The organism is Pedobacter sp. (genome assembly GCF_037719805.1).
Taxonomy (GTDB): domain Bacteria; phylum Bacteroidota; class Bacteroidia; order Sphingobacteriales; family Sphingobacteriaceae; genus Pedobacter.
In genome coordinates, this window is sequence record NZ_JBBJLZ010000004.1 from 1 (window position 1) to 57,671 (window position 57,671).

Sequence of the window (57,671 nt, forward strand, 5' to 3'; positions counted from 1 at the left end):
CGAACTGCCTCGGTTACGGAAAGGTTAAGGATAAGCTTTTTAAACGGATAACCGACCTATATGAGGAAAACGACTTTGGTGTTGCTCACGGTGACTTTTGCTTCAACAATATTTTATACGACGTTTCACACCGGTTGATCAAATTGATAGATCCACGTGGCAGCTTTGGTGAAAACTGCAAAGGTCTTTACGGAGATGTGAAATATGATCTTGCTAAACTCTTGCACTCGGCAGTTGGAGGATATGACTATTTGGTAAATAATCTTTATAAGCTTGAAGTTGACGGAGAGGTAATTAATTATAAAATATTTTTCAAAGACAACTCCCGAATCATAGAGAATCGCGCTGAAGAACTTGTTAAGAGCCTTGGTTATTCCTTTAGCGATATCATGCTGATTGTTGGCACCCTGTTTATCAGCATGCCACCAATGCACGCAGATTCTAATAGCCGGCAGAAAGTAATGTTTATTCATGGACTTAAAATAATAAATGAAAATATATGAGACTTTGTATTGATCTGGATGGCGTGATTTGCCGCCTCAAAAAAGAAGGAGAAACTTACGATAACCTGCTACCTGTAGAAGGTGCACCTGAAAAATTAAGGGAGCTTAAGGAAGCCGGTCACTACATTATCATTAATACTGCGAGGCATATGAAAACTTGCAAGGGTAATTTAGGTCTGGTTACCGCGAGGATCTCCCTTGTCACATTGAACTGGCTGGAACAGTATAATGTTCCCTATGATGAGATTTACTTCGGAAAGCCTCATGCAGACGTATACATTGATGATAATGCGTTCCGGTTTACCAGCTGGGATGAAATTGGTGACGATGGGGAAGGCCTTCCAATATCAAAAGAAAAACAACTTCTAGCGCCATGAATTTTATCATCCCAATGGCGGGATTAGGTAACCGCTTTGTCAAATCTGGCTATACGCTACCAAAAATGCTGCTTGAAGCGCATGGTAAAACCTTATTGGAATGGAGCTTGTCTTCGCTTCCTTTGCATCTGGCTACTACGGTTGTATTCATCGGCTTAAAAGCGCATGAAAGTGAATTTTCTCTGTCTTCCAAGATTAATCAAATATATCCTGAACTTAATAACAAGTTCATCTTTTTGGACGAGGTTACCCGTGGACAGGCAGAAACCGTATACCTATCGCTTTCTGCATGCAACGATCAGGAACCCTTGGTAATTTTTAATATAGATACCTACTTTCAGTCGGCCACTCTTGAACGAAAGTTGCTTTCCGCAAACAACGACGGAGTTTTGGGATACTTTGAAAGCATCGAGAACCGTTTCTCTTTTGCTTCTCTTGATGAAGATGGGCAGTACGTTACCAATGTACAGGAGAAGGAAGTAATATCTTCCTACGCGCTGACAGGGTTATATACATTTACTAAGGTTGCAGATTTTAAGGAAACGTTTGAATACCACGAAAAGAACAATCTTACTACCAAAGGGGAATTTTATATTGCTCCGATGTATAACTATCTGATACAGGCAGGTAAGAAATATGTTTTGGATAAAGCTGACAGACACGTCATCCTGGGTACTCCAAATGAATACGAACATTTTCTAAAGGTGACTCAGCTTAAGTGACATGGAGGGCTATCAAACAGTGTTAGGCGAATCAGGTTTGGTTAAGGATTTTCTAACCATCGCAGTTCCTACGTATAATGGTGGAGAAAATCTTCATGACCTATTCGATTCAATTGTAAATTTAGGACTGAGGACTGAAGAGTATGAAATATTGGTGGTGGACAACTGTTCCACCGACGCTACGGAGACTGTGATTAAAAATTTACAGCGAATTTACCCCAACTTAAGATATTACCTGAATACTCATAACATTGGAAGGATAGAAAACTGGAATAAGGCTATCGAACTTAGCAAAGGAGAGTTTCTGATCCTAATGAATGTAAACGACATATTCTTAACGTTTGACATACGGAAGTACCTACAATATCTTAGTCGCAATGAACAGATTTCAATGGTACTTGCTGATATGGAATTTAAGGAGGATGTCTACCCGAATTGGAAAGAATGCGGAGTGTTTGATTTAAACGATTATTTAAAAAAGACTTTTCTAGACGTCAATTACCTTGAGTTCCATTCTGTGGGAGTGTTGCATCAGCATATTTTCAGAACCGCCTCTATTGTTAAAAATAACATTTGGTTTGACCCTAAGCTGCCGCGTACCACAGATCGCGTGTTTGTTGCGCAACTCGTCAAAGCTAGCGGCGGGAGTTTTTACTATACAAATAATCGCATGGTTAGCTGGCGACTTAACAGCGGCCGATACCACTACAACGTCCATATCAATCAAAACACATTCAATTTTGAGCAGCTTTGGGTTAACGAGTACGAGGCCAATCGTGAGCTTGCGGAAATAGCGCAGATTCCGTTAAAAGGATTTTTAATCTCTCAACTTACTCTAGCAAGCTCTTATACCTATAAAGATCGTCTGGCTACAATGAGGGATCGTATTGTAAGTAAGAAATCGGGAAGAAGCGGTATGGAATTCCCAACAGCCTGCATCTACTACCAGTATCTATTAACAATAGCACGACTCAATGGATTACGTCTCAACTATTATCTCATTAAACTTAACGGTTTTCTGATAGTGCTTAAAGAATTCTTGAGACATCACAAGGTCATAGGTCATAAAGAGAGGTCATTAAAAGATATGGTAGTCCCTACTGAGCTGGAGCTCCACACTACATAAATTCAAGCCATGAAAGCATCATTTATAATTGTCAACTACAACCGTAAAGTCGAACTTCGTACTACTATAAATAATACGCTGACGCTTCTGCAGTCTGACTTAGTTAATTATCAATTAATAGTAGTTGACAATGCATCCCTCGATGGTAGTTCAGCCATGGTTAAAAGTGAGTTTCCAAACGTAACAATCATAGAAAATAAGGTCAATACAGGTGCGCCCGCATGGAATCTTGGATTCGCAATAGCAAAGGGCAATTACTTTGTAGTTTTAGACGATGATAGCCATCTTGAATCTGGGCTAGACTCTGCTTTTGAGTACTTAGATAATAACCAGGATATTGGCATTCTTGCCTTAAACATTACTGGCGGAGCATTTCAAACAGGAGAATGGAATAACCTTTCGCAATATGCAGGATTTATTGGTTGCGGGGCAATTATTCGTAGAGCACTTTATGAGAAAATAGGAGGGTACGCAGACTGGATTTTCTTGTATACAAATGAATATGAATATGGGATACGCTGCATGGAAGCCGGTTTTAAAATTCTCTATTTTGCAGATTGTACCGTTAGGCACCGCACAAGCAACATTAATAGAAGTTCTAAACGTCTTGTTACCTATTCGGTAAAAAATGAAATGGCAATCGTGTACAAGTACTTTAACAAAAAACACCGATCGGTTTATCTATGGAGAGTTTTTCTTAATAATCTAAGATGTGTGTCTCAGCATGGCTTAAATTCGATTCCCTGGTATTATCTAGCACTAAAAGAATTCTTAAAATTGAAACGTGAGTTAAAATATACGCCTGTAAGCGCAGAAGTTGAAGAGTTTTATAGTAAGGATTTTTGGTCGACACGCCGGTTTCTGGGTATATTTTAGCAATAAAGTGCATTCTAAAATTGGGTAAGTCCGTATAAATACAGTAAAGCTGCCGTTTAGCCTTGATATTTAGGGTATTTCTTTTATGAATAACCCGTAGTAAAACCAGAACATGTGTTAATTAGAAGGTGTTGCAAATATACACAGAAAGCAATCCTATGATTTCGAATGATCTTTATAAGGCAGTGATGGGCGCAGAAAATGTTGGCGTTTACAAGACAACAAAAACGATTGGTGTAACAGGGTTTTCAGGTTTCCTCGGCCAATCTCTTAAGTATTATCTCCCCAATACTTTTTTTGATATCGTACCTATTAGCCGTAGCTCTAACTTTAAATCGACAGTTGATAGAATTCAGGACTTTGATACAATTATTCATTTGGCAGCAAAGGCGCACGATTTGACAAACAGTTCAAACTATCAGACTTATCTGTCCGCTAACTATGATTTAACCAAGAATTTATTCGATCAATTTCTACGCTCAACGGTATCGACCTTCATCTTTGTTAGCTCTGTCAAGGCAGTCGCAGATAAGGTCGAAGGGATACTAGATGAAAACGTAGTTCCAAATCCGGGAAGTGATTATGGGAAGTCTAAATATCTGGCCGAAGAATACCTTTTGAAGCAGAGCTTGCCGGCTGATAAACGTTTAATTATTTTGCGGCCCTGCATGATACATGGGCCTGGGAACAAAGGCAATCTCAACTTGCTTTATAAATTTATTAAAGTCGGAATTCCCTATCCACTTGCAGCATTCGAAAATAAAAGATCGTTCTTAAGTGCCCAAAACTTTTGTTTTTTCATTAATGAAATAATCAGTAAGCCTGTTCCCTCCGGAATTTACAACCTTGCAGATGATGAACCTCTAGCGGTGACTGAAGTAGTTCAGATTATTTCTAGCAGTATCGGAAAAAAGTCCAGGTCATGGACGGTTCCTAAAAGCCTCGTAATTTTGTTTAGTAGGGTAGGAGATATTTTGAAGCTGCCAATGAACACTGAACGATTAATGAAGTTAACCGAAAATTATATTGTGAGTAATAATAAAATTAAACTTGCAATAAAAAGTCACCTTCCAATCACTAGTAGAGAAGGCTTAGTCAGCACAGCCATGTCCTTTAACAAAAGCATGAACACTTCGTTTGGTAGTTATCCTTTTATTGAAAAATCGAGTCAAAAAGTATTATCGGCTCGAAAATTGTTAGGCATGCATGTTAAAACACATATTTAATAATTATGAAAAAACTATTTACTATTTTAACCTGCCTTGCGTTGTTTGCAAGCACATCAACACAAGTTAGTGCACAGAATTACAAGACCGGATTAGGCTTAGGTATTGACTTCGGAGACGGTCAAACATTAGTTGGTCCCTCTTTAAGACATCATTTTAACAGGAATACTGCAGGACAGGTCGAGGTTTTATTTGGTGGTCATACAACTGTCATCCAAGGGTTTCTGCAATACAACGCTCCTGTAAAAGGAGCAACTGGCTTAGATTGGTATCTAGGAGGTGGTCCGAAAATTCAGATTTATGATAAAAATAGATATGCGTTTGGCGACAATTATACGGCTGTTTATTTAGTCCCAATGATAGGTGTGGATTACAAATTAAGCGGTGCACCTTTAGCTTTGGCATTCGACTGGAGACCATCTATCTATGTGGGTGACAATAGATTTTTAGGAACAGAGGTCGGACGATTTGGTCTGGCTTTTAGATTTATTTTTTAAGCTAAATTAGCTGACTCAAAGAAATCCCCCAGAAGTGTTTAACCTTCTGGGGGATTTCTTTTTTGCAAATTTAGATTCAATCGGGCGATATAAGATACTTCGGCCATTTTCCTAACAAAATCAAATCTGGTAAACTTACGATATTTGTTTTTCTTGAAGATTTTTCGCTGTAGTTTTAGAATTTAATATTCTAACTTTCATCTTAACGAACACATCAATGCTCTAATCTGCTTCGTAGTGGTCAGCGAAAGCAGTTTGTAGTGTCTGGTCGCATGATTAAAGTCGCATTTTCTACATTTCGCTACATTTTTGTTTTTCAGGTGTTTAATAACATTATTATCTTGTATATATGTACGATACTCATCTGTTTTTATGCAACCTTCACAGGCTGGGCCGCCTTCAACAAGTTCATAAACAAAAATAAGTTTGCCAGATGTATAGTAATACTCTTCTTTAGCATAAACATCTCCAATCGTGCCAAAATCAATAGCGATCTTAACTATTTCTTTGTTCAGGAAATAGTAATCAACTTTCATAACTTCATCACACATGAAATCAAACTGTTTTCGTTTTAGCTTGCTGGTATTTATATGTTGGACCGCTTTACGAATACTTAAAATGGGATCCTTCGAAGCTTTCAGTAGTGGAGGGGCAATCGGTACTAGGTGACTGGTATCAATTTTAGAAATACGAGTTTCTGTTGTCAAAGTTGGTGTTCTTTGGTTACATCCAAAAAGCAAAAGCAGCATTAATGGTAAGATAAACCTGTGCATGTTCACCGCTTAACAATAATGCTGCCAATGTTAGCATTAGTAGAAGGCTACGCTCTGATAACCTTTAGTAAAACTGCAATTACTGCAATTACCAATAAGATATGGATGATTCCACCGGTGTAAAATCCGCCCAAGTAACTGATAGCCCATATTATGACAAATATGACCGCGATGATGTAAAGTAAATTTCCCATTTTGTTTTGTTAAGGTTAATACTGTTTTTCTACATAACCAATATTAAAAACTTTTGTTTAAAAGTTTCAATTTGGCAGTGTATTATAGTTAATGACAACCTCTTTCGATTCGTTAAATGTTAAATTTATGTTAAGTAAAAATTAACTATATCTTAACATTGACTTAACAGTATGGTGATACCTTTAATCATGAAATATCCAGTATTTATTTTGCATGAGTTAGTGCTTAGATTTTCGGATTTCAACCGGGGCATAGGCAGGTACATTTCAAGTACAGTAGAAAATGGTGAATGTCTAATCAGGACTACCAGTGGGAGGATTAGCATAGAACTTGGACTTTTAGAAAAGCAGTATTACGATCCTAAACAAATTTCTTCTGAAGAACTTAGGCAGCATGCAATGTTGTTTCAAGTGGAATAGACTAAGCTTCACAATTTCGCATTTGATTTGGTTTATTAGTAAATAATCTACTTATTTGATTAACGAAAAGTAACCCAATCAAAAACTTATGTTCATTAGATTTTCGCTGATTATTGCTTTCGGCATATGCTCTTTATCCGCCTTTTCTCAGCATAAGGTAGCTGAAAATATGTTTCGCCATAAATTAAAGAATGGCCTTGAAGTAATTGTGATCGTCGACAATACAGTCCCGCTCGCTACCATTGAGATTGCATGCAGAAATGGTTCATTTACGGAACCGGACGAGTACAATGGATTAAGTCACTTATATGAACATCTTTTCTTTTCTGCTAATAAGGATTATCCCACGCGCACTAGTTTCATACAAAAGAGTAATGATTTAGAAATAAATTCTAATGCAACAACGAGAGAAGAAGTAGTAAATTATTACTTCACACTGCCCGCATTGAATATGAAAGAGGGCTTAAAATTTATGAACTCCGCAATTAGATTTCCTCTTTTCAGAGAAGAGGACATGAAAAATGAAAATGAAGTAGTTAATGCCGAATTTACAAGACACGAGTCAAACCCCATGTTCGAGTTTATTGAAGCCGATAGCAGACGTTTATGGGGGACTAACTACTCCCGTAAGAATGTTGTAGGAAATCATGATATAATTCTCTCGGCCACTCCTGCAAAAATGGACTCAATCCGGAATAAATACTACTGGCCTAATAACTCTGTGCTTGTTATCGCTGGCGATGTCAAAACAGCAGAAGCATTTACTGCGGCAGAAAGCATCTTCGGAAGTTGGGAGAGTTCCACTTTTGACCCCTTTAAAAAATGGCCTATTCCAGAAGTAGCACCATTGACCCAAAGTGATTATTATATCTTAAAGACTGATAACCTTTTAGATCCGGAAATACAATTCAGCTGGCATGGACCCGACACAAGAAATGACGTGCTGGGTACTTATGTCGCCGATGTTTTCTCGTATCTGGTGAACCAAAATGGCTCAAAACTTAAAACGGCTTTAATCAATACAGGATTAGCAAGAGACGTAAACGTTGGCTATTACACTCAGAAATATACTGGACCAATAAGGTTGGGAGTGAGCCCTAATCCAGCGAAACTGAAAGAATGTTACGATGAGGTACTCAAACAACTTGCACTTTGGGATGGCGAAAATTATCTTACTGATGCTCAAATTGAACGAGCAAAAAGATTATTAGCTATCGAGCAGGTGCAACGTCGCGAGGTAACTTCTGAGTACGCACATCTGATTTCGTTTTGGTGGGCATCCGCGTCAATCGATTATTATAACAGTTATGAAGAAAACGTAAATAAGGTGACCAGGAAAGACCTGATTGACTATGTTAAAAAATACATAAGTGGTAAGCCGCATACCGCGGGTCTTCTTATTCATAACACCCTTGTAGAAAGCGTCAAGCCAGAACTTTTCTTTAAAAATAACTAATGCTCATGAAATCATTCTTAATAGGCTTATTCTTAATCATTACTGCAGAAGGAGCGTTTTCTCAAACTTCAGCGACGACCTTCAGTGTTAACGGTTTAAAAGTAATATTTCGTCCGACTCAAAAAGAGACGGTGAGCATCGCAATGTTTTACAGGGGAGGTGTAATGAATTACGAACCCTCGAACGCAGGTATAGAAAACCTTGCATTAGCTGCCGCCACTACTTGTGGCACGAAAAACTATAGCGTTCAAGACTATAAAGAATTGGCTGATGAATACGGCATAAACATTTCAGGCGCTTCTACCACCGACTATGGGGTAATCAGTTTGAACTGCATAAATAAATATTTCAACGAGGGCTGGAAGCTATTTTCAGACGCTATCGTTAATCCAGTATTTGATCAAGGCGAATTTTCCAATGAGAAAGAACGAATCATTTCTGTCACGCATGCCCGCGAGTCGTCGCCTGAGGCGCTTGTTGAACAAATGACTATGGCGAATATGTTCATAGCTACGCGTTACAGTACGCCTCCCTTAGGCACCGAGATATCTCTCCGCAAGTTTAATCAAGATAGTGTTAAAAATTATTATTATGACACCCTATTAAACAGAGATCGGATGTTCCTGGTAGTGGCGGGAAAAATTAGCAAGAAAGAGTTGGAGGAAAAGATTATGGTAGCATTTGCCAGTTTGAAAGCCAAGCCATATGAAGTGCCTGAGTATTCAGTTGCAGCTTTAACCGGAGATCGTCTGTTCACCGCACAGCGTAACATTCCTACAAATTATATCAGCAGGGTGATGAATGCACCTAAGATGAGTAACCCTGACTATCCGGCCTTCAGTCTTGCCATAACTGTCTTAAGTAGCTATTTGCATTTCAAACTAAGGACAGAGCAAGCTTTGTCTTACGCACCGGGAGCGACAGTTAAAATGCTACAGATGCCTTATACTTCGCTTTACGTAAGTACTACTCAACCAAAAAAAGCTGTTCAAGGGATGATGGAGGCTTTTACTGACGTCAAGGAAGGAAGTTATAATACCAACGTTATTAAAGAAATAAAAAAAAGTTACAGACTCGACAGTTATAGCGACCAGGAAAGTGCAGTTACACTAGTTAGCAACCTGGGAAAAGCGGAGATTCTTGGCGATTTTAGACTAGAAGAAAGATTAGTTGAAAAGGTAAACGCGGTGACAGTTGCTGATGTCAATAGAGTTTTTAACAAGTATCTTAATGGAGCATTGTGGGTTTTCGTTGGTAACGAACAATCTGGTAAGGAAGCGTTTAAATAACTTCAACAGTACTCTTCATACGAGGCCTTTTGGTTTTGTAATGAGTTAAGCGACGAAAGGAATTTCGTGGCTTAACAAAAAATATTTCTGTAGCAAGCGCTTTATATGCTTCGCGGGCGTCTCTATCAGTATCCGCCATACCTGGCAATGAGTAAAGGGCTAGTTGAACCGCGCAATCAACCAGCTGATCTGGAAGGTGTTTAGTTTTCATACTAACCCTTTAGCAAAAGGTATGCCTAATAGCGCAAATGCCAATAGGCATTTGCGCTTAAAAGTTATTTTGCTGGCTTAAAGGCCACCTGCTGTATTGCAAACTTCTTTACAGGAACTGCATTGCTATCTAACAACTGATTAAACTGAGCATTCATAACCCATACTTCCTTTCCTTTTAGTGTGGCCGTTGAGGGGTAAGTAAAACGATCCTCTGTAGAAGTTGATGCGGTAACTTTCGCCGAAGCCCAATTGTCTGTCGTGGATAGTTGAAAAATCTTATCATTTCCACCGTTGACCACCATAGTTAACAGATTTTTATCATTCAAAACCAAACCGTCAGCTCCGAGGAAATATTGATCAATTACTATCTTTTGAACGTTTTGTGGATCCCGAAGATCAATTTTATACAATTGTCCTTTTGCACTGTTATCTACAATCAAAAAGCCAGCGGAATGAAACACTATTCCGTTTACCCCAACACCTTCGGTTCGGAAGAGCTCATGTTTAGAAAATACTGAGGCTTTTCCTTCTGGTGTTACCTTGTAAATAGCTCCTGCAAAACTGTCGGTTACATAAGCGTTTCCCTGACCATCAAAAGCAAGGTCATTTGCAAAATGCTTGCCCGGTAATAATGTGGATAAGTCAATATCAGACAATCTTTTACCTGTTTTCAGGTCTATACTAATAAGTCTAGCCATCTTCATCCTAGTTGCAGGATTAGTGAATTTACTATAGTTGGCATCTGATACACAAGCAAATAAACGCTTACCATCCGGGTGAACTTTGATTCCGTAAGTTGACTTTAGCGTACTATCTGCATGTAAAACTTTATACTCACCCTTAGGGCTAACTGTACCAAGGTTTCCAAGCCTCGCTGATGACACATAATACAGATTCGAAGGTTGATCATAAGTGATTCCTTCGGGGTAGGATTCCAACGCACTGAATTCTATTCTTGGCGAAGGTTCGGGTTTTGCAGCCGCGAAAGCCGCAACTGCGATGGCTCCTAGAGCAATATACTTAATTGGTTTCATGTTACTTGGTTGTCTTTACTGCATATATGTTTCCACTAGCATCATCAGAAATATAGATTACGCCACTCTTAGTAACGGTGATTCCAGCAGGCCTTCCAAATCTTGAATCTCCTTGAAGAAATCCGGTAAGAAAATCTTCTGCCTTGACAGCTCTGCCATTCTGGAAGTGTATCCGCTGTACCTTAAACCCTACAGGTTGTTCTGCATTCCACGATCCGTGCCACGCAACCAAAGCGTCTCCTGACCAGTCAGCCGGTATATTTGCTGCTCCTCGAAAGAAAGTAAACGCTATTGGCGCCATGTGTGCAGTCAATTCAAGAACTGAAGGCTCCGTATTTTTAACTACCGCTTCTTTTGTATTCCCGGGAGGATCCTCGCGGCTTTTGTCTACTTCTTGCTTTCCGTAAGCATATGGGAAGCCATAATCAGCACCTTGCTTTATCTGGTTTACTTCTTCAGGAGGCCAATTACTACCCTTCGTGTCTCCTCCGTTATCAGCCCCCCACATTTCCTTTGTTTGCGGATGCCAATCAAACCCAATCATATTACGGAGCCCGCTTGCATATAAAGTCCTGCTCCAGTTTGCAGGATTCACTTGAAGCATAACCGCTGTTTCCTTATCACTTTCTTTGCAATCGTTACAAAGGGAACCAACACTAATGTACAACATGCCATCTGGACCAAAGTCCATCGTTCGGTTTGGATGCTGTCCTCCATCTGGAAGATCTTTTATCAGCAGTTCACCCTTTGCAACGTCTAGAGTGCCATCAGGTTTAACTGGGTAGCGTTTCACTTCGTTATTATTTGCAAGATACATCCAGCCGTCTTTCATAGTAATGCCATGGACGCCTTTAAAATTTGAAACCACTGTTACGAGATTTTCAAACTTGTTATCACCGTCTCTATCCTGAAGCATCAGCACATCACCGCCATCTCTTCTGGTGACGTAAACATTCCCTTCAGGACTGGTATATAACATTCTTGGTTTGCCTAAGCCTGACGCGGCAAGACTAACCTGCCAACCGGCTGGTACTTTTAATAGGTTTAACATTTCAGGTTTGAAATCCATCACCTGGGCGTACTTCGTTATGGAAACTGATCTGGTAACATCCTTTGGAGGTATGCCTCGCTGCGCAATAACATTTGTAGCATAGAGTCCTAATGCTAGCATCGGGATCAGCACTTTTTTGTTTTTCATAATTAAAACTGACTTTTGCTTCAACAACCACCTTTTCATCATTTGGTTTGAAGAAAAAAGGAAGATTGTTTCCCTGTGCTTGAGTGGTGACTCAAGTTATTTTGAGACGTATGCCTTTACATAATTCACCCAGTCTATGCCATAGGGAATAGTCATTGAATTTCCCTCAGGACTCATCAAGACTTTTGTAGGGAATGTAGTCACGTTAAAAAGCTGATTTATTCTACCGTCTGACATTGCTACAGGAAAAGTGTAGCGAAATAGCTTTTGATAATTTTCGACATTCTCTTCTTCATCCTGGCAGGCTATGGTGATTAATTCAATGTTATTGAAAAAGCTTTTATCTCTTTCAACAAAAAGCTTTTCCAGTATGGGATGTTCCTCGCGACATGGGCCACACCAGGTCCCCCAGAAATCTATCAATTTCCACTTACCAGATGTTACGGAAGAATATTTTGTGCCATCTATGCCTTTAATTTTGAATGTTGGTGATTTCGATAATTGCGAGTTCAATAAATTATTCCAATAGCTAGAGAAGTCACCGTTTACAGGGTTGGTTTCAGTATAAAAGGTTCTCAACTGTTCTTTATATGCAATAGGGTTTCGAAATGCCATTTGTGATAAGGCTTTCAGAGTTTCATCTTTACTTGCAGGATCTCCTATCAGCTGTTTTAAGTAAGCCATATAAATCCGGTTTGAAGTCGCCTCTGGTAGCGTTATGGCCTCGGTCCTAAATCCTCTATTATTATTTAAATCGGTTAAATCCGCACTATACTCCGCTGCAGTTCTATAATATTTTAATGCCTCTTTAGTGCTACCTGCACGACTAAGCTGAATGCCTTTAAAATAGTTAGCACATGCAACTACATAACGATACCAGGCACGTTCCCTCAGTTCCTGGGTGTATCCATTATATTGTCCTGATAATTGTTTCACTGCAAGTACTGATACTAGCGAAGAAATTAATTCATCAGCCAATTTTTCATACCGCTTATCTTTTTCGATAATTCTATAAACAAATAAGCCATAAGTGGCTGCAGAACTCTGATAAAGGTTCTTTTGACTAGCGATGTAACTTATGAGGGACTTGGTTAAATCTGAGACTTTAAGGGAATCGACAATATTTAAGTCTACGCTGGCAAAAATGTAAAGCGGTTTTACATTATTTACGAGCTCATTGTTTTTCGATTCGTAAAGCTTGGTTAATGTTTTATACTGCCGAAGTTTTTCCTCGAGATAATAATTTTCCCAGCTACTTTGTTGTTCTTCTTTGACCTTTGCTTTTAATTTTTGCTTTGTCACATCAAGAAAAGAGCTAAAAGCATCCTGTTGCAAAGCTTCTCTCAAAAACGGCTCGTATCCTGGAAGCTTTACAAGTTTACGAGCATAGATTAATGCGGAATCAGAATTGGAACGATAGCTTTTCCAGAACCCATCGCGATACTTTGTCAGGAGTTCCTCCGATTGTCCTTGTACACCAAACGTAGCGTTACCTATAAAAAATACGACAAAGGCTACCCTTAATATGATCGGGCGTAGTGTGTTTAAAGTTAAAATTTGCATGAGCGTTAATAGGTTTTGCATTGGACACTATAACATATTGGTCCTCCTAAATATAAACATAAGGTCTGATAATCCTACTAGGCGAATGAAACAATCTCTGGCATCGAAGCAAGTGATTCGCTCATTGCTACTAGATACTGCTTTTTGCCAGACACTTTGAAGAAGGCCACAATATGATCACTATCTTTAAAAACATCCATTCGTTCAATCCGGAGGCCGCTTTCAGTAAGCGTATGCTCTAGTACTGAAACTTGCGAAAATTCAGGACCTCTAAATGTTACACTGAGCAGCTTTTGCTTTTGCAGCTTTGCTATCATAACTTCTACCCATGTCACCATTAAGAGAACGATAAGTGTAATTAATGTAAGGGCCAGGGCTAAGGCATGATATCCTATTCCTATGGTCATCCCAATCGCAGCAGATGTCCATATTACAGCCGCAGTGGTTAATCCCCGAACAGATACTTTGTCCTGAAATATTACGCCTGCACCAATAAATCCGATTCCTGTGATAATGTTAGCTGAAATTCGATCATCTGCGCCGACGCCATGTCGAGAAACGATTGTGAAAATGGTTGATCCGAGAGAAATCAAAATTATTGTTCTTAAACCAGCTGATTTATTTTTGTACTCCCGTTCAAATCCAATTGCTCCTCCGCACACTATGGAAACTAGCATCGCAATCATATCTTGTAATTCAATTGTAAAATTCATTGCTTAATCTTATGTTAAAAAATTGTTAATTATAACCCTAAAATAGCTTTTTTGTTTAGGAGTGTCGCACGGTAGCGATTACAGACCAAATCTAAAATCATCATTAATGAAGATATCAAAAATAGAAAAAACGTCAACGATGTTGTCAGACAGCCTTACAATTTGAAGAATAACTCTATTTTTAAGCCGAAATTTTAGCCCTATGCACCATACTCTTCTACAGTTCTTAATTCTACTTTCTGCGGCATTTTTATTGATTATGCTTGCACAGAAAGCTAAAATATCCTACCCTATATTTCTTGTAATTGCCGGCCTTGGCATAAGTTTTATACCAGGGATTCCATTGGTCTCAATTGATCCAGAGGTGATCTTTCTTGTCTTCTTGCCACCTTTGCTATATGAAGCTGCGTGGTACACATCCTGGAACGATTTCTGGAAGTGGCGAAGACCAATAAGCCTATTAGCTTTTGGTCTTGTGATATTTACTTCAATGGCGGTGGCTTATTTAACTTCTTCTATGATTCCGGGCTTCACAGTAGCCTTAGGCTTCGTCTTGGGAGGAATTGTCTCTCCACCCGATGCAATAGCGGCAACTTCCGTTATGAAAAATCTTACCATTCCTAAACGGATAAATGTCATTTTAGAAGGTGAAAGCCTGGTAAACGACGCCTCCAGTTTAATTGTTCTTCGCTTCGCGCTCGCTGCTGTAATTACAGGTCAATTTTCTTTTTCTCAAGCAACTACAGAATTTTTTATGAGTACTGTTATGGGAATTGTGATAGGCTTAGCAGTAGCTCATTTAGTATATGCCATCCACCGTTTTTTACCTACAACGGCAAGTATTGATGCTGCTTTCACCCTTATATCACCATACTTCATGTACCTTGCTGCAGAGCAGTTTCACTATTCGTGTGTGATGGCAGTAGTTACCGGCGGCTTATTCCTTTCTTATCGATCCCATGAAATCTTTAGGGATGGGAAAAGCCGCCTGCAAACCATAAATGTCTGGGCTACATTAGTTCTGATTCTTAATGGGCTGGTATTTATATTGATAGGGCTGGAACTACCGGTCATCATCTCTGGCCTGGAAGGTTATTCTCTTTGGGAAGCCTGCAGCTATGGCCTGATTATCAGTGCTACGGTGATCGCGTTGAGAATCGTTTGGATTTATACTGCAACCTATATTCCAAGATGGCTGTCCGCTAAAATCAGAAGTGCAGAGCCATCACCTGGCTGGAAAGGGCCACTTGTAATGGGCTGGGCCGGGATGAGAGGAGTAGTATCTTTAGCTGCTGCACTGTCTATACCTATTGCCATTACTAGCGGCGTCGCGTTTCCTCATCGTAACCTCATTATCTTTATCACGTTTGTAGTGATCCTGGTTACACTTGTATTCCAGGGACTTACTCTTCCCTGGTTAATTAAGACAATGAAGATAGATGAGATTGACCCTCAAATTCCCGAAGAGCAGCAAGAAGCGTCCATCCGGTTGCGCTTATTAAAAGTCTCCATTGAACGAATCGAGCAGGAGTATGGGGCGGAAGTAGCTAACATAGGATTACTAAGTAATTTGAAAAACGAGATGGAACATGCGCTCCTACACTCCTCCAAACGACTGGAGTCTATGGAATGCGATGAAATCGAGACAGCTGAGATTAAAATATATAACAAAGTCCTGAAAGACCTCTATCATGTGCAACGAACAGAACTTCACCAAATCAGACGGGAAAAAAAGTTTAGTGATGAGGTGATTAGGAAGCAGGAAATGCAAATTGATTTGTCGGACACCAAACTGGCCTAAGTTTATGTTTCGACGCCGCTTAGTTTATTTCTTGTTAATCATTGTCGTTATCATATCAGGACTTCTCTCCAGGCATGCTGTAATTGTGCCGCTGATTGTTGGGGATATATTATGGTCCGTAATGGTGTTTTTGCTTGTCAGATTTCTTTTAATCTCTATTCAGATAAAATGGGTCTTCCTTATCTCTTTAGGGGTCTGTTATTTGGTAGAAATAAGTCAGCTTTACCATGAACCATGGATTGATGCGCTTAGAAACACCACCCTTTGGGCATTGCTTCTTGGTCGTGGCTTTCTTTGGAGTGACGTTTTAGCTTATACGATTGGCGTAACATTTAGCGCGGGATTAGAGTGCATGCTATTTCAAACAAATCGTTTGCGCAGCTGTTTGTAACGGAAATTAAAACAGCATAATGACACTACAAATCAAAACTTTTAATGGATCCCTATGAGCTTAAGATTGGCGGCGCACACTTATTAGTTCGCCCTAGAGAAGATGGTACTTATGAAGTATTTAGAGGTGAAACTAGACTGGCGCATTTATATCCAGATGTGACTTCGGAAGGTATAAGTTGGGAAACTGCGGATTGGATCGATGATGAATATGCAAACACGATAGGTAAAGCTATTGAGGAACATGAAAAAAAACATAACGCCTATGGTCCCTTTTAAAATAGTATATAGATTCGGGTTATGATTGTGAACTACACGGAATCATGCTGGGAAATCATTACTCAGCGATCACATGGGCTGCTCGCCGCCCAGATATGCGCACATTGGAAAATTAAGCCTTTACCAGACCGCTGGGTTGAGACGCTTATTGCTACAGCTGAACATGATGATGTATATAATGAATTCGAGACCGATGATTTGCTAAACGACAAAGGCGGCCCTGTAAACTTTAAGGAAACGGAATTCAGGGAAGATTTCTGCGAAAAGCTGATTAAAATGGCAGAGACCAAAAGCGTTTATATAGCGTTGCTGATATCGCGGCACATTTGCTTTGTCTATGAAGGCGATGCTAAGGCTACACAGTTCTGCAAAGACCTAAAGAAACAGGAGAAACGTTGGTTAAAGGTTTCTGGAATTACGCTTACTGATATCAATGCAGCATATGACCTCCTTCAGTTTTGCGATGCTTTTTCACTTCTTATTTGTCAGGGTTTAATACAACCAGAACAGCGTAAAATAGAAATAAGCAGGGGGCCAGACGGTAAAGCTTATGAAATGCGTAGCAGTGGAAGCGGAAAAATATCAATTTCCCCCTGGCCGTTTGATGAGGCTAAATTTACAGTTAGCTATGAGCGTAGAACACTCTCGAAACTTGTATTTACCAACCTTGAAGACTTTAGAAATGAAGTACTCCTCGCCAATGTAAATGTTGAGAACATTGAATTAATAGCACCATAGTATTAAAACATCTTTCTTAACTGGAGCAAAGCAAACCTAATTTTACTTTTCACCGTACCCAATGGAAGATTAAGTTCTTCTGCGATTTCATTGTGTGTGTAACCTTCGAAATAAACCATATTCAACAACAACCGTTGCATAGGATTCATCGTTTTGGTCAGCGTTCGAATACCAATTAGGTCTGTGTTAATCTTATAACTAAGCCTATGATCAATATCAGCAACCTTTTCCTCAATATCTACATGTTTATTGCTATTAATGTGGCTTTTTCGCCTCAACTGGTCAATAGCCATGTTCTTCGCCAATCTGGCCATCCAGGTAAATAATCTGCCCTTACTATCGTCGTATTTATCTATGGAATTCCAGATCTTTACAAACGTTTCTTGTAACAAGTCTTCTGCTGTTTCTTCATGAATAACTATTCTTAAAATAATACCCTTTAATGATGCAGCATACATGTTATACAACGTAGAAAGCGCCTGCTGGTCTCTCATTCGAAGTGAGCTCACCAACCTTCGCTCCATCTCCGGCGGCTGTGGAGCTAGTGGAGATGGGGTAGATAGACTAATATTGTTTAGGGAGCTCATCATAAAACGGTTAGTTGCAGTCTATACTACAAACTTTAGGCCTTATTCAAACAATATTCCAAATTAGAGTAGAAGTGACGCAAATAAATGCAGGAAAGCCTCTGGTACTAAACCAAAGGCTTTCTTGTCATCCATATAAAACTAAAGGCTTGCTGCTCCGGCAGATGCTACTTCGTGGTCTTGATCAACACTACCACCAGATACGCCAATCGCTCCAACAATCTTCCCAGAAATATCTGTTAGCAATACACCTCCCGGGAAGCTAATTAAGCCCCCATTAGAATGCTCAATGCCGAATAAAGGGCCACCGGGCTGAGAAAGGTTTCCAATTTCGCCAGAATTCATGTCGAAAAACCGTGCGGTTTTAGCTTTTTTAATTGAAATATCAATAGATCCTAACCAGGCATTGTCCATCCTGTGAAAAGAAACCAAATTAGCTCCCTGATCAACAATGGCAATATTCATTGGTACTCCGATTTCCTTAGCTTTAACTTTCGCAGCTTCTGATATATTTTCTGCTTGTTCAAGTGTGACGCTCATATTTTTTGTTTTAGGCGGAGAAAAAACTCCTGAATTAAAACAGTGATCGCCTGCATTTGTTTGCAGAAGTTATTTGAGGCCCCACCGTTGATTGCAGGTTAATTAGGACTATGTATTCTAATCTTAAAATACTAATTTGCCATCACGAATTTAAACTTCGTTTAACCTTATAAAACCTTTAGTAAACATGAAACGATCGTTAACACCTATTTTGGCAGCAGCTCTTATGCTCTCCATTGCTGCTTGTAATGACACAAGTAAGTCGAGTACAGATACGGCACAGACCGATAGCGTAAGCACTGGTCTTCAATTAGACAGTATGAAGTTCCAAAAAGAGATAGATGGGAAAAAAACCAATCTGTATATTTTGAAAAACAAGAACAATATGCAAGCCGCTTTCACCAATTACGGTGGTAGGTTGGTAAGTCTCATGGTACCTGATAGTGCAGGAAACCTAAGAGATGTTGTTGTTGGATTTGACAGCATCGACGGTTTTGCCCAATCAACCGAGCCGTATTTTGGTGCGACCATCGGACGTTTTGGAAACAGAATCGCTAAAGGTAAATTTACCCTTGATGGAAAAGAATATACCTTGGCGAAAAACAATGGACAGAACACTTTGCATGGCGGCAAAAAAGGTTATCAATATGTAGTTTGGGATGCAAAACAGTCTAACGATCATACATTAGAACTGTCTTACCTGTCGAAAGATATGGAAGAGGGTTTTCCTGGAAATCTTAATATCAAGGTCACCTACTCATTATCTGATGATAACGAATTGAAAATGGACTACGAAGCAACAACCGATAAAAGAACTGTCGTTAACCTAACAAATCATGCGTTCTTCAACTTAAATGGTGAAGGAAGCGGTACTATTCTTAATCATGTACTTCAGATCTATGCTGATCAGTATACTCCGGTAGATACTACATTAATTCCACTTGGTAAAAATGTAGCTGTTGCCAGCACACCATTTGATTTTAATACTGCTACAAGCATAGGAAAAAGAATTGATGCCGTTGATGCGCAACTTACTGCCGGAAAAGGTTACGACCATAATTATGTGTTGAATGGGACTAAAGGGCTAGGAATGACTCATGCCGCTACTGTTAAGGGAGATAAATCAGGGATTATCATGGATGTCTACACGAAGGAGCCAGGACTACAATTCTATAGTGGTAACTTTATGCAGAGCAAGAATAAATTTAAAGGTGGTTCTACCGATGATTTCAGAACGGCGCTTGCACTGGAAACTCAGCATTTCCCAGACTCACCAAATCAACCAGCCTTCCCATCAACGGTACTAAACCCGGGTAAGGTATACAAAACGTCATCGATATATAAATTCAGCAAGTAATACGCACAACATCTAAAAAGCCACGCAATTCGATTGCGTGGCTTTTTTATGTCTATTAATACCGAAAGCTGCTTAACTAAAGCGAATATAGTTTTCGTTCGTCGCATCTACATGTAATCTAAAATATTATGATAAATTTGAGTAATAACCTCAAACACATATGGAACCTCAAGAGCCACAAAACATCAGAAGAGCGTTTATTAAAAAAGCTGCAATTGGGGTTGCTGCATTCAGTATCGTTCCTCGATATGTATTAGGTGGTAACGGTTTTATTGCCCCCAGCGATCGTTTGACTAAAGCGGTGATTGGGGTAGGCGGAATGGGGAGAGGCCATTTTGGATATGATGGAACCCAGGTTGTCGCCATTTGCGATGTTGATAAGCGACACCTGGAGCATGCAGCAGGAATGTTGGATAAAGGAGTGAAAACCTTTAGCGATTACAGAGAACTTATTAAGTTACCAGAGGTAGATATTGTGCACATTGCCACGCCTCCACATTGGCATGGCATCATGGCGGTCGACGCCGCTAACGCCGGAAAAGATATTTGGTGTGAAAAGCCAATGACACACACCATAGGAGAGGGGCAACGCGTTGTAGAAGCTGTTCAAAAACATGGTAGAATGTTTCGCTTGAATACGTGGTTTAGATACAGCGACGTATTTTATGGCATGGGCACTGAAGTGAAAAAGATCAAAAAGCTTGTTGAAAGTGGATTGCTAGGCTGGCCACTAAAGGTAACCGTTGGCAAACATACCGGCTATGACTGGAAGTTTTACTGGGTGGGAAAGGACAATTTGGTTCCTGAAGCTATACCACCCGAACTTGATTATGATGCCTGGTTAGGCCCGGCCCCCTTTAAACCTTATCATCCTCATCGCGTACATCAAACGTTCAGAGGGTACTGGGACTATGATGGAGGAGGATTGAGCGACATGGGACAACATTATCTGGACCCTGTGCAATATTTCTTAGGTAAAGACGATACCAATCCGGTTTCAGTAGAAATTGATGCGCCACAACAACATTACGATGCCGTAGGTACCTGGAGAAGATTAACTTATACTTATGAAGACGGTTGCCAGATCATTCTTGATGGCGATGGCACCGATGATAAAGCAGCGTATCTGGAGGGCCCGAAAGGAAAACTTTTCCCCGGATTCAAATCGGACATACAAGATCTCGAAAAAAAGTTGGCAACATTTCCTGAGCCGGCGCCCCAGGTGACCAGTTTTGTGGAGTCCGTTAAAACACGTAGAAAATTTGCGCTGAACGAAGGTAACGGACATCGCTCTTGTAATATAGTAAACATCGGACTGGCAGCATTAAAACTAGGGAGATCACTTAAATTCGATCCCGAGCGTCAAGTGTTTGTTGATGACATTCAAGCTAACAAATTGATTAATCCTGTTATGCGTGCACCTTATGATATTTAATACGAAAAGACTTAGTACGACTACGCTGCTACTTGCAATGTGGTTTGTATCCTTACAGGCCCAGCCCAGAAAGTTAGTTATAGAAGATAACAAAATTGACACGCTGCTTTCCAGATTCCCCGCGATGAGTCAGCCGGATCTTAATGTCTCGGTGTTAACAATAAGTAAACTGGCTCCCACGACGCTGGTTAAATTAGTTGGGAGGTTGGAGACCGACGACAAATTAAACAAGACGAAAGCAGCGTATGCCATTGCAGCACTTTCCGAATTCGTATCCCGCCAAGGGAATGAAATGGCAAGGAAGAAGGCTGTTGCAGCATATTCGAAAGTTCTGACTGGAATTAGTGACGACCAAAATAAAGCGTTTTTAATTAGCCAGTTTGAGCTGGTCGGAAAGGAAGAATCTGTTTCCATTCTTAAGGGATACTTAAACAGTCAGTCTCTTTCTGATCCAGCAGTTAGATCCTTGGTTAAGCTTAACACTATAAGCTCAAAAGCCGCCTTATTTGCAGCTTTACCTTCATCAACTGGCTCTGCCAGACTTGCAATAGTCAAAGCCTTGGGTGATTTAAAATACAAACCTGCCGCAACGAGCTTAAACGCCTTAACTGCAAGTGATGATCAGTCACTACGCAAAATGACATTTTACGCGCTTTCCTATATAGCTGATCCAAGTTCGGAGCCACTGTTTAGTGAAGCTGCAAGTAAAGTTAATTATCATTATGACAACCGAAATATTGTAGCGTCATATTTGATATACGCAGATCAGCTGCTCAAAGCAGGTAATTACAAACTCGCAGGAGAGATTGGCCGAAAAATTATGGCTGGAAGTAAGTCGGCCGATCAGGTCGCCACCCGCAGTAACGCACTTAGTCTACTTATTGACTTGAATGCTAGCAATAGCGATCTTTATCTGTCGGATGCTGCAGACGATCCAAGTTTGGAATATTTTGCTTCCGCTGTAAAGTTCGCCACTCCCCATCTTTCAACGGAATTAAAGAATCTATGGACCTCGAAATTAGAAGTTGCGCAGATTATGCAGGGTGGCTATCCGCCTGAACAACAATTATTGCAACTTCGTGCTGCTTTCACAAACGCAAAAAGTACCGAAGCTCAAAAAGACATTTTAAAGCGTTGCGAGGATTTAAAGATTGTTAATACGCTCGCATTTGCAGGTAGGTATCTTGACGATCCCTCATTACAGCAACAAGCTGCAAGTACTATTTTGAAAGTTATTCTGACTGGCGATTATACCGGAGAATATATTAAGAGCCTGTTGACTAAGGCGCTTGCAGTTGGAAATACTATACAATCGGCTAATGAGCGATCGAAGGTAGAAAGTTACATCAACGCGATGAAAACAGAAGAAGGATTTGTTCCTCTTTTCAATGGGAAAAATCTTGCTGGTTGGAAGGGACTTGTAGCTGATCCAATAAAGCGCTCAAAGATGGATGCAAAAACACTAGAGTCAGAACAGGTAAAAGCAGATGCGGAAATGCGTGAAAGTTGGACCGTAAAAGACGGCGAATTGCTGTTTACCAGCCATGGAAATAACCTGGCCACTGTAAAAAAGTATGGAGACTTTGAGATGATGGTTGACTGGAAGATCATAAACGATAAGAAGGGTGAGGGTGATGCAGGAATTTATCTGAGAGGAACTCCTCAAGTTCAGATCTGGGACAATGCAAGAACCAACGTTGGTGCTCAGGTTGGCTCTGGAGGACTCTATAACAATCAGATAAATCCAAGTAAGCCTTTAAAGGTTGCCGATAACCCGCTAAACCAGTGGAACACTTTCAGGATAATCATGAAAGGTGATCGCGTAACAGTATACCTCAACGGTGAACTGGTAACTGATAACGTCATCCTGGAAAATTACTGGGATAAAAACCAAGGGATATTTCCAATGGAACAAATCGAGTTGCAGGCACACGGTTCACCTGTTGCTTACCGTGATATTTACATCAAAGATTTGCCAGCGGTCAAGCCATTTCAATTAAGTAATAAAGAGAAGAAAGAAGGATATAAAGTGTTGTTTGACGGTACCAATATGTTCAATTGGACCGGTAACACGGCGGAATATATAACAGAAAATGGTAATTTGGCTATGAGTCCGAAGTCTGGCAAGGGATCTGGTGGTAATCTATATACTAAAGATGAGTTTAGTGACTTCGTTTTTAGATTTGAATTTCAACTTACACCAGGAGCAAACAATGGCCTAGGTATCAGAACACCAATGGAGGGTGATGCAGCGTACGTCGGAATGGAGCTTCAGATTCTTGATAATGATGCTCCCATGTACAAAGATTTGCATGTTTACCAGTATCACGGCTCTGTTTATGGAGTTCTTCCTGCAAAGCGCGGTCAATTGAAGCCTACAGGGGAATGGAACTATCAGGAGGTTATCGTAAAAGGTGCAAAGATCAAAGTAGTGCTGAATGGCAAAGTTATTCTTGATGGAGACTTAAGTGATGCAAGAAAGAACGGCACTGCTGATAAACAGAAGCATCCCGGTTTACTTTCGGAAAAAGGCCATATTGGCTTTTTAGGGCACGGTTCCCCGTTAAAATTTAGAAATATCAGAATTAAAGACTTAAGTAAACCAAATATAAAATAAAACCTTATGGACAACGAAAAAACCAATTCAGACAACTCAAGAAGACACTTTCTAAAGACCACTGCCTTGGCAGCGGCCGGATTCATGATTGTGCCACGGCATGTTTTAGGAGGCAAAGGATTTCTTGCACCAAGTGACCGCCTCTCTGTAGCAGGAGTCGGAGTTGGTGGTAAAGGCGAGAGCGATTTAACCGGGGTATTCAATGGCGGTAAATCAGATATATCATTCTTGTGCGACGTTGATGATAGAAGGGCCGCAACATCGGTTAAACGTTTTCCGAAGGCAAAATACTATCGGGATTACAGAGAAATGTTAGATAAGGAAGCAAAGAGCATTGATGCAGTAGTCGTATCGACACCGGATCATAACCATGCAATGATTGCCATGGCCGCTATGCAACTGGGAAAACATGTGTATGTTCAAAAACCGCTGACACATGACATTTACGAAGCCCGTATGTTGACCGAGGCGGCAAAGAAATATCAGATCGTTAGCCAGATGGGAAATCAAGGCTCCTCTGGCGAAGGAGTACGTAAACTACAAGACTGGTTTGACGCCGGAATCATCGGGAAAGTGCATACCGTATATTGTTGGACAGACAGGCCAGTTTGGCCTCAGGGAATTCAGTGGCCAACCACTCCAGGTACGGTGCCTAATGAATTGGACTGGGACTTGTGGTTAGGTAGCGCCCCATCCAGGCCCTACGTAGACAAACTTGTTCCCTTCAACTGGAGAGGATGGTGGGATTACGGTACAGGGGCTATTGGTGATATGGGTTGTCACCTGGTGGAGCCACCTTTTAGAATACTTGAGCTGGACACGCCTATCAGTGTGGAATGCAGCGTGGGAAGTGTTTATGTTGATGAATTTAGGAGAGGATATTTTCCAGAAAGCTGTCCTCCATCCAGTCATGTTATCATGACCTTTGAAAAGAATAAAAATACGAAAGGTAACTTACAGATGCATTGGATGGATGGTGGTATCAAGCCGGAAAGACCGGAAGAAATGCTTCCTAACGAGAGCTTTGGCGACAATGGAACCTTGTTTATAGGAACAAAAGGTAAAATGATTTGTGATACCTATGGGGCAAATCCTCGTTTATTACCATTAAGTGAAAATGCCAGGGACCGTACTAAGCCTAAGGCGACAAGAGTTCCTGGTGATGTTGAAGGTCATTACTCACAGTGGGCGGAAGCGGCAATTGCAGGATATGGTAAAATCGCCTTAAGCTCTCCATTTGAAATTGCTGGACCACTAACTGAGACCTTGTTGATTGCCAATCTTGCGATCAGAGGTACAGATGTGCAGCGCAGGGCGGTTGATGGTGGAATAAGCTATCCGGGAAGAGATATCAAAATGCTTTGGGATAAGCAAAATCTAAAAGTAACTAACTTTGATGAAGTTAATCAGTTTGTAAAACGTGAATACAGAAAAGGCTGGAATTTAGGAGTATAATATGTCTGAAACTAAGAAAAACCTACGGGTACTGGTCGTAGGCTGTGGCAATATGGGTGCATCACATGCAACCGCGTATCATACCCTGGACGGATTTGAGATCTGTGGATTGGTGTCCAGGGGGAAAAGCGCCGAGTTGCTAAATAATAAGCTAGGTGGTGCTTACGCTTTGTATACGGATTTTTATGAGGCTATCACCTCGACAAAGCCGGATGCCGTTTGCATCTCTACTTATCCGGATACCCATGAAGAATACGCTGTTAAAGCGTTTGAATCCGGATGTCATGTGTTTATAGAAAAGCCTCTAGCTGACACCGTTGAGGGTGCAAGAAGAGTTGCCGATGCTGCCGATAAGGCTGGCAAAAAGCTATTGATTGGTTATATATTAAGGTATCACCCTTCTTGGGAGAAATTTATTGAGATCTCGCAAGGAATGGGGAAACCACTGGTGATGCGAATGAACCTTAACCAGCAAAGTAGCGGAACAAAATGGACTGTCCATAAGAACCTGATGAATAGCTTAAGTCCCATCGTCGACTGTGCCGTTCATTACATAGACGTGATGTGTCAAATGACACGCTCTAAGCCGGTTCAGGTGTACGCCATTGGTGCGAGACTAACAGAAGAGATTCCCGACTGGAATTACAACTATGGACAATTACAAATCCGATTTGAAGATGGTTCTGTCGGCTGGTATGAAGCAGGATGGGGACCGATGGTTAGTGAAACAGCATTTTTCATAAAGGACGTTTTCGGGCCTAAGGGTGCGGTCTCGATCATTGCTAAGGACGCAAGTAAAGCGGGGCAATCGGATTCTATCGAAGCGCACAGTAAAACAGAATCCTTAAAGATCCATTATGCTGATCTAACTGAGAAGGGAGTATTTAGTAAACCTGATGAATGGATCGATCTGACTGACGAGCCTGATCATCAGGAATTGTGTAATAGAGAACAGCGTTATTTCTTGAAGTCAATTCGGGAAGATATCGATTTAGCAGACCCAACTTCGGATGCTATTAACAGCCTGAAGATAGCGCTGGCCTGTGATGAATCTGTAAAAACCGGGCAAGTAGTGTTGTTAACTGAGGGCGCATAACATATGCGCCCTTTAGTATTGATTGTTAAGGAGACTAAACCAAAGTCGAAAGCGAATCTTTCGTAAACCCTTGTAGGGCTTCAGTTCTACCACTTTTTATTTTATTTACCCAGTTTGGATCTGCCAATATTGCTCGCCCCACGGCTACCAAGTCAAAATCACCTCTATCCATTCTTCTTTCCAACTCGTCTAAGGAAGTAGGGGCGGAACTTTGTCCAGCAAAAGCACCAAAGAAATCACCATCCAGGCCAACTGAACCAACTGTAATGGTTGCCTTTCCAGTCAACTTCTTTGCCCAACCTGCAAAGTTTAAATCTGATCCTTCAAATTCAGGTTCCCAGAACCTACGCTGAGAACAATGGAAAACGTCTATCCCGGCATCTGCCATTGGTGAGAGCCATGCCTCCATTTCAGCGCTGCTCTTTGCAAGTTTATAATCATATGCAGCGGGCTTGAATTGAGAAAGACGTATGATCAATGCGAAATCCTCACCAACTCGTTTACGAATTTCTTTTATCACTTCTACCGCGAACCGTGTGCGTTCAGCTAGAGTCTTACCACCATATATATCAGTACGGTTATTCGTGCCGTCCCAGAAGAACTGATCAATCAGATATTGATGAGCGCCGTGAATTTCAACGGTATCAAATCCAAGGGTTTTCGCATCTGCTGCTGCCTGGCCAAAGGCGTAAATGGTATCAGCAATAGCGGCGTCTGTCATCGCCACACCGTTCTCAAAACCAGGCTTGTTCAAACTGGATGGTCCTTCAAAAGGAGCGGAGGGAAGCCATCCGGAAGGATGGTTATCCATTATGCCCTGATGCCAGATCTGCGGACCCATTTGTCCCCCGGAAAGGTGTACCTTGTCTATAACATGTTTCCAACCCATCAATGCGTTTTCACCGTAGAAATGTGGGACGTTTGGATCGTTAGATGATGACGGACGATTAATTACAGTACCTTCAGAGAGTATAAGGCCGACTTCTGAAGCAGCTCTTCTTTCGTAATATTCAGCTACAGCTGCAGTAGGCGTTCCATTAGGTGAGAATGACCGCGTCATTGGAGCCATCACGATTCTATTTTTTATGTTGATTGTTTTTAGGTGGAATGGCCTAAATAAGGTTGATGAATTCATTTTTATGTTTTTTATGCAAAGATATAGGTGCTCGGAATTAGTAATGTGGATGAGAAGTCAATTTAAACTTTTTATTTAGACTGATTCTTACTAAGTTTGTCTAAGACATCGAGAAGCGACTACTCGCCAACTCAAATGCCATCAACCACTAGTTAACAATAAAATGAAAAAACTCGCTATTGTCTTTTTTGCAATGATCTCCCTGTCATCACAGGCACAAACCAATGTTTTTCTAGATCAAAGTTTTTGGAAGTCCAACCCTGATACGGTTGCTATCAAAGGTGAGATTCTAAAGGGTAGCAGTCCGTCACAACTCAATGCAAGCAGCTTTGACGCTGTTGTCACGGCGATTAATGCAAACACGCCGTTTGAAAACGTCAAGTTTTTGTTGGCACAAAAGGGTAATGATGTGAATAAGTTGACTCATGACGGTAGAACGTACATATTCTGGGCAGCAAGCAGAGGAAATGTTGAATTGATGGAATTCCTGATCAGCAAAGGCGCAAAAGTTAATATGGTTGATAACCATGGGTACTCGGTTGCCAATTTTGCAGCAGTTGGTGGACAACAGAACACCAAAGTCTACGACCTGTGTTTGAAGAACGGAGCTGATCTTAAGAAGGATTTGACTCATGAAGGCGCAAACGCGCTGTTACTGGCCGCTGCTAATGACAAAGATTTCGCTTTAACCAATTACTTCGTTTCCAAAGGACTCGATATCAATAGCACAGACGCTGAAGGAAATACGGCTTTTAACTATGCAACAAAATCAGGAAACATTCCACTTCTGAAGTCATTACTTGAGAAAGGGGTAAAATTTACTGATAATGCAATGATCCTTGCAAGTGCTGGATCCCGTAGCGGTAGCAATACTTTGGAAGTTTACCAATATATGGAAAGCTTGAAAATTAAGCCTAACGTAATCAATAAAGATGGACAAAACGCGCTTCATGCTATTGTTAGAAGACCTAAACAAGAAGAGATCATCAAATATTTTATGGCTAAGGGTGCAGACATCAACCAGGCAGATGCCGAGGGAAATACGCCCTTTATGAATGCGGCAGCTGCAAACTCCGACGTTGAGTTGATCACGTTTTTAAGCAGCTCAGCCAAAAACATTAATCAAACCAATAAGAAAGGCGCTTCTGCACTAGCTATGGCTGTTCGTGGTAATAGTCCAGAGGTTGTTAGTTTGCTACTTACAAAAGGAGCTGACCTTAAAGTCGTGGATGCGGCCGGAGATAAACTAGCTGCTTACCTGATTAACGCTTATACTCCACAGAAATCAGAGGTTTTTACAGGAAAAATGAAGTTGTTACAAGAGAAAGGACTTGATTTGGTATCAGCTCAACAAAATGGTAATACATTGTATCATATTGCGCTGGTTAAGAATGATTTAACGCTGATTAAAAGTCTTGAAAGTCTGAAATTGGATGTCAATGCCAAAAATAAAGAGGGGATGACGGTGTTGCATAAAGCAGCCATGACAGCTAAAGACGACCGGATTCTTAAGTACTTGGTTTCGATAGGTGCAAAGAAAGAAGTCGTTACTGAGTTTAAAGAAACTGCTTTTGATCTTGCAGGAGAGAACGAATTCTTATCTAAAAACAGTGTTTCAATTGATTTCTTAAAATAAAATGAAGATCTTAAATAAAATAATTCTAGCCGTCTCATTGATTGGGTTCATTCCTGCAACCATGTATGCTGCTAAGCCAGCTCCGACGAAATATAAATGCATGATTCAAATGACCAACTATGTTGGCGAAGGTGCTTATATCGTGGTATCACTAATCAATCCTAAAGGGGCCTATGAGAAAACATTACGCGTAATGGGTTCTGATAAAAAGTGGTATAAAGATGTAAAAGAATGGTATAAAGCTTATGCTAAAAAGACAACTAACATAAGTGCCATAACAGGTGCCTCAGTTTCTGGTGGCGATCGTAGTGTGACTGTTCTGGAGCTAGACGATGCAAAGCTGGATGCAGGTTATAAAATACGCTTTGAAACGGCCGTAGAGGACAAAGAATACTATGTAAAAGACGTTGAAATCCCTTTTACTAAAGCGGCGGTGTCTGGGAAAACTGAAGGAACAAATTACATACGTTACGTCCGCTTCAGCGCGAACTAACCACAACAACAAGCATGACAATTTCGATATGGAGATATAGCCACCTTGCGTTGGCTGTATCTTCTTTCCTTTTAATAGCACTCGCTGCCGTAACTGGAATAATTCTTTCCTTCGAGCCTGTATTGTTAAAAACCTTGCCTTACAAAGTAGATCGGTTCAACGAGATAACACTTGCTGAATCATTGCCTGCCATTAAAGCGCAATTTCTTGAAGTAACCGATCTTTCTGTCGATGCTAATCAATTTGTTGTCGTTAACGGTGTTAACAATGATGGTAAAAGCATTACCGTTTATGTTGATCCACAAACGGGAAAGACATTAGGGATACCTGGTAAGCAAAGTGAATTTTTCCAGTGGGTAACCGCGCTTCACCGCTCTTTGTTTTTACATGAATTAGGAAGGTTCTTTGTTGGTCTTACCTCTTTTTTACTACTGCTGATCGCGAGCTCAGGTACAGTACTAATCTTACAGCGCCAGCGGGGCATTAAGCGTTTCTTCACTAAAATAGTCCGTGAAAATTTTGCACAGTATTATCATGTTACCCTTGGACGTTTGCTGCTAATTCCAATTTTGATTATTACCATATCTGGTACCTATCTCTCATTACTGCGTTTCAATGTCATTCCAGAGCCCAAAATTACTCATGATATAGATTTTGACTCCATAAAAACGACACCTAAATTAAAGCTGTCTAACATCAAATTCTTCAAAGCAACACGCTTATCTGAGGTCCAATCCGTTGAATTTCCTTTCTCAGAAGATGTAGAGGATTATTATACTTTCAAACTTAAAGACCGGGAAGTAACATTAAATCAGATCACGGGTGATATTCTGACTGAACGTCTCTATCCTGCTACCGCGTTATTGACCAATCTAAATCCGGATCTTCACACGGGAAGGGCAAGTGGCATCTGGGCAATCGTTTTAGCCCTGGCTTCTGCTAACATCGTGTTTTTCATTTACTCAGGCTTTGCAATCACGCTTAAACGCATTTCCGGACGTATAAAGAATAAGTTTAAAGCTGAGGAAGCTACTCACATTATCCTGGTTGGTTCAGAAAATGGCAGCACCAATCGTTTCGCTACTTCCTTGTACAAACAACTAATAAAGGAGGGTTTAAAGTGTTTTAATTCAAAACTTAACAACTACCGAACTTACCCCGCAGCAGAGCATATCATAGTATTTGCTGCAACTTATGGCCTTGGTGATCCCCCAACAAACGCAAGCAAATTTCTTAAACTGTTAGAGACGATACCTCAACGTAATGGCATCAAGTTCTCCGTTCTTGGCTTCGGGTCAACGTCCTATCCTGATTTCTGCCAATATGCATTTGAGATTAATAATGCCATTTCCCACCAAAACTGGTCGGTACCTTTTGTGGAGATTCATACGGTTAATGACAAATCACCTACTGATTTCAACCAATGGGTGACGTTATGGTCGCAGAAGTCGGAATTGTCAATCACAGTACCTGTAAAACTGCTGGATCATAAACCGAAGAAGCTGAAAGATTTCAAGGTAGTTTCCAGGACTGAAATAGCGCATGTCGAGGGAGCTTTCCTAATCCGCCTAAAACCACAAAACAAGTTACCTTTTTCATCAGGTGATTTGCTAGCCATTTACCCAGCGAATGATCATAGAGAACGCTTGTATTCAATAGGCAGAATTGAAAGCGATTTAAATTTGAGCGTTAGACTGCATTCAGGCGGGTTGGGTTCGGAGTTCTTACATAGGCTGGAAGTTGGGCAGTCTATTAAAGGGACCGTCCAATCAAATCCTCAGTTCTACTTTCCAAAGCGAGCTTCGAATGTAATCATGATTTCAAATGGAACTGGAATAGCTCCATTCTTAGGTATGATCGCGAATAACAGAAACAAGGTGCAATGTCAATTGTATGCAGGCTTCCGTTGTACACGCTCTTTTAGCCTTTACGAAGGCCTAATTAAAAGCAGCCTTGAAAAGGGCCAGCTGGCTAGCTTAAACCTAGCCTACTCCAGAGAAGGGGAAAAGCAGTATGTGAAAGATTTACTTGCAAGGGATAAAGAATTTGTGGCTACGACACTTAAAACAGGTGGGGTGATCATGCTGTGTGGGTCGTTGGCAATGCAGAAGGACTTGATCGAACTCTTTGAAACGATCTGTCAGGAACACCATCAAAAAAGCGTGAGCTTTTATCAAGCTCATAACCAGATTCTGATGGACTGCTACTAGCTCTTGTCAGCTTTGGGCAATCGTTTAGGCAATTTTAATGCAGGAGTGGCGTAGATTTTTCCACTATCTGAAATCAGCACATAGCTCAACCCAGGATAATCTTTAAGTAATTTTAGTCCAGCAGTCTTGCCGAGCACCATTATTGAAGTGCTTAACCCATTGGCCTGCTCAGCACTAGGGCCCAATATGGTTACACTCCGCAGACCCGTAGCAGGATACCCAGTAGTTGGATTAATGATGTGTGAGTAACGCTTACCCTTAAAAATGACGAATTTCTCATAGTTTCCAGAGGTGACAATGGCCTGATCTTTTAAAGGGATTGCAACGAGTAGATCCTCCGGTTGAACGGGATTTGTAAGTCCTATTGTCCATGGGCTGCCATCCGGTTGATTTCCCCAGGTGCTCATATCGCCAGAACCATTTACTATTCCTGCTGTGACTCCTTTTGCTATCATTATCTCGCGACACCGATCAGCTGCATACCCTTCGCCTAATGCTCCAAAGCCTATTTTCATCCCTATATCCTTAAGAAATATCGTGCTATTATTCTCATCAAGGATGATGTTCTTATATCCGACTCTCGCTACCGACTGTTTTACCGCCTCGGCGGAAGGCATAGAAGTCATCGAGCCATCAAACTTCCAGATTTTATCCATTGCAGCGAAGCTGATGTCGAAAGCCCCGGCCGTAAGCTTAGACAGATCGAGCGCTCTTTTTGTTAATTCAAATACTTCCTTATCGACCTTGACTGGCTTGATACCTGCATTTTGGTTTATCATTGAAACCTGCGTATAGGGTCTCCAGTCGGAGATTAAATCCTCAATTCTGGTTACCTCTTTGATCACCGTGTCGATATTCGCTTCTGCTGAAGCTGCGTCTTTATCAACAATGGTGATATCAAATCTGCTGCCCATCAAAGTAACGGTTCGTTTCCTCAATACCTGTGAGTAAACTTTAGAGAAGCCGAAGACAATGATTAAAAAGCAGATTAGGAGTTTTAATCTCATTAAGACTACCGTTTTTTATCTTGCAAGTTGATTCTTCTTGGCCGCTTGGTGCTAAATTCTGCATCATCTGGAGCGGTATCTTTCGTGTCTCCTTCAAAACGATTCGGCTTAAATGGCCGTGGTTTTTGAACCCTGTCTTCGTCCGCTAGCTTAACTGTTATTTTTCGTCCTCTAATAACAATTCCATTGAGGTTAGCAATCGCCTGATCAGCACCTGCCTGATCCTCCATTTCAATAAAACCGAAGCCCTTATGTTTATTCGTATATTTATCTGTTACCAGATGTGCGCTTTGAACTGCGCCCTGGACAGAAAATAGCTCAACGAGCTCCGTATCATCAATGTCGAGTGGGAAACCCACAACAAAAAGTTTAGTCATTTCGATTGCAAAGATAAAGTATTATCTCATTTGAACCACAAGAATGATTTTAAGGCAATTGCTTATCATGTTTTCTTGCAAGTGAACGCAAAAAGCTGTATATGTTTGGTCTTTGCTTTAGACTGCTCCATATTGTGTTCGGGTCTTGCTTTGGGTGAGGCCGCGGTGAGGCCACAGTGAGGCCACGGTGAGGCCACCTTTTACTAGGAAAAAGGTGGCCTCACCGCGTTCTCATTCTGACGTCATAGCGGCCACACCCAAACCGTGACCCGACCACATGTTGAATCGAACCTCAACATACAACTGATATTATTATATCATCACAATTCTGAAGCACTTGCTTACCTGTCTGAATGGGTAGCAGCGGCCGGGGTATAGATGTAAGAAGCGGTATGTTGGAGCGGCTTTATTAAAATTTTTGTAAATGCCGTTAAACAAACTATATCTTTAAAAAAGATGGAATTCTGGTAAAGAAAGTAGCTCAAAGCAGTAAACACCCTTTGCATCATATTACCAGAATTAAACCTCATTTCGAATTGTACACATGCAAAAGCATTTAATCTTCTTTCTCGTCATACTATTTTTTTCATGCCATGTGAAAAATGATGACGCAACAATTGAACAGGATGACAAAAAGACTGCGACTAAAGCCTGCCCTCAAATAGAATAGATGGAGTTTATGTGGCAGTTAATGAACCGGATGAGCTTGCAAAATGCAGTATAACTATCACCATCTTTAAAGTTGGTCAACGATATAATTATCGTTTCAAATCTGATAGCCGGGTATTAGAAGGAAAGGTTTCTTTGGAAGCCAATGAAAACAAAGATGGCTTTTATATCACTTTAGAAGGTATAGAATGGAGTGAATACGAAGGTGAGCTGGTAATAGATGAAGATGGGAGTTCCAGTTCAAAGGAGGAGCTTAAAATACCTGTCGGGATTCAGGGCTTGATCAAGGCAAACGAAATTTTCATTCAGAATTATGGTAATTCAATGAACTCTTATGTTCAGTTAGGTGAATGTGGTAAAAAGTATATAGTATTAAAAAGGCAATTGGCAGCAGTACTAGAATCGGTGCCAAGTACTGCAATTCAAGAGGAATTTAAGGATGATAGGGAAATGGTGACCCAGAATGAATGTTTCGAGAAAAGTACATTTGAGCTTCCTTATACTCGAAAAAGCCTGCCTTCTAAGTCGGATTATAGGATTGTTAAATGTGATGTGGAAGGAACAGAAGAATTTTTATGTGACAGGCCCATGCTTCGCTACATTCCTTTGCCAGATTATAAAGATGTCAAAATCGTCTTGGTGCCTATGGATTGCGGCGACTTTAGTCATCGACTTTTGCTGCTCACTTTCGTAAATAAAAAACTGGTAGCAAACCAATATATGGAAGGGGAGTGGTTTGAGCCAGGCGCGGAACAAAAGAAGGAATTAACCAGCTTCGCCATCGATAAAGATTACAAGATAACGGTTACTACAATTTCTGTAAATGATGGGCATACGGCCTTGAAAGACAAAACGAATTTCCAATTATTACCTGATGGGAAATTAAAGAAAACCTAACCTTTACTAATGATGAGAAAACATCTTACTACTATTATATTAAAGACTTTTGCCTTTAGTATTCCAATATCCATGATCGGCCTTTATATGCTTCTAGACCCGATTGATCCTAAGAAGTCGGATTTACAGGGACTGGCTTATGGTCTGGCGATTTTTGTGATCCTGGTACTTTCCCTCACGTCTGCTACCATATACTTAAATCTTTTGCCACGGGTTAGGAATTCTGTTGGCTATTCTTTCTTGTCTTTCTTTGCATTGCCCTTCCTATCTGCTGTATTAGTAATCAATTCCTTTGGTGAAGTTATGGGGCAATTGGCAATATATAGTATGATGGTAATGCCGTTCTTTCTCTTGCTGGGCTTTTACTATTGGAGATTCTCGCAGCGAAGATCCGATAGTATTTAAAACTGATCAAACTGTTACGGCATGGACTAAGTTGCATTATTGTAACTCTGCAATGCCCTTGGCTTTTGCTCAGACAATAGTGCCTAATTAGCAATACATGGCCACTTTTCCTATTGTTAGAGTGACAATTATTTTGTCCTCTTGGCCACAATCGTCTTGCCGCTCTCGCAAATCAATGCTTCACTTCATTTAGCATTATCGGACTTGCACAATCGATTAAGGGTTTCTATTAATTCTGCTGGTTTGTTTGTTCCGATGAGCAATCGTTTGTCGTTTTTAAATTCAAGCTGTAGACCCTCATTACCCGAAACATTATAGGCCGTTCCCTTTCCAAAAAGTCCAGTTCTTAAGCCCCAACCACCATATTCACTAATGGGAGAATACTGTCTAACATACGCTTTGGCAAGCGTATCCCAGCTATAATATTTATACTTGAGGTGAAATGGAAAAAAACGAACATATATTCCGTCTGTTTTAATTGTAGTCTCAAGATGAAAATTCGCAAACAGAACAGTTACTATAATCATAAGCCCTGTAATTGTTAAAAGTACTAGGTTGCTTGTTGGCTTATTGCCGAAATGCTGTCCGCCGATCACTTGTTTGAAAACGCCATAAATAAAAAGCCCATTGATCCCTAAAAGGATTAGCCAAAGCCACCATTGCTTAAATCGCTGTACTTCAAGAAATAAAACTTCGTTGCTCATAGACCTCTTATAATCAGATTGCAAATTAAGTATAACTTATTTAAACGAAATGCTTTTTTAAGGACGAAACAGTAAGATCTTTTAGTAAATTACTCTGTTACTTTAATCTAAGCGGAAGAAGGCCTAGTTCCAATTAGTTTTCGGTATTTTCCGAATTGAGGAAGTCAAAAAGATGATTGAAGGAGTCTTATAGCTGCTTTATACTTAAATTGTGAAGTTGGTGTACTGCTTATAATTTATCATTTCCCAATCCTTAAGATCCAAACAAATCGCTTCTCTTAATGTTCCGTTTACATAAAATACTACATGAAAGTCGAAACGCTGCAATATAAGGTCCTTCCTGGAAATAAGGTAAACCTAAAGAAATTTGACACCTCTTATAAAGGTTCTATAGATAAAGAGGCAGGTAGGTTGGAAATGGAGGATATTAAGCTTAAATTAAATAAGAGCCAGGAGAAATTATACGCATCTAATAACCATTCCGTTCTAGTCATTTTCCAAGCTATGGATGCTGCTGGAAAAGATAGTGCAATTGAACATGTGATGTCTGGACTTAATCCGCAGGGGTGCCAGGTTTTCAACTTTAAAACACCCACTTCTGAAGAGTATGAGCACGATTTTTTATGGAGACATTATCGGGCATTACCAGAGCGAGGAAGAATCGGTGTTCATAACAGATCGCATTACGAAAACGTACTTGTTTGCAAAGTCCATCCTGAATACATTATAAGGGAGAATTTACCCGGGTATCGTGACGTATCTGCAATTGACAATGACTTTTGGAAGAAAAGATACCAGAGTATCAAGGCATTCGAACAGCATTTAAATGAAAATGGAACGGTTATCATAAAAATTTTCCTGCACTTGTCAAAAGATGAGCAAAAACAGCGGTTCTTGGACAGGATTAATGATCCTGAGAAAAACTGGAAATTTGCAGGTGGTGATCTGGTAGAGCGTAAAGCGTGGGATAAGTATCAGGATGCTTATGAAGAGGCTATATTTGAGACATCAACTGAGGATTGCCCCTGGTATATAGTGCCTGCAGATAAAAAGTGGTATGCTAGACTAATCATAAGTAAGATAATAGACAATCATCTTAAAGGACTTAAATTGGAATTCCCTAAACTAGAAGCGGAGGAAGCCTCCAATCTCGACTCCTATAAAGCTCAATTGTTAGAAGAGAAGGAATAAAAAAGTATGTTAGTTAGCAGTTAAATGTTTAAGTCGGGAATGGTTTACGTGTTTGGAAAATTTAGTTAACAACAGCCGGAGTTTGGGATTTACAATGTTTTCACAGAAGGGCTTTTCAGGATTACTGAAATAGTAATTTCGGTATTGTTCTGTATTCAGTTTAAAGTCTTTATAAGCGATGACCTCGGTAATTATTCTACTCATATATTCCAGCTGAATAAAGTTGATTCCAGCCTTAGCCATCTTTTCTTGTTCAGCGTTAAAATAATACACAGCCGACCTATATTTATTTCTCATGTTATGCGAAGAGGTACAGCTATGTGTATGTAAGTGAATAGCTATCAGATCCTGAAGGCTAATTTCTAAGGAGTTATATTCGACAATCACCGCCTCTGAAAAGCTTTCAGCATTTCCTTCGCCTGAAACCCATCCTTGTGCTACAGATTTTACTCCTAATATCGAAAGGAAGATCGCTTCGGTACACCAATGACAGCTTCCGCCGAAGCCAACCTTCATGATAGTATTATTCATGCTATCTCAATAACCAATTTCTGAAAGGGTTGTTTATATATTGATGCCTGAGAAACCTAATAGACCATCTTATCTGGATTTCAATATAAATACTTATTCCTGGAAGCCGGATGTCGATTATCGAAGTTACCCCGAAAAGTATCAGGTTGGAAAAGGGGAACAAGGCGTTTTAATCTGTCAGCCATATAAGGCCGAGATTGGCAAACATTGGCGTTTTAAGACTGAAGCAATCGCAAGAGAAAGCAGCAAACAAATTTATAAAATGTTTGAGGAATACCTTGAAAGTAATGACTTTGTTGGTGCGGATATGGCTAGAAAATATTTACAGATGGGCTATACTCGTGCCAGGCGATATGCAAACTACAAAGGTGGTCGCAAATACGATAAGCAAGCTGATTTCGCTCAGCTTGACAGGGGTACCGGGGAGCCTGAAAAAGCTAAGTCAGCATCTATTTTTTACGCGCAGTGGAAGAAAGCTGAAGCTCAATCGGTATATGCCGCAATGAAAAAAGACTGGAAACGTACCAGAGGATAGTTTAATATATAGATTTTAAAACTCCCGCATTCAAAGCCAATTACACTCTTGGGCCATTAAATGTAAACGATTTTAAGCCCGCTAAAGATTTATTAAAGATGTTCTTCATTTTCTGGAAGTAAGAAGTTTCTTCCTCCTCATAGAGAAAAGATGGAAACTCTTTTTCATCCATCAACTCATAATTTATAAGCAGGGTAGAGTTAGCTTTAATAGTAGGTGTGAAATATAGGGTTAGATCCATATCTTGTTCAATGGAGAAGTCGTTACCTTCAATTAAGAATTTGCCATCAACAGAAACATCAATATAATCTATTGCAGTTGGGGTAGGTATAGAGTAGGTGTTGGTCTTTTCCTCTAATACTACAGAATGGCGTGTCAGTATCATATATCTTTTTTGTAATATAGAATATAATTTTCAATGATGTGTTAGCCTTCACTGATATTTAATTCTCCTCACATACAATCTGTTGGAATAAGCGGCCTTTATTTTTTGATGTCCCTAACTACTTGTTCTTTTGCATTTTTAGCCTCCTTCTCCTGAGCCTTTTTTTCTTTGCGCTGCTCTGCTCCTGTTTTCTTTACAGCACGTTTTTCCTCTCTTATTACCTTATTGATTTTCCTATTATATAAAGCAGTCAGAATCCCCTGACCTGTCCTGCTAAAAAACTTAATTTTAGGCTTGTCACTCGTGCCAGTAACAGCAACAGGCACACTAACCCAACCTGCAGGTGGCAGCCCCACTTTCACCAGTATGTCTAACAAACCATTTAAACTCGCGGTTCCGCTGATTGATGGTCTAAGAACAGAAACCTTGAATTTAAATTCCTCAATGTGTATCAAATTATTTTTAATATTCGTTACTATATTAACCCCTTTCATTTCAGGATTATTGAAGGCATCTGCCCCGACATTACCACCTATTACGGAGAGCATTTTCAGACTCTTCACTTCTACATCCCTTAAGTTTACAACACCTCCACCTTCCAAAGACGGATAGATAGGCGCCATGTTTTGATCAAAATCGCCTTTAAGTTTATAATCCAATGCAACCGTCCCGTTCACATCCTTTGCAGAGGTCGCTAGTTCCCGTACCATTTCAATTTCTTTAAAGGCCCTTTGCACATTGAAGTCTCTCACCTTGAAAGCAACGTCAAAGTTCGAAGTTAAGGGCGTTTCATCCTGGTAACGTGCATCAATATTCATTCTACTTCCGGCAAGGTCGAATAACGTGTTTTTCAAATATATCTGACCGTTTTTTATAGAAGCATTTCCCTTCAACTGATCGATGTTTAAGCCTTTGAACCGCACCCTCTTGGTATTGACGGCTAAAGACACATCCAGATTTTTTGGAACGATCACAACACCGCTGCTCTTAGGGTTTTCAGCTTTCGCGTATTCTATGTCCGTTGACTTTTCATTGTTGTCACCACTATTAAGTGCCATAAATTCATCAACCAGAATATAGTTAGAATTCATAGCAAAATTTCCATGAAGGTTGCCTTTGCGCTCGAGGAAGTAATTGATCGTATTGAGTAGATGCCCATTCAGCGAAAAGTCCGACTTTCCATAGGTCGCATTAAACTTTCTAAACCACATCTTCTCATTTTCGAACTGGAAGTTTCCCTGTTTTAAAAAGAATGACTTGGGCAGGTAATCGGTAGTTGCTTTAATGTTTTGCAGGATCAGTGTACCTTTGTTATCAAGCTTGCTATACTGACCGTTAGTGGCGTAACTTTGCCGACCGTTAAGAGAAAGATCTGCCGTGATTAAACCGCTGACATCCATTCCTTTTTTTGCAAAGACTTTATAAATCTTACCAACATTCAAAACCCCTTTTGCGCGTACTTTATACAGCAAATCTTCGAAATTCTGTAAATCGGCATTTACAAACACTGGGTTACCCTCAAAGTCAAACTTAAAAGGAGCAAGTTCAACACCAAGACTACTAAAGGTGCCGTCGGTATTCTTAATGTTTGCTGTTAGGTTGATATCCGTTATTGGGTTTGGATAGGACTTTGTCTTTAACCATCCATTCTTTAGATTGATAAATCCGTTAGTCTTTGGAAATAGTTTTTTCTCCATGCTAAAGGTACCGTTCGACTTGACATCGGCATTCAAAAGTCCTCTGATTTCTAAATCCTTTAAACCCAGGGCCGCGTTCAGTGTCTGCAGATTAACAGCGCCTTTTATGTCGGCATTAACGTTCATTTCGCTTAATCCTTTGGTTTTCACAACGGCGCGGAATGTGTTCTTTTCTCCAAGGTCGAAGCTTAACGTTTTAAGATCCAATCCTAATTGTTCAGGATCCAATGAAGGGAAGTCAATATTAAGGTCAACATTAAGATTATTCATAGGTACTGGCGCCTTCTCGCTTGAAATAACACCATCGTCAACCAGCAAACGTGCTGTAAAACTTGGCTTAACTTTTCTAGTTTCACTAAATTGTCCTTTGACGCTGAAACGGAGATCACTTTTACCCTTCAGCTTGGTGTCTTTCGCCCATTCTAGATACTGTGGAGGGAGTACGGAAATCATATCTCTAATAGTGGTGTTTTCTGAAGCTGCTTTAATGTCAAGGTCATATCCATCCTTCAAAATGCTTACAAAACCATTGAATTTTAAAGGAAGATCATTGATCCTCAACTCATTTTTTCTAAGTACTAGAGTCAGGGCGTTGGTATTTATTCTGGTGATCAGGTCAGCATGCAGTGACTTTTGCCTGGCATAATAGATCCTGTTCAAGCTAAAATCCAATTGGTTAATGTCAAGATCTGTTTTGAGATCAAAAATGTCCTCACTTAGTCCGCCTTTGCCCTCGTAGTTAAAGCCTTTTGCTTCCACTAATATTTTAGCCGAGTGGTCATTATACTTAATATGGCAATTCTTAAATTTGATGAGGTCAACTTGTATTGAAGTGCCACCGCCAGAGTTGTCTTTCGGCGTTTTAGAGGGGCTTGAAACATACACGTTATAATTCGCCTGGCCTTCACTATTAATAAAGACATTGGCGTAGGCATCAGTTACATAGATTTCATCGATCTTAACTTCGCCATCAAAAATCAGTTTCTTCAAATTAATCCCTGCCGCGACTTCTTTGGCTGAGAGTAGGGTATCGTTTTGAAAAGGCTTAGATCCTTTAAGTAATAAATCATCAACGGATACAGTAAGAGATGGAAAATGCCGGAAGAAAGTTAGACGTGTCCTTCTAAACTCAAGTTCCCCAGCCAAGTTCTTATTAGCGATCTTTTTTACCTGATCAGATATTGTCCCTGGAAACAGTAGTGGAATGATGAACATCAGAAACAGTATAGACACTATAAAGATGCCCATCCATTTCGAGATCTTCAAAGCTAATTTTTTAACCTTTTCCATATATTGGTTATGATTTATAAAGTTGGATACTTCAGAAAATTTATATGATTTTTCAGGTATCTAAAATCAAGCCAGCTTAAGCTAATAATGTATGACAAACAATGCCATTATACTGCTATATGCCATCTTGATAAAATCATGACATTTAGCGACAATACATGTTTGACACTATCCAAAGCTGTTCGTTAGCCAGATTGCTATGTTGCCTCAGTTACCTACTGCCTTTTTTACTCAACTCTATTCTTTTGAGACATCCCAAAAGAGATGTATAATTAAGTTGCGGTTCTAAATCAGTTTTTGAGGCGAGCTCTCATTTTATTAGGTTTGCCTTTAAGTAGATCAGAATTTTGTACCTTGAGACGACAAACCTCATCCTATGAGATGTTATATGAGAAAAGAATTTCTGATCATTATGTTTTTAACAGGAGTGCTTGCAAAGGCTACAATGGCCCAAACGCTGGTAAGCACTCAGGATAAATTTTATACAAATCCTTTAAAGGTGCAGTTCGGGGATCCCTTCGTATTGTTTACCGGGGGTACCTATTACATGTACGGTACTGGAGGCGGTGCAGACCGAGGCTTTTCGGCCTATTCGTCTAAAGATCTAGTCAGCTGGAAACAGGAGGGACAGGTGTATTTCCATGACAATAAAAACGGTTGGAGTGATCCAAATGCCGGGTGGGGCGGCGCATACTGGGCACCAGAGGTGTATGAAGTGAAAGGCAAATTCTATCTGTTTTACAGTGCACAATGGAAAGTAAACCCGGCAAAAGAAGCAGAAAACTTTAAAGTGGGAGTTGCGGTGTCCGACAAACCTACAGGTCCGTTTGTTGACCTTGCACAGAAACCGCTCTTCGATCCTGGCTACCCGATTATTGATGCAAATGTATTTTTTGATACCAATGGAAAATCGTATTTATATTATTCCCGGGCGGCCTATAAACATCCGGTGGAGAGCGAAATTGCAGACCAGGCACGGAAAAGTGGCAAGTATAAAGAGATTGAAGAAAGCTGGGTGTATGGTGTAGAGCTGAAACCAGACTTTTCGGGAGTGACTGGTCAACCTGTGTTAATACTTCGGCCTCCGATAAAATTAAACGACAAGCAGGCAGCTTGGGAAAGCCTTTCGGTAACTACCGGAGAAGTTAACCGGCGCTGGACCGAGGGTTCTGTGACGTTTAAAAAAGACGGCATCTACTATATTATGTATTCAGCTAATCATTTCGGAGGAGAGCATTATGCCGTTGGTTATGCGACATCTTCTTCCCCATTAGGCCCCTTTAAGAAGGCAGATAATAATCCAGTGTTGCATAGTAATACGGATAAAGGAGGTACAGTTTCGGGTACAGGGCACAACAGCATAATTTATTCTCCGGATGGTAAGGAAATGTATTGCGTTTATCACGGAAGAACAACTGCTACAGGTACGGAAAGAGTGGTGTTTATTGATAGAATGAAAGTGAAAAATGGTAAGATCACGGTAAACGGTCCAACTACTCAAGCACAAAAAAAGCCCTCAGTTACTTTACTCAGGTAGTACGCTCAGGGTCTCCGAACTTCTAACATGGCACATGCTAGTACAGGATAGTTGAATGGTTTGAAAGCATTATCTTAGTCACGTTGATAAGTTAATACTAACCAAATGTTTAAGTCCTCGAGAAGCAGCATCTTTGCGTTATGCGTATTATTTCATACGCTTGTATCAAATGCCAATGCTCAGCAGTCTGTAATAGCTCAATGGATTGCTCCGTTGACGGATAAGGACGAGCCTAATTCATGGATAGCCTACAGAAAACTTATTTCGCTTAGTCATAAACCCGCACACATCACTACCAAAATCGCAGCGGATAGCAAGTACTGGCTATGGATCAACGAGAAACTTGTTATTTTTGAAGGGGGTTTAAAACGAGGTCCCGATCCGGAGAATACGTACTACGATGAAATAGATCTGGCTCCATATGTCCGCAAAGGAGAAAATACCATCGCAGTGTTGGTATGGTACTTTGGAAAGGAGGGGTTTTCACATAAGAGCAGCGGTAAAGCCGGGCTTTATATTGAAAGCGAGGTTGTAGCTTTGAACAGCGACAAAAGCTGGAAAGCTCTGCGTTTAAATGCCTATCAAACTGCCGCAGATCCTCTACCAAACTATCGCCTTCCTGAATCCAGCATTTTATATGATGCTTCGAAAGAACTTGGTAATTGGCACAGCTACGACTTTAAAGCGGAGAACATGCCGTCGGCTTCAGAGTTAGGTGCTTACGGGGTGTCACCGTGGAATAAACTGGTCAAGAGGCCAATACCCTTATTCAAAGATTATGGGTTGAAAAGTTATGCAAAGGCACCTAAACTGCCTTTCCTGAGTAAGGGCGACACCATTATTTGTGAACTACCGTATAATGCCCAAATCACTCCCTACTTTGAAATTGAAGGTAAGGCCGGTCAGAAGATAACAATGTACACTGACAATTATTTGCTTTTTTTAGGAGGAGAGACCAATCTTCGGGCCGAATATGTCAGCAAAGACGGAGTCCAGGAGTACGAAAGTCTGGGCTGGATCAATGGACACAAAGTTTATTACGTAATTCCTAAAGGTGTAACAGTTAAGCAGCTCAAATTCAGGGAAACGGGCTACGATGCTGAAATGAACGGTAGTTTTATCAGTTCAAATACTTTTCTTAATACACTTTGGCAAAAAGCACAGCGCACGCTTTACATCAATATGCGGGATAGTTATATGGATTGTCCGGAACGCGAAAGGGCACAATGGACGGGCGACGCCGTTAATGAATCCGGCCAGGCTTTTTATGCATTATCTACCTCCAGCGCAGCCTTATCGCGCAAGTGGCTCAGGGAACTGATTTCCTGGCAAAAAAAAGACAGCAGTCTCTTCTCGCCATCTCCTGCAGGAAACTGGGACAAAGAACTACCTGATCAATCAATGGCAAGTGTGGGATATTATGGCTTATGGAATTACTATATGCACTCTGGGGATAAGCAGACACTGATAGATCTTTATGAGGGTTCAACGCGCTATATAGCTGCATGGAAGCTTAACGATAAGGGTACAATTATCTTCAGACCGGGTGGCTGGACTTGGGGTGATTGGGGAGATAACAAAGATATGTTACTCTTGTATAATCTTTGGTACTATATGGGGCTGAAAGGCATGCAACTAAGCGCTATTGAGCTTGGTAAAACTGCGGATGCTGACCGTTTTAAATTAGCTATGCAGAAATTTAAGACCTCTTTCAATAGTCAGTTCTGGAACGGCAGCTCCTATCGTGATCCAGAATATAAAGGAAAGACAGATGATCGTGCACAGGCACTTGCCGTGTTATCAGATGTAGCGGATGCAGAAAAGTACCCGTATCTGCTTAAGGTATTTCAAACGGAAGAACATGCCAGTCCATATATGGAAAAGTATGTTTTTGAAGCCATGTTTGCTATGGGTTACGAAAAGGAGGCCTTGCTCAGACATGAAAAGCGGTTTAAACCTATGGTGATGAATAAAAGATTCACGACCTTGTTCGAAGGATGGGATGTAGATAGTAATGGAGTAGGGGGTGGCACTGTTAACCATGCATGGAGTGGCGGAGGACTGACTATTCTCTCACAATATCTATCAGGTGTATCCCCGATTACACCGGGTTACAAACAGTTTAGCGTAAAGCCACAGCCTGGCAGCATAAGTAATTTCAAGACCACTGTTCCATCCGTTGCGGGTAACATTAAGGTGTCATGGGCTAATAAAGCCGAAGTTGCCATTTTAGAGGTTACCGTTCCAAATGGGACAGAAGCTAAGGTCACTATGCCTAAAGGCGATTATAAACTGATTCTCTTGAACAATAAAAAAGTATGGGTCAAAGAGGACAAGGACAAACCTCAAACGTTTAGTCTGACAGCCGGAATATGGACGTTAAAGGGTGTGAAATAGAGTCTATTCATTATAAAATTTTTATAATGCTTAGTAGCCCGCCTAAGACGATGACTATCAATATTACAAGAATATAAACTGCGGGGTGAAATAAGCTGTATAGAGTAGGTTTCTCAGTACTACGCCTTTGTTTTCCAGATAGTGAGCGGTGATGGAGCATGATCTAAAATAACAATTATTTTTGTTATCCTTTGTATCTGATCCAAAATTCTTTGGTCTTGTAAAGATGATCTTCATTGTTAAAGCACAGTCAGACTCTTCAATATTTGCTACCTTTCCAGTGATAGCTTATACGGCTGGGTTTCTTATGCACGATACTATAATCAATGCTTTAACCAGACTGGTTGAATTTAATGAAGAAGAACTGTTTCACTTTCTTAAGCTGCTAAAACCGCGCATTCTGAACAAAAATGATTTTATCCTCGAGGCAGGAAATACTTGTAACTCCATGGTTATCATTAACCGTGGAGGCCTTCGCTATTACTCCATCAATGACAAGGGAGAACAAAGCTATTGGTTTGCATTCGAAGGAGAGTGGCTCGGAGATTATGAAAGCTTTTTAACACGCCAGCCTTCTTCACACTTCATTCAGGCAATAGAAGCGACGGAGATTTTTAGCCTCAGCTATAACGACATGCAGCGGCTTTATGCCCGGGGAGCCAAGTTTGAGCGCTTCGGAAGACTTATTGCCGAGAACTTGTTTGTTAAGGTTGAGCGTTCCAGAAATGAGTTGGTCAGTTTATCAGCTGAACATCGGTACCTGAATTTAATAAAGGATCACCCAAATATCCTCAAGCGCGTACCCGTTCAACACATAGCAACCTATCTGGGCATACAGCCCCAAAGTCTAAGCCGCATTCGCAGGAAAATAGCCAGCCAGAATTCTTAACCTACGTTAATTAAAATATTCTTTTAGTAACCTGTGTTATTTTAGCCTCTGATGCTTTTACGCAATTTGGCTTGCGATGAAATTATTATTGCTATTGCTGAAAAATAGAGACAAGGTTACTGATCCGTTATTCAATTGCGGATTAATTCACTTGCTATTAGCTCTTGTACTTTTAACGATGCTGCCGTTCGAACAGCGTCAGGTGCTAGGTATCAATCTTTGGATTAAGCCACTTAAGTTCGCTCTTTCTATTGGCATCTATTGCCTTAGCTGGGTTTTGATCTTGCCCCACCTGCCGGATAAAAAGCTAGAGAGACGCTTTGTTCGTTTTACCATTTTCGCCATGAGTTTTGAAATCCTGGCTATTGTTACACAAGCGGCTCGTGCTGAACTTTCACACTTTAATCAATCTGGATGGTACAACATTGCAGTATACGGTTTAATGGGCATTGTAATCACAGCTCAAACTCTATTTTCATTATATCTGGGGATCACTTTCTTTAAAAACAAGCCAAGAGAGCTGAATGAGGCAATGACTTGGGCCATCCGTCTAGGAATAGTCATTTCAGCAATCTTTGCGCTACAAGGTGGATTTATCGGGCAAAAGATGGCTCACACGGTGGGTGCAGCAGATGGTGGTGCAGGGATACCATTCTTAAACTGGAGCAAAGACCATGGGGACCTCAGGATTGCGCACTTTTTTGGCCTTCATGCCCTCCAGATTATACCTGTATTCGTATGGATCAACAAGATCAAGCGCGCTGTACCAGTGATGATCTTCGGGCTGCTATACTTTTTATTGGTAGGTTTCCTGTTTTACCATGCGCTACTTGGAAGAGGCTATTAAGAAATCGCGATTTGAAAAGCCAGAGCTTAACTGTAACATTTGTTACACAAAGTCATCAGATAATTATAACGTTTATTTACCAGGCTTCCCGTAGCTGGTAGACGATGCATGGTTTAAACTGCAAACCGGAACACCTTTACCGTAAAGTTCATTTATGCTACAATTCGATAAATTTCAAAAGTCATACGGTAATAACCCTGTGTTGGATGTAGCGGATCTAACAATCAATCCCGGAATTTATTGGCTTAAAGGTAGGAATGGGTCAGGGAAAAGTACGTTGTTGAAATCTATCGGCGGTTTTCTATTCTATAAAGGAGAGATTCTTATTGACAACATTAGTTTAAAGAAACAAGGCGTACGCTACCGGCAAAAGGTGAATTTTGCGGACGCTGAACCGGTATTTCCAGAATTTTTGACTGGATGGGAGATGATCAGGATGTTCAAGCAAGCAAAAGGCGGTTCGATAGATCAGGAACACCATCTGATTGAAAGCATGAACATGCAGGGTTATCTAAGCAATTCATTAGGAACATATTCAAGTGGGATGCTTAAAAAGCTATCGCTAGTCTTGGCATTTTTAGGAGATCCCAAATTAATCCTATTAGACGAGCCGCTTATCACTATCGATATAGAGTCATTGAAGGTTTTATATGAATGGGTAATAACGAAACATAAGAAACATAACATTTCTTTTATTCTCTCTTCTCATCAACCAGTTGACAGTGCTACCTTGGTGGGTTTACAGGAAATATCTATTGTAGGCAAGACTTTGAAACTAGATTTCTGATGAGATCTCCATTAACCAATATGCTGCTTAAAATATTTGCAGCGGGCTTTTACAGAGCTCATTCCGGAATGTTGGTGTTCTTATTTGGTACCCTCATTAGTTACTGTTTTTTCATTAACACTTTGGGAAATGTACCGATATGGGCATTTGCCGAATGGAACCTGGTTATCACCCTTTCCCTTGTAACCAATCCGTTTATATTACTTCTTTTCTTTTTGGTTTGCTTTGGATATGCTATGAAAAGCATACAATACGTCACTGCTCAGCTTGCGCTAAAACAAAACGAATTCTTATACTATGGTAGCACGTCGCTTACTAAGTTTCAGCAATACATCAGTTGGTTTTACGTACAACTTAACATCTTAGTTCCACTGTGGATCTATGCGCTGTTTGCTACCATCATCGGTATCAGTTACAAACATTATATGATCCCATCATTAATAATCCTTTACTTATCTATACTTACGGCATTGAGTACTTTGACATACCTTAGGGTAGTAAATGGTTTATTAGATATTAATAAGCAGACATTGCTAATAAGATTGATAAAAAAATGGAATAAGCCATTCTTTTATTTGTATACCTTTTACGTATTTAGTAAGCAAAAGTTAGCATATTTAATTACTAAGACTGCCTCATGGATGTTTATGATCGGAATGTTTTCTTTATTTTCCGACCAGAGGAATAATACCATGATTCCAATAACTATAATACTTTTTGTAGTTACTGCACATTCTGTCCTAATTTATAATGAACATCGTTTTACCGAGACTTCCCTATATTTTTCACACAACTTACCTTATTCCAGGAACAGGCTTTTCATCGGCTTCTCTGCTAACTATCTAGTTTTAATGCTGCCTGAACTTTTGTGGTTTATGACTAATTACCACTTGATTGTTTTGATGGGGGTTGTTTGTTTTGGTTTATCAGTAATACTTTTATTCAGAAGTCTGATGTATTTGCTTGGGTTGGATATTAAGAAATTCATGTTCTATGTATTCCTTTTATTCAATGTATTTTTTTTGGCAATAGTATACCATGTTGTTTGGTATGTCATACCAATTAACTTAGCGATAGCCTATCTAATTTTCACAAGAAACTATTTGAATCAAAGTATCAAATATTAGAAATCAAACTTCAAAAAGATTACTTGATAGATTAAGTAGGTTTTTTACGTGTAGTAAAATTTGATCGCAATTATAGCTTACCGACTTTGCGACTGTCCGAAAAAACTCGTCATTAAACTTAGCGCATCACAGCTATGCATCTTTTCGCCGTTTTCAAGGGATTCTTCTGTTTTTACGGAAGCTCTTTTTCGCATTTTTATCTCATAAAAAGAGATTGCTTGCCGAATATCAGTGTAGTTGTCCGACATAAGTATCTCACTCAATTCCAATGCGTCCAGCATGGCCATATTCGCACCTTCACCAGCAAATGGGGGCATAAGATGAGCAGCATCTCCAATTACCGTCAAGTTAGACATGGCTTCCCAACTTTGATCTAAGGGAAAATAATTAATTGGCCTTGGAACAAATGGCATACTTGCGTCTCGAAATAACTCCTGCCAAATCTCATTCCATTCTGCATAAGCCGTTTGGAACCACTCCAATATTTCCGCTTTATTGGAAAGGTTAAGCCCACTCATTGATGCCCAGTTTTCCGCGGCTTTAAAACTCGCATAGAAGCCAATCTCGCCATTGGATTTCTGTCCCATCAGAATATTCTTCTCATTTCCGAAGGCCATGATCTTTCCTCCACGAAGAATAGTTGAAATATTAGCCGCGTTTTTATCAGCTTCATAGATGGTGCCTTCCAGCATGGTAATGCCAGAATAAAGCGGCTTTACATCAGTCAGGTAGGGTCGGACTCGTGAATTTGCGCCATCTGACCCAATCACCAAGTCAGCATATTCCATCTTCCCATCTTTAAAATATAATAACCAACCGTCACCTTGCTTCTCCATAGATAGGAAGTGGCTATTCCAAATAATAGTCTCAGCATCTAATGAATCAATCAAAATTTGTCGCAACACGCCACGGTCAATCTCTGGACGGAAGTGTTCATCTCCAAAACTCTGAGTGTGTTTATGTTCATGGTCACTAAAGACGATCTCCGCCTGATCATTGGTAATCGTTGTCTTATCAGCACCGATCATATAGCTCCTCTCAAACTCATTCAATAGACCAGCTTTGCGTAATGCTGCAAGCCCTGAGTAGTCGTGTAAATCTAAAGGAGAGCCCTGTACCCTCGCGTTTCTATCAGCATCCCGCTCATATAACTTTACTCTAATTTTGTCTTGTTGTAAGAGTCTTGCAAGGGTTAAACCCCCTGGGCCGCCGCCTATAATCGCTACTTTTTTATCTTGTAACAGCATAAATTGTTGTTTATACTGCAAAACTACTTTTACTTGTAAAAGAGGAATTGTAAAAATCGGTCGTTTTTGTTTTTATGGAGTTCTTTTGGCGATACACCAGCAAATTGTCTAATTTCTTTGATAAAATGAGACTGGTCGCTAAAGTTGAGTTGTGGAAAGAGCTCCCCATTTTTAACGTGAGGAAGGGATGCTTGAAAGCGAAGAATCTTGCAATACGATTTCAGCGACAGCCCGAACTGCTGTTTAAAGTATCGATTGATCTGCCTTGGATTCCAGAAAATCTTCTGAGAAAGCGCACTGATAGAGATTTCACCATTTGAAGTAAAGATCAATTGGAATAACTCTCGTTTACGCTCATCTATTAATTTAGGTAAACGATGATTAATGATTTGTGATAATTTCTTACAGAATTCGTTAAAATTATTCAGGTCATCTATGCCAATGTCCCAAAAACCGGAAGGTAATAGTTTCCCTGTATCCAGAAGTTCAGCGATCGAACAGGAAAACACATACTCTATTGCAAGGGGATTAAAGCTTACAGAGAAAAAGTTGTTAACCTTAGAGTTCACCTTCTTAGGTTTAGTTTCTAAACCAAGTATGACAACTTGAAGACCGCCCTCATCACTTTTAGAAAAAATGAGGTCAACCTTTCCATTAGGAATAACCACTGCCTCATCATAATCAGAGAAGTTTTGTAGTGAAGAAAAGCAGTATACAAAATCACTTAAAGACTGATCAGGATGGTTAAGTTCAAAGTGTAGGGGGTCAGTCATCGGTATTGCAATATAGCCAAAACCGCCCACCATGCCAATGCTTTGCACTTAATTCTATTGGGGCAATGCTATAACGTCGGTCCTGAAAACAGTTCCAGAACCGACATTTGAAAACGTCGAATTGAATTATTCTAGTTATAGTTTTTTATGAACTTAACGTCTTTGAATTCTACTTTCGACTGATCACTTCTGATCTTATTATAAAAAGGAGTATACATCTCACCAGATATAGTTCCAGCTTGGGGATTGATTTTAAGTAGTCGCAAATAACCACCGCCTGCATCTTCGTTTTGATAATCCTGCAAAACCTGATAGATTTTGTTTCCATTGTCTCCAGTACTCACTAGAGAACTGCTTTGGGTAACATGGCCACTAAGTACAAGCAGTATATTCTTATTCTTCTTGATATAAAGGTCATACACTTCCTGCGGGCTTAATGCGCCGTATCCTGCGTCAGTATTGTGTATGGTGCCTTTAGGAGTTAGGTAGTAATGAGTAATAACAATAGTATTATAAAAAGGATGAGCCTTTGTAACGCTATCTGCCCACATTACAGCAGCCTTTCTTGGGCAAAATTCTAGATTTACAACAAGCCAGTTCATTCCACTGGCTAGAAAAGTGTGAAAGGCATTTTCATTCTTTCCCTTTTCAAAATTCCCTCTCAAATTGCGATATCTTGATCCTGGGAAATACCTATTAAATTTCTCCGTATTTCTTACATTAATGCGCGTATTTCCCGGCGCAGCACTACCAGTAAATTCGCCAACAGCTGCATTGTCATGGTTTCCATTTGCTAAAGCATATGGAACATGATGATTATCTAACCGCTCAAAGGCCAAACTGGCTCTGTCCCAGTGAATATTATTGTTGTAATTTACAATATCACCTACATGTAGCACAAAGGGAATATTCTCTTTTTTCTGATTTTTAATAATCCAGTCCATCTGGCTGTACAACATATCCATTTTAACATCAACCTCTACCTGCGTATCGGGAAAGATGGGTATGGTAAATTCCTGAGCACTGACCTGGGTTATCTTACCAATAACTAGTAAACAGCTTATTATTAATATTCTTTTCATAAACGTTAATTGTGAATCAAATTTCTTCATGTATATATATATATCAATTACCAACCAGGATTTTGCTTAAACATAGGAAGTTTGCTGATATCGTTCAATGGGACGGGAAACAAAAGATACTTCTCTTGCCAAGCATTCCGTTTCGCACTAACTATCCTTTTTCCTATAAAGGTGCCATTAGTTAATTTAGTCCATTCCATCCCTGTAGTTAATTTATCTGTCTTGTCAATTATTTTCCACCTTCTTACATCCCACATCCTATGTTCCTCAAAAGAGAGTTCAACCATTCGTTCCTTACGAATTCTCTGTCTCATATCTTCTTTAGAAAGATTGGCCTCTACATTTGGCATTCCAACTCTTGCTCTTACTACCCTTAACGCTTCATATACTGCAGGACTTTGTCCATTTGACTCATTTTCTGCCTCAGCATAATTTAAGTATAGTTCTGCTAATCGCATTACCTTAAATCTTGCACTTCCTGCATCAGCCGTCTGCACGTTAGGATCCTTGTATTTACGAAGATAGTACCCAGTCTTGGTTCGTGTTCTAAGTGGTGAAATACCATCGGAACCACCCAAATAAGCTTGTATGGAAAAGTCAGCACCCTTTATTTTAGCGCCAAATGGTGCATTGTTGTAATAAACAGTGTAGTAAAATCTAGGGTCACGATTTACATATGGATTTGTCTCATCGTATCCTGATGCAGCATTAATAACAGGCTTTAAATGATCCTCATCAGAATAACCCAATATTGGTTGTAACCCATTCTTCATATCATAGGCATCTACCAGTTCCTGACTAGGACAATTTCCGGCACGTGAAGCGCCAAGCTCTGGAATAGAATGCATTAAGTATAAGAGTTGCGCAAATTTATAACGCTCATTGAATCCTTTAACTTCATAGATAGTTTCCCGATCTGTAGGATTGCTACTAATGTCGCTTTGTCCAAAGAAATACGTTTCATAATTGGCGCTCAATCTGAAATTGTTGCCAGCAGTCAGATCGTCAATTGCTTTTTTCGATGCCTGACTTGCTTGTTGCCACTTTGCCGCGTCATTCGATAAGTTCCAAAGAGGAGAAGCAGATAACAATAGCGCGTTAGCTTTTAGAACATAAGCCATAGATTTAGTGAAACGACCTCGCTCAGGCTCATTAATCAATCTTAAAGGAAGTGCAGGTTCAGCAATCGCTTCCTCACAATCCTTTACAATTTGTGCAACATTTTCTTCAATCGTACTGCGAGAAAGGCTATTAAATGCAGAGATGTCATCAAAAGGTACAGTAATGACTGGCATATTGCCATACATCTTTATTAACTCAGAATAGTAATATGCACGTAGCACTTTTGCCTCCGCTAATAATCTAGCTTTTTCATTTAAACCTGGTGTATTAACAGCGTTTGCCAGGAACGCATTCGTTTTTCTTATGCCTGACCAGTTTTTAGTATAAAAGTTAATGTCATTACTTGCCGAGCCTCCATCAAATGGATTATAAGACGGACTAAGCTGGCCATTCAAAAATTGGGTGACAGGGAAGTTTTGCGACGGATAATCTGCATCATGTGACTCGTCAGAAATCCCGGATAACATAGTCCAATAATGATAATTGGTGCCACGCAACTGCAAATCTAAGTAAGCTGAATTAAGATAGGATTCGGTTAATGTGGCATCGTTAAAAATGTCTTGCATGGATTGCCGTCCATCGGGAGTAATGTCCAACGGATTCTTACTACATCCTGTAATCAGAAATAATCCTAATAGTATTGATAGTTGAAAAGTCTTCATAGTTCTCTTACTTAAAATATAACGTTAATACCTCCATTGAATATCCTGTAAACCGGATATGCATTAATTCCGCTTAGCTCCGGATCAATGTCTTTGTTTTTTAATCTATCCCAGGTGATAAGATTAAATCCATTCGCATAGAGCCTAAGTGATTTTGCTCCTATTTTACTGGAAAGGGAGGTTGGAAAAGTAAATCCGACTTCCACGTTCTTTAATCTTATAAAACCAGTATCTTCTATATAGAATTCATTCTGACGATTACTTGCAGATAGGGAAGTACTTAAGGCAGGGTACTCTATTGTAGCTCCGGAGGCTGCCCGTTCTGCTGTCCATGCATTTAAATGTCTATTCCTAAAGTCGTTTGTCTCGCTCGAACTGATATAATTTGAAACTTTAGCTACACCCTGGAATAAAGCAGAGAAGTCAAAGTTTTTGAAATTAATACTTAGGCCTGCTCCAAAGGTGTATTGAGGAACGATAGAGTATCCAATCGGTGCAATATCTTTCTCATCGATGATCTTATCATTATTCAAATCTTTATACTTGAAGTCTCCCGGACGCGGGGCTCTCCCTGTATAACTTAGACCAGACTCGGTAATGTCTTGTTGCGAGGTAAAGTATCTATCAATTTGATAACCGAAGTTCTGTCCAATTGGATAGCCAGTTGCTCTCGTCCGGTAGGCATAGTCTTCTGGTAACAGTGGCTCGTCTCTAAATTCAAGGTTGTTTTTAGCTTTATTAAAGTTTCCTTTAACTACGAAAGATAGATCCTCATTCAATATCTGATTATAATTTGCTTCCAGTTCATAGCCTTTATTACTCACGATACCCATATTGAAAGGGGCAAGGTTTGCCTGTGGTAAACCAAATATTGCTGGTACGGTTCCTCTGCTGATCAACACATTACTCCGCTTCTCATCGAAATAATCGACGGTAATGTCCAATGCCTTAAATAACTTTAAATCAAGACCGAGGTTAAGTTTTTTAGCTATTTCCCATTGTACATTTGGATTCCCAATAAAGTTCTCTGTGATCAATCCGCCTCTGCCAAGTGTGCCAGAGTATCCACCACTTCCTTGCCGTTGTATATCATCTAGATAAAGGAACCGACGAGAACCAAGTTGATCACTTCCAACCTTTCCATAAGAAGCCCTGAATTTAAAGATGTTGACAAGATCGTTTTGTGTAAAGAATTTCTCATTTGAAATTACCCAAGCACCAGAAACAGATGGGAAGAACCCGAACCGCTTTCCTTTCGCAAATTGCTCAGAACCGTTATAACCCATATTAAACTCCAGGAAATATTTGGAATCATACCCGTATGAAGTTCTGAAAGCAACACCTAATAAGTTGTAAGGCAGGCGATCGGCAGGCCTGATCCTTGATTCCTGCTGACCGAGAAGTAATCCTGAAAGTGCATGTTTCCCGAATGTCCGCTGATAACCAGCCTGAAGTTGGACGTTATAAAACGATTCAAATGTCGTGCTTGTGCTCGTGCTTAATGGCGTATTGTCTAAATCCGTTCTTGTACGTTCGTATTTAACGATATCCTTCCCATCTGGGGTTTGTGTATTTGGATCAATACTTTGTATCCACCGCTGGTAAGTTTGATTCCCTGTTAAATTATAGAGTGACTTGGTGTCAAAAGAAGCCATAAGTTTAGCAGATAGACCTTTGGTAACTATAGAAAGATCTTGTTCAAGACCCCATGAGGCTGTGATATTACTACGCGTTTCCTGGCGATAGCCCGATCGGTTTATATAAGCCCATGGTGATTCTCCATAACTTCCTGATGAACCGATCAATACCTCCCCATTTGGTGCGAGAGGACCCGGTTGCACAACAGGCCACAGGCCATTTATCCTTCCTAAAATCTCAGTGGTTTCAGTATTAGGTTGATTAACCTTTTCTAAATAGCCTGCAGCATTTAAGAACGTCTTTAACGTTTTTGACTTATTTAGCATAACGTCTATATTAGACCGGAAATTATATCTTTTTAGAAATGCTTCAGGATTGTATTTCAAATCATCATCAACTTTCCATTGTCCGTCCTGATCTAAGAAGCCCAGGTTAACGAAGTATTTGGTTACATCACCACCTCCGCTCAGATTCATATTATATCTCACCTGAGGTACTGAATTTTGCAGTAGCATGTCCCGCCAGTCATTCTGAGGGTAAGCTTCAGGCTGATCCTGCAATCTAAATCGCTCAATCGCATAAGCTGAATAAGGAGCTTTATTGACAGGATCGTTAGCCGCAACATTTGGGTTATCATTCCGCCAGGCTTCATTCTTCAGCGTTACCCAGTCAAATGAACTTAAGACTTCTGGAATACGGGTAAAATCCTGTTGTCCGTATTCGGTAGTTAGGCTTATCAGCGGCTTGTCACTCGTTCCCCTTTTTGTTGTCACCAATATTACTCCGTTTGCACCTCTTACGCCAAAAAGCGCTGTAGAAGATGCGTCCTTCAGGATGGTTATATTTTCGACCTCATTAGGATCTATATAACCCAGGTCACGTTCTACACCATCGACCAATATTATTGGGTTTTGACCATTTAGGGTGCCCAAGCCTCTTAGATAAAGACGCGTAACATCACGACCAGGCTCTCCGCTATTTTGAATGGCTGTTAAACCTGGTAATCTTCCAGCTAAGGTGACGGCCAGATTTGCTGCCGGACTTTGCTTTATTTCTTTGGTAGAGATGGAGGCAACCGCACCGGTTACTGTAACTTTCTTTTGTGTACCATATGCGATGACTACAACCTCATCTAAGTTTTTATCGTCTGATTTCAGTACGACGTCAATCTTAGGATTGCCATTGATCTGTATCTCTCTGGATACAAATCCCATTGAAGAGAATTGCAGACTTCCATTACTAGGAGCTTTTAACGTAAATTGTCCATCAGTATTCGTACCAGTGCCTTTGCCATTAGGCTTAGCTAAGACAGAAACACCTGGTAAAGGCAGTCCTCCTTCATCTGTTACTTTTCCTGTGATTGTAATCTCCTCTTGTCGAACAGCGGTTGTATTATTTTGCTCATAGAGTACAATTCTAACATTCACTTCCTTAAATCCAATTCCTTGATTAGAAAGTAAAGTATTTAAGACCTCATTCACACTGATATTTGTGAACCCTTGTTGGTTCTGGGCTATTTGTTTACCAGAAAGCATTTTGGCATCATAAGCAAATGAAATGTTTGCTTGTTTTTGGATAGAGCTAATCGCTGATGCAAGAGATTTGTCATTAAAATTAATGCTGATTCTTTTTTGTAGCAGAGCAGGGCTCAAGTTGTTCTGTGCTTTTGCGTAGTGGATCATACACAGGAAGCCCCAATACACTGTAAATAGTAACGTTTTCTTAAATTTCATTTGTTTGTTTGTTTTAATAGATCAGGATTGTGTCGCTTTGGATTTTAAATTTATTCTGGTGGATAGAGGCAATAATGGCGATCGTGCTTTGATAAGTGTCGTGTTTATGGATGTCCAGTGTATAAGTATATTTTTCGCTGTTGTCAGTCGCAGATTTGAGTCGCTTCCTATACAAGTTGAAGAATACGTCACT

Annotated in this window: 54 protein-coding genes (1 of these 54 running past the window's edge); 32 read left to right on the forward strand and 22 right to left on the reverse strand. The window is 40.2% G+C overall.

What is annotated here, in order from left to right:
- From WKF66_RS13125 to WKF66_RS13155, 7 genes are all read left to right on the forward strand, one after another.
- Positions 1-503 (forward strand): hypothetical protein (locus WKF66_RS13125; RefSeq protein WP_489674917.1); only part of this gene is annotated, 503 nt, incomplete at its 5' end.
- Positions 500-880 (forward strand): hypothetical protein, encoded by a 381-nt coding sequence (locus WKF66_RS13130; RefSeq protein ID WP_489674918.1) that lies wholly within the window; start codon positions 500-502, stop codon positions 878-880. The genes WKF66_RS13125 and WKF66_RS13130, both read left to right, overlap by 4 nt.
- On the forward strand, positions 877-1,602 hold the full coding sequence (locus WKF66_RS13135; protein WP_489674919.1) for an NTP transferase domain-containing protein: 726 nt from the start codon (positions 877-879) through the stop codon (positions 1,600-1,602). Before WKF66_RS13130 ends, WKF66_RS13135 begins: the two co-directional genes overlap by 4 nt.
- A 1-nt stretch (position 1,603) precedes the next feature.
- Positions 1,604-2,728 carry a glycosyltransferase family 2 protein gene (locus WKF66_RS13140; protein WP_489674920.1) on the forward strand — a complete coding sequence of 375 codons (1,125 nt, stop codon included), beginning with the start codon at positions 1,604-1,606 and terminating at the stop codon, positions 2,726-2,728.
- A 9-nt stretch (positions 2,729-2,737) separates the two neighbouring features.
- Positions 2,738-3,604: a glycosyltransferase family 2 protein gene (locus WKF66_RS13145; RefSeq protein ID WP_489674921.1), complete on the forward strand. Its 867-nt coding sequence runs from the start codon at positions 2,738-2,740 to the stop codon at positions 3,602-3,604.
- A 158-nt stretch (positions 3,605-3,762) separates the two neighbouring features.
- Positions 3,763-4,830 carry an NAD-dependent epimerase/dehydratase family protein gene (locus WKF66_RS13150; protein ID WP_489674922.1) on the forward strand — a complete coding sequence of 356 codons (1,068 nt, stop codon included), beginning with the start codon at positions 3,763-3,765 and terminating at the stop codon, positions 4,828-4,830.
- Between the two features lie 5 nt (positions 4,831-4,835).
- Entirely contained in the window at positions 4,836-5,327 is a 492-nt protein-coding gene (locus WKF66_RS13155) for a hypothetical protein (protein WP_489674923.1), read from the forward strand.
- Between the two features lie 197 nt (positions 5,328-5,524).
- Here WKF66_RS13155 and WKF66_RS13160 read toward each other — a convergent pair whose 3' ends face one another.
- Positions 5,525-6,100 (reverse strand): hypothetical protein, encoded by a 576-nt coding sequence (locus WKF66_RS13160; RefSeq protein WP_489674924.1) that lies wholly within the window; start codon positions 6,098-6,100, stop codon positions 5,525-5,527.
- Between the two features lie 47 nt (positions 6,101-6,147).
- Positions 6,148-6,294: a lmo0937 family membrane protein gene (locus tag WKF66_RS13165; protein WP_489674925.1), complete on the reverse strand. Its 147-nt coding sequence runs from the start codon at positions 6,292-6,294 to the stop codon at positions 6,148-6,150.
- 189 nt (positions 6,295-6,483) lie between these two features.
- Between WKF66_RS13165 and WKF66_RS13170 the strand changes: the two genes are divergently transcribed.
- The 3 genes from WKF66_RS13170 to WKF66_RS13180 all read left to right on the forward strand — a co-directional run bounded on the left by WKF66_RS13170 (position 6,484) and on the right by WKF66_RS13180 (position 9,459).
- The gene (locus WKF66_RS13170; RefSeq protein WP_489674926.1) at positions 6,484-6,714 is read left to right on the forward strand and encodes a hypothetical protein; all 231 of its coding nucleotides are present in this window, start codon (positions 6,484-6,486) and stop codon (positions 6,712-6,714) included.
- An 88-nt stretch (positions 6,715-6,802) separates the two neighbouring features.
- A complete protein-coding gene (locus WKF66_RS13175; RefSeq protein ID WP_489674928.1) occupies positions 6,803-8,170 on the forward strand; it encodes a M16 family metallopeptidase in 1,368 nt (455 codons plus the stop codon).
- Between the two features lie 5 nt (positions 8,171-8,175).
- Positions 8,176-9,459: a M16 family metallopeptidase gene (locus tag WKF66_RS13180; RefSeq protein ID WP_489674929.1), complete on the forward strand. Its 1,284-nt coding sequence runs from the start codon at positions 8,176-8,178 to the stop codon at positions 9,457-9,459.
- Here WKF66_RS13180 and WKF66_RS13185 read toward each other — a convergent pair.
- The 5 genes from WKF66_RS13185 to WKF66_RS13205 form a co-directional block, all read right to left on the reverse strand.
- Complete coding sequence (locus WKF66_RS13185; RefSeq protein ID WP_489674930.1) at positions 9,452-9,670, reverse strand: hypothetical protein; 219 nt, start codon at positions 9,668-9,670, stop codon at positions 9,452-9,454. The two genes, WKF66_RS13180 and WKF66_RS13185, sit on opposite strands and share 8 nt — an antisense overlap.
- A gap of 64 nt (positions 9,671-9,734) precedes the next feature.
- Positions 9,735-10,706, reverse strand: a complete 972-nt coding sequence (locus WKF66_RS13190) for a gluconolaconase (protein WP_489674931.1) — start codon at positions 10,704-10,706, stop codon at positions 9,735-9,737.
- Position 10,707: 1 nt separating this feature from the next.
- The gene (locus WKF66_RS13195; RefSeq protein WP_489674932.1) at positions 10,708-11,904 is read right to left on the reverse strand and encodes a PQQ-dependent sugar dehydrogenase; all 1,197 of its coding nucleotides are present in this window, start codon (positions 11,902-11,904) and stop codon (positions 10,708-10,710) included.
- 96 nt (positions 11,905-12,000) lie between these two features.
- The gene (locus WKF66_RS13200) at positions 12,001-13,467 is read right to left on the reverse strand and encodes a TlpA family protein disulfide reductase (RefSeq protein ID WP_489674933.1); all 1,467 of its coding nucleotides are present in this window, start codon (positions 13,465-13,467) and stop codon (positions 12,001-12,003) included.
- Between the two features lie 77 nt (positions 13,468-13,544).
- Positions 13,545-14,144 carry an MgtC/SapB family protein gene (locus WKF66_RS13205; RefSeq protein WP_489674934.1) on the reverse strand — a complete coding sequence of 200 codons (600 nt, stop codon included), beginning with the start codon at positions 14,142-14,144 and terminating at the stop codon, positions 13,545-13,547.
- A gap of 238 nt (positions 14,145-14,382) precedes the next feature.
- Here WKF66_RS13205 and WKF66_RS13210 point away from each other — a divergent pair, with 238 nt between their 5' ends.
- The 4 genes from WKF66_RS13210 to WKF66_RS13225 are packed head-to-tail and all read left to right on the forward strand — an operon-like array spanning position 14,383 to position 17,388.
- A complete protein-coding gene (locus WKF66_RS13210; protein ID WP_489674935.1) occupies positions 14,383-15,981 on the forward strand; it encodes a Na+/H+ antiporter in 1,599 nt (532 codons plus the stop codon).
- A 4-nt stretch (positions 15,982-15,985) separates the two neighbouring features.
- A complete protein-coding gene (locus tag WKF66_RS13215) occupies positions 15,986-16,372 on the forward strand; it encodes a ribosomal maturation YjgA family protein (RefSeq protein ID WP_489674936.1) in 387 nt (128 codons plus the stop codon).
- Between the two features lie 44 nt (positions 16,373-16,416).
- On the forward strand, positions 16,417-16,650 hold the full coding sequence (locus WKF66_RS13220) for a hypothetical protein (protein WP_489674937.1): 234 nt from the start codon (positions 16,417-16,419) through the stop codon (positions 16,648-16,650).
- A gap of 21 nt (positions 16,651-16,671) precedes the next feature.
- Positions 16,672-17,388: a DUF3891 family protein gene (locus tag WKF66_RS13225; RefSeq protein ID WP_489674938.1), complete on the forward strand. Its 717-nt coding sequence runs from the start codon at positions 16,672-16,674 to the stop codon at positions 17,386-17,388.
- A 2-nt stretch (positions 17,389-17,390) separates the two neighbouring features.
- Here the strand turns inward: WKF66_RS13225 and WKF66_RS13230 are convergent, their stop codons facing one another.
- Positions 17,391-17,978, reverse strand: coding sequence for an RNA polymerase sigma factor (locus WKF66_RS13230; RefSeq protein WP_489674939.1), 588 nt, complete (start codon positions 17,976-17,978; stop codon positions 17,391-17,393).
- A 138-nt stretch (positions 17,979-18,116) separates the two neighbouring features.
- Positions 18,117-18,515 carry a GlcG/HbpS family heme-binding protein gene (locus WKF66_RS13235; protein ID WP_489674940.1) on the reverse strand — a complete coding sequence of 133 codons (399 nt, stop codon included), beginning with the start codon at positions 18,513-18,515 and terminating at the stop codon, positions 18,117-18,119.
- Positions 18,516-18,702: 187 nt separating this feature from the next.
- Between WKF66_RS13235 and WKF66_RS13240 the strand changes: the two genes are divergently transcribed.
- From WKF66_RS13240 to WKF66_RS13260, 5 genes are all read left to right on the forward strand, one after another.
- Positions 18,703-19,872: an aldose epimerase family protein gene (locus WKF66_RS13240; protein ID WP_489674941.1), complete on the forward strand. Its 1,170-nt coding sequence runs from the start codon at positions 18,703-18,705 to the stop codon at positions 19,870-19,872.
- A gap of 160 nt (positions 19,873-20,032) precedes the next feature.
- Positions 20,033-21,307, forward strand: coding sequence for a Gfo/Idh/MocA family oxidoreductase (locus WKF66_RS13245; RefSeq protein WP_489674942.1), 1,275 nt, complete (start codon positions 20,033-20,035; stop codon positions 21,305-21,307).
- Positions 21,297-23,924 carry a DUF1080 domain-containing protein gene (locus WKF66_RS13250; RefSeq protein ID WP_489674943.1) on the forward strand — a complete coding sequence of 876 codons (2,628 nt, stop codon included), beginning with the start codon at positions 21,297-21,299 and terminating at the stop codon, positions 23,922-23,924. Before WKF66_RS13245 ends, WKF66_RS13250 begins: the two co-directional genes overlap by 11 nt.
- A 6-nt stretch (positions 23,925-23,930) precedes the next feature.
- A complete protein-coding gene (locus WKF66_RS13255) occupies positions 23,931-25,379 on the forward strand; it encodes a Gfo/Idh/MocA family protein (protein ID WP_489674944.1) in 1,449 nt (482 codons plus the stop codon).
- 1 nt (position 25,380) lies between these two features.
- Positions 25,381-26,475 (forward strand): Gfo/Idh/MocA family protein, encoded by a 1,095-nt coding sequence (locus WKF66_RS13260; protein WP_489674945.1) that lies wholly within the window; start codon positions 25,381-25,383, stop codon positions 26,473-26,475.
- Between the two features lie 34 nt (positions 26,476-26,509).
- Here WKF66_RS13260 and WKF66_RS13265 read toward each other — a convergent pair whose 3' ends face one another.
- Positions 26,510-27,610, reverse strand: coding sequence for an NADH:flavin oxidoreductase (locus WKF66_RS13265; protein WP_489674946.1), 1,101 nt, complete (start codon positions 27,608-27,610; stop codon positions 26,510-26,512).
- A gap of 163 nt (positions 27,611-27,773) precedes the next feature.
- Between WKF66_RS13265 and WKF66_RS13270 the strand changes: the two genes are divergently transcribed.
- Genes WKF66_RS13270 through WKF66_RS13280 form a run of 3 tightly spaced genes read left to right on the forward strand, consistent with a single transcriptional unit; the run spans position 27,774 to position 31,949 of the window.
- Entirely contained in the window at positions 27,774-29,246 is a 1,473-nt protein-coding gene (locus WKF66_RS13270; protein ID WP_489674947.1) for an ankyrin repeat domain-containing protein, read from the forward strand.
- A 1-nt stretch (position 29,247) separates the two neighbouring features.
- A complete protein-coding gene (locus WKF66_RS13275; RefSeq protein ID WP_489674948.1) occupies positions 29,248-29,739 on the forward strand; it encodes a DUF2271 domain-containing protein in 492 nt (163 codons plus the stop codon).
- Between the two features lie 14 nt (positions 29,740-29,753).
- Positions 29,754-31,949, forward strand: coding sequence for a PepSY domain-containing protein (locus WKF66_RS13280; RefSeq protein ID WP_489674949.1), 2,196 nt, complete (start codon positions 29,754-29,756; stop codon positions 31,947-31,949).
- On the opposite strand, the gene WKF66_RS13285 is transcribed toward WKF66_RS13280, so the two are convergent.
- Both WKF66_RS13285 and WKF66_RS13290 read right to left on the reverse strand, forming a co-directional pair.
- The gene (locus WKF66_RS13285; protein ID WP_489674950.1) at positions 31,946-32,956 is read right to left on the reverse strand and encodes an FAD:protein FMN transferase; all 1,011 of its coding nucleotides are present in this window, start codon (positions 32,954-32,956) and stop codon (positions 31,946-31,948) included. The genes WKF66_RS13280 and WKF66_RS13285 overlap by 4 nt on opposite strands.
- 5 nt (positions 32,957-32,961) lie before the next feature.
- Positions 32,962-33,333, reverse strand: a complete 372-nt coding sequence (locus tag WKF66_RS13290; RefSeq protein ID WP_489674951.1) for an RNA recognition motif domain-containing protein — start codon at positions 33,331-33,333, stop codon at positions 32,962-32,964.
- Between the two features lie 681 nt (positions 33,334-34,014).
- On the opposite strand from WKF66_RS13290, the gene WKF66_RS13295 reads away from it, so the two are divergent.
- Together WKF66_RS13295 and WKF66_RS13300 are read left to right on the forward strand one after the other, a co-directional pair.
- Positions 34,015-34,899 carry a hypothetical protein gene (locus WKF66_RS13295; protein ID WP_489674952.1) on the forward strand — a complete coding sequence of 295 codons (885 nt, stop codon included), beginning with the start codon at positions 34,015-34,017 and terminating at the stop codon, positions 34,897-34,899.
- Between the two features lie 9 nt (positions 34,900-34,908).
- The gene (locus WKF66_RS13300) at positions 34,909-35,304 is read left to right on the forward strand and encodes a hypothetical protein (RefSeq protein ID WP_489674953.1); all 396 of its coding nucleotides are present in this window, start codon (positions 34,909-34,911) and stop codon (positions 35,302-35,304) included.
- A gap of 185 nt (positions 35,305-35,489) precedes the next feature.
- Here WKF66_RS13300 and WKF66_RS13305 read toward each other — a convergent pair whose 3' ends face one another.
- On the reverse strand, positions 35,490-36,008 hold the full coding sequence (locus WKF66_RS13305) for a hypothetical protein (protein ID WP_489674954.1): 519 nt from the start codon (positions 36,006-36,008) through the stop codon (positions 35,490-35,492).
- A gap of 306 nt (positions 36,009-36,314) precedes the next feature.
- On the opposite strand from WKF66_RS13305, the gene WKF66_RS13310 reads away from it, so the two are divergent.
- Positions 36,315-37,199 carry a polyphosphate kinase 2 family protein gene (locus tag WKF66_RS13310; RefSeq protein ID WP_489674955.1) on the forward strand — a complete coding sequence of 295 codons (885 nt, stop codon included), beginning with the start codon at positions 36,315-36,317 and terminating at the stop codon, positions 37,197-37,199.
- 9 nt (positions 37,200-37,208) lie between these two features.
- Here WKF66_RS13310 and WKF66_RS13315 read toward each other — a convergent pair whose 3' ends face one another.
- The gene (locus WKF66_RS13315) at positions 37,209-37,730 is read right to left on the reverse strand and encodes a peptide-methionine (S)-S-oxide reductase (RefSeq protein ID WP_489674956.1); all 522 of its coding nucleotides are present in this window, start codon (positions 37,728-37,730) and stop codon (positions 37,209-37,211) included.
- 43 nt (positions 37,731-37,773) lie between these two features.
- Here WKF66_RS13315 and WKF66_RS13320 point away from each other — a divergent pair, with 43 nt between their 5' ends.
- Positions 37,774-38,265 (forward strand): DUF4385 domain-containing protein, encoded by a 492-nt coding sequence (locus WKF66_RS13320; RefSeq protein ID WP_489674957.1) that lies wholly within the window; start codon positions 37,774-37,776, stop codon positions 38,263-38,265.
- A 40-nt stretch (positions 38,266-38,305) separates the two neighbouring features.
- Here WKF66_RS13320 and WKF66_RS13325 read toward each other — a convergent pair whose 3' ends face one another.
- Both WKF66_RS13325 and WKF66_RS13330 read right to left on the reverse strand, forming a co-directional pair.
- Positions 38,306-38,650 carry a hypothetical protein gene (locus WKF66_RS13325; protein ID WP_489674958.1) on the reverse strand — a complete coding sequence of 115 codons (345 nt, stop codon included), beginning with the start codon at positions 38,648-38,650 and terminating at the stop codon, positions 38,306-38,308.
- A gap of 98 nt (positions 38,651-38,748) precedes the next feature.
- A complete protein-coding gene (locus WKF66_RS13330; RefSeq protein ID WP_489674959.1) occupies positions 38,749-41,637 on the reverse strand; it encodes an AsmA family protein in 2,889 nt (962 codons plus the stop codon).
- A gap of 388 nt (positions 41,638-42,025) precedes the next feature.
- Between WKF66_RS13330 and WKF66_RS13335 the strand changes: the two genes are divergently transcribed.
- The 6 genes from WKF66_RS13335 (at position 42,026) to WKF66_RS13360 (ending at position 49,221) form a co-directional block, all read left to right on the forward strand.
- The gene (locus tag WKF66_RS13335) at positions 42,026-43,174 is read left to right on the forward strand and encodes a glycoside hydrolase family 43 protein (protein WP_489674960.1); all 1,149 of its coding nucleotides are present in this window, start codon (positions 42,026-42,028) and stop codon (positions 43,172-43,174) included.
- A gap of 105 nt (positions 43,175-43,279) precedes the next feature.
- Positions 43,280-45,571 (forward strand): alpha-L-rhamnosidase-related protein, encoded by a 2,292-nt coding sequence (locus WKF66_RS13340; protein WP_489674961.1) that lies wholly within the window; start codon positions 43,280-43,282, stop codon positions 45,569-45,571.
- Between the two features lie 181 nt (positions 45,572-45,752).
- Entirely contained in the window at positions 45,753-46,460 is a 708-nt protein-coding gene (locus WKF66_RS13345) for a Crp/Fnr family transcriptional regulator (protein ID WP_489674962.1), read from the forward strand.
- A gap of 76 nt (positions 46,461-46,536) precedes the next feature.
- Positions 46,537-47,307 (forward strand): hypothetical protein, encoded by a 771-nt coding sequence (locus WKF66_RS13350; RefSeq protein ID WP_489674963.1) that lies wholly within the window; start codon positions 46,537-46,539, stop codon positions 47,305-47,307.
- Between the two features lie 154 nt (positions 47,308-47,461).
- Positions 47,462-48,094 (forward strand): ABC transporter ATP-binding protein, encoded by a 633-nt coding sequence (locus tag WKF66_RS13355; protein ID WP_489674964.1) that lies wholly within the window; start codon positions 47,462-47,464, stop codon positions 48,092-48,094.
- On the forward strand, positions 48,094-49,221 hold the full coding sequence (locus WKF66_RS13360) for a hypothetical protein (protein ID WP_489674965.1): 1,128 nt from the start codon (positions 48,094-48,096) through the stop codon (positions 49,219-49,221). The genes WKF66_RS13355 and WKF66_RS13360 overlap by 1 nt, the downstream gene beginning before the upstream one ends.
- Before the next feature lie 77 nt (positions 49,222-49,298).
- On the opposite strand, the gene WKF66_RS13365 is transcribed toward WKF66_RS13360, so the two are convergent.
- From WKF66_RS13365 to WKF66_RS13390, 6 genes are all read right to left on the reverse strand, one after another.
- Positions 49,299-50,468 (reverse strand): FAD-dependent oxidoreductase, encoded by a 1,170-nt coding sequence (locus tag WKF66_RS13365; protein WP_489674966.1) that lies wholly within the window; start codon positions 50,466-50,468, stop codon positions 49,299-49,301.
- Between the two features lie 29 nt (positions 50,469-50,497).
- Positions 50,498-51,289: a helix-turn-helix domain-containing protein gene (locus WKF66_RS13370; RefSeq protein ID WP_489674967.1), complete on the reverse strand. Its 792-nt coding sequence runs from the start codon at positions 51,287-51,289 to the stop codon at positions 50,498-50,500.
- Between the two features lie 83 nt (positions 51,290-51,372).
- Positions 51,373-52,323, reverse strand: a complete 951-nt coding sequence (locus WKF66_RS13375; RefSeq protein ID WP_489674968.1) for a metallophosphoesterase — start codon at positions 52,321-52,323, stop codon at positions 51,373-51,375.
- Positions 52,324-52,370: 47 nt separating this feature from the next.
- Positions 52,371-54,107 (reverse strand): RagB/SusD family nutrient uptake outer membrane protein, encoded by a 1,737-nt coding sequence (locus WKF66_RS13380; protein WP_489674969.1) that lies wholly within the window; start codon positions 54,105-54,107, stop codon positions 52,371-52,373.
- Positions 54,108-54,118: 11 nt separating this feature from the next.
- Positions 54,119-57,478 carry a SusC/RagA family TonB-linked outer membrane protein gene (locus WKF66_RS13385; protein WP_489674970.1) on the reverse strand — a complete coding sequence of 1,120 codons (3,360 nt, stop codon included), beginning with the start codon at positions 57,476-57,478 and terminating at the stop codon, positions 54,119-54,121.
- 13 nt (positions 57,479-57,491) lie between these two features.
- Positions 57,492-57,671: the 3' end of a FecR family protein gene (locus tag WKF66_RS13390; protein WP_489674972.1), read on the reverse strand. The gene runs 753 nt beyond the window's last position; the window shows 180 of its 933 coding nt (coding positions 754-933); its start codon lies off the right edge, out of view; it ends in the stop codon at positions 57,492-57,494.

Bases quoted from the DNA above. Each gene is read 5' to 3' on its own strand.
- WKF66_RS13130 (WP_489674918.1), top strand. From the start codon at position 500: ATGAGACTTTGTATTGATCTGGATGGCGTGATTTGCCGCCTCAAAAAA.
- WKF66_RS13135 (WP_489674919.1), top strand. From the start codon at position 877: ATGAATTTTATCATCCCAATGGCGGGATTAGGTAACCGCTTTGTCAAA.
- WKF66_RS13140 (WP_489674920.1), top strand. From the start codon at position 1,604: ATGGAGGGCTATCAAACAGTGTTAGGCGAATCAGGTTTGGTTAAGGAT.
- WKF66_RS13145 (WP_489674921.1), top strand. From the start codon at position 2,738: ATGAAAGCATCATTTATAATTGTCAACTACAACCGTAAAGTCGAACTT.
- WKF66_RS13150 (WP_489674922.1), top strand. From the start codon at position 3,763: ATGATTTCGAATGATCTTTATAAGGCAGTGATGGGCGCAGAAAATGTT.
- WKF66_RS13155 (WP_489674923.1), top strand. From the start codon at position 4,836: ATGAAAAAACTATTTACTATTTTAACCTGCCTTGCGTTGTTTGCAAGC.
- WKF66_RS13160 (WP_489674924.1), bottom strand. From the start codon at position 6,100: ATGCACAGGTTTATCTTACCATTAATGCTGCTTTTGCTTTTTGGATGT.
- WKF66_RS13165 (WP_489674925.1), bottom strand. From the start codon at position 6,294: ATGGGAAATTTACTTTACATCATCGCGGTCATATTTGTCATAATATGG.
- WKF66_RS13170 (WP_489674926.1), top strand. From the start codon at position 6,484: ATGAAATATCCAGTATTTATTTTGCATGAGTTAGTGCTTAGATTTTCG.
- WKF66_RS13175 (WP_489674928.1), top strand. From the start codon at position 6,803: ATGTTCATTAGATTTTCGCTGATTATTGCTTTCGGCATATGCTCTTTA.
- WKF66_RS13180 (WP_489674929.1), top strand. From the start codon at position 8,176: ATGAAATCATTCTTAATAGGCTTATTCTTAATCATTACTGCAGAAGGA.
- WKF66_RS13185 (WP_489674930.1), bottom strand. From the start codon at position 9,670: ATGAAAACTAAACACCTTCCAGATCAGCTGGTTGATTGCGCGGTTCAA.
- WKF66_RS13190 (WP_489674931.1), bottom strand. From the start codon at position 10,706: ATGAAACCAATTAAGTATATTGCTCTAGGAGCCATCGCAGTTGCGGCT.
- WKF66_RS13195 (WP_489674932.1), bottom strand. From the start codon at position 11,904: ATGAAAAACAAAAAAGTGCTGATCCCGATGCTAGCATTAGGACTCTAT.
- WKF66_RS13200 (WP_489674933.1), bottom strand. From the start codon at position 13,467: ATGCAAATTTTAACTTTAAACACACTACGCCCGATCATATTAAGGGTA.
- WKF66_RS13205 (WP_489674934.1), bottom strand. From the start codon at position 14,144: ATGCTAGTTTCCATAGTGTGCGGAGGAGCAATTGGATTTGAACGGGAG.
- WKF66_RS13210 (WP_489674935.1), top strand. From the start codon at position 14,383: ATGCACCATACTCTTCTACAGTTCTTAATTCTACTTTCTGCGGCATTT.
- WKF66_RS13215 (WP_489674936.1), top strand. From the start codon at position 15,986: ATGTTTCGACGCCGCTTAGTTTATTTCTTGTTAATCATTGTCGTTATC.
- WKF66_RS13220 (WP_489674937.1), top strand. From the start codon at position 16,417: ATGGATCCCTATGAGCTTAAGATTGGCGGCGCACACTTATTAGTTCGC.
- WKF66_RS13225 (WP_489674938.1), top strand. From the start codon at position 16,672: ATGATTGTGAACTACACGGAATCATGCTGGGAAATCATTACTCAGCGA.
- WKF66_RS13230 (WP_489674939.1), bottom strand. From the start codon at position 17,978: ATGATGAGCTCCCTAAACAATATTAGTCTATCTACCCCATCTCCACTA.
- WKF66_RS13235 (WP_489674940.1), bottom strand. From the start codon at position 18,515: ATGAGCGTCACACTTGAACAAGCAGAAAATATATCAGAAGCTGCGAAA.
- WKF66_RS13240 (WP_489674941.1), top strand. From the start codon at position 18,703: ATGAAACGATCGTTAACACCTATTTTGGCAGCAGCTCTTATGCTCTCC.
- WKF66_RS13245 (WP_489674942.1), top strand. From the start codon at position 20,033: ATGGAACCTCAAGAGCCACAAAACATCAGAAGAGCGTTTATTAAAAAA.
- WKF66_RS13250 (WP_489674943.1), top strand. From the start codon at position 21,297: ATGATATTTAATACGAAAAGACTTAGTACGACTACGCTGCTACTTGCA.
- WKF66_RS13255 (WP_489674944.1), top strand. From the start codon at position 23,931: ATGGACAACGAAAAAACCAATTCAGACAACTCAAGAAGACACTTTCTA.
- WKF66_RS13260 (WP_489674945.1), top strand. From the start codon at position 25,381: ATGTCTGAAACTAAGAAAAACCTACGGGTACTGGTCGTAGGCTGTGGC.
- WKF66_RS13265 (WP_489674946.1), bottom strand. From the start codon at position 27,610: ATGAATTCATCAACCTTATTTAGGCCATTCCACCTAAAAACAATCAAC.
- WKF66_RS13270 (WP_489674947.1), top strand. From the start codon at position 27,774: ATGAAAAAACTCGCTATTGTCTTTTTTGCAATGATCTCCCTGTCATCA.
- WKF66_RS13275 (WP_489674948.1), top strand. From the start codon at position 29,248: ATGAAGATCTTAAATAAAATAATTCTAGCCGTCTCATTGATTGGGTTC.
- WKF66_RS13280 (WP_489674949.1), top strand. From the start codon at position 29,754: ATGACAATTTCGATATGGAGATATAGCCACCTTGCGTTGGCTGTATCT.
- WKF66_RS13285 (WP_489674950.1), bottom strand. From the start codon at position 32,956: ATGAGATTAAAACTCCTAATCTGCTTTTTAATCATTGTCTTCGGCTTC.
- WKF66_RS13290 (WP_489674951.1), bottom strand. From the start codon at position 33,333: ATGACTAAACTTTTTGTTGTGGGTTTCCCACTCGACATTGATGATACG.
- WKF66_RS13300 (WP_489674953.1), top strand. From the start codon at position 34,909: ATGATGAGAAAACATCTTACTACTATTATATTAAAGACTTTTGCCTTT.
- WKF66_RS13305 (WP_489674954.1), bottom strand. From the start codon at position 36,008: ATGAGCAACGAAGTTTTATTTCTTGAAGTACAGCGATTTAAGCAATGG.
- WKF66_RS13310 (WP_489674955.1), top strand. From the start codon at position 36,315: ATGAAAGTCGAAACGCTGCAATATAAGGTCCTTCCTGGAAATAAGGTA.
- WKF66_RS13315 (WP_489674956.1), bottom strand. From the start codon at position 37,730: ATGAATAATACTATCATGAAGGTTGGCTTCGGCGGAAGCTGTCATTGG.
- WKF66_RS13320 (WP_489674957.1), top strand. From the start codon at position 37,774: ATGCCTGAGAAACCTAATAGACCATCTTATCTGGATTTCAATATAAAT.
- WKF66_RS13325 (WP_489674958.1), bottom strand. From the start codon at position 38,650: ATGATACTGACACGCCATTCTGTAGTATTAGAGGAAAAGACCAACACC.
- WKF66_RS13330 (WP_489674959.1), bottom strand. From the start codon at position 41,637: ATGGAAAAGGTTAAAAAATTAGCTTTGAAGATCTCGAAATGGATGGGC.
- WKF66_RS13335 (WP_489674960.1), top strand. From the start codon at position 42,026: ATGAGAAAAGAATTTCTGATCATTATGTTTTTAACAGGAGTGCTTGCA.
- WKF66_RS13340 (WP_489674961.1), top strand. From the start codon at position 43,280: ATGTTTAAGTCCTCGAGAAGCAGCATCTTTGCGTTATGCGTATTATTT.
- WKF66_RS13350 (WP_489674963.1), top strand. From the start codon at position 46,537: ATGAAATTATTATTGCTATTGCTGAAAAATAGAGACAAGGTTACTGAT.
- WKF66_RS13355 (WP_489674964.1), top strand. From the start codon at position 47,462: ATGCTACAATTCGATAAATTTCAAAAGTCATACGGTAATAACCCTGTG.
- WKF66_RS13360 (WP_489674965.1), top strand. From the start codon at position 48,094: ATGAGATCTCCATTAACCAATATGCTGCTTAAAATATTTGCAGCGGGC.
- WKF66_RS13365 (WP_489674966.1), bottom strand. From the start codon at position 50,468: ATGCTGTTACAAGATAAAAAAGTAGCGATTATAGGCGGCGGCCCAGGG.
- WKF66_RS13375 (WP_489674968.1), bottom strand. From the start codon at position 52,323: ATGAAAAGAATATTAATAATAAGCTGTTTACTAGTTATTGGTAAGATA.
- WKF66_RS13380 (WP_489674969.1), bottom strand. From the start codon at position 54,107: ATGAAGACTTTTCAACTATCAATACTATTAGGATTATTTCTGATTACA.
- WKF66_RS13385 (WP_489674970.1), bottom strand. From the start codon at position 57,478: ATGAAATTTAAGAAAACGTTACTATTTACAGTGTATTGGGGCTTCCTG.